Raw genomic sequence first — 57,671 nt, 5'->3', positions numbered from 1 at the left:
CGTGCAGATGGTGCTGAGCGAGGAGGGGGCGGGCCGTGCCTCCTTCCAGATCTCCAGCCGTGCCGAGGGAGACAACACCTGGCGCAAGCACGCGGCGGGGAGCCTGCACCGGGAGGAGCGCGCGGCCCTGGCGCTCTCCGCAGAGCCGCCCGAGTTGCTGCGGGAGCGCCTGGACGTGGAGATTTCCTCCGAGGCGCACTACCGGAGCAGACAGGAGCAGGGCCTCATGTACGGCCCCGCGTTCCAGGCGCTGCGGCAGCTCTGGCGGAGCGAGCGAGAGGGGTTGGGGCGTCTGGAGCTTTCCGCCGAGGTGTCTTCCGAGAGCGGAGAGTACCGGCTTCATCCCGCGCTGTTGGATGCGAGCCTTCAGGTCGCGGTGGAGCTGATCGCCCCGAAGGAAGGCAAGCCGGCAAAGGCGGAGACCTATGTGCCGGTGGGGCTCGGCCGGATACGGCTCTTCCAGCGGCCCGGGCGTGCGGCCTGGGTGTGGGTGAAGGCCAGCGGCGACGGATCCGCGAGTGAGCGGGAGCGCACCTTCGACGTCCGGCTCCTGGATGACCAGGGCCACGTGCTGATGGAGCTCGAGGAGCTGCGCCTCTACAGGCTCGAGGCGGGCGCCGCGGTGCGCAAGGAGCTTGGTGAGTGGATCTACCAGGTGGGCTGGGAGGCGCAGCCCCTGGCGGCAGAGCTGCCGTGGCCTGCGCGCTCACCGGGCAGCTGGTTGATTTTCAGCGATAGCGGTGGCGTGGGTCAGCGGCTCTCCGCGTTGCTGCGGGCGCGTGGCGAAACCTGCGTGCTCGTTTCCCCGGCGGAGAAGTACCGGTTCTCGGGTCCTGGGAGCGCGGAGGTGGATCCTCGGAACGCGGATCATCTGCGCCGGTTGTTCGGGGACGCGCTGGGCGCAGGGGCGCCTCCCTGCCGCGGGGTGGTTCACCTGTGGAGCCTCGATTGCGCTTCGAATGACGCGCTCACGCCGCCGGCGCTGGAGGCCTCGCGGCGTCTCGGTTCCACCAGCGTGCTGCACCTCGTGCAGGCGCTCTCCCGGGCTGGCTGGAGAGATCCCCCCCGGCTCTGGCTGACCACGCGCGGCGCGCGCTCCGTCGGCAAGGAGCCAGAGCGGGTCAACGTGGCACAGGCTCCGCTCTGGGGATTGGGGCAGGTGCTGGCCCTGGAGCAGCCTGAGCTGAGCTGCACCCGCGTGGATCTCGAGGGAGGCGCGGAGGCCTGCGCCGAAGCGCTGCTGAAGGAACTGTCGTCCAAGGCGTTCGAAGACCAAATCGCCTGGCGCGGTGGCAAGCGGCATGTGGCTCGGCTGTCACGGGCGGCGGATGTGCTGGCCGCCAGGGATCCGGCGGCGATCCTCCGCGCCGATGGCACCTACCTCATCACGGGTGGGCTCGGCGGCTTGGGCCTTGAGGTTGCACGCTGGCTGGTTTCGCATGGGGCGCGCCACCTGCTCCTGCTGGGGCGCCGTGCCCCCTCTGCGGAGGCCGAGCACACGCTCGCGGAGCTGCGTCAGGCGGGCGCCCAGGTGGAGCCCTTCCAGGCCGATGTCGCGAGCTCGGACGATGTGGCGCGAGCGCTGGCCCGGGTGGGCGAGTCCATGCCGCCGCTGCGCGGCGTGTTCCACGCGGCGGGTCTCCTCGAGGACGGCTTGTTGCTCAACCTCACGGAGGAGCGCTTTGCCGCAGTGATGGCGCCCAAGGTCTCGGGCACCTGGAACCTGCACACCCAGACGCGCCATCTGCCGCTGGATCTCTTCGTGCTCTTCTCCAGTGTGGCCGCCTCGTTGGGTATACCGGGCCAGGCGAACTACTCCGCGGCCAACGCGTTCATGGATGCGCTGGCCCATGCGCGCCGGGCGGAGGGCCTGCCCGCACTGAGCATCAACTGGGGTACTTGGACGAGCGTCGGCCTCGCGGCGGCGCAGGCCAATCGTGGAGAGCGCCTTGAGGCGCGCGGCCTGCGGGGCATGGCACCGGACAAGGCCCTGATGGCGCTCGGCATGCTGCTGGGACAGGGCCGGCCGCAGGTGAGCGTGATGTCGTTCGAGCCGAGGCAATGGCTGGGGTTCTATCTGGCCGCGGCACAATCGCCCTTCTTCACGCGTCTGGCTCAAGAGCAGGCAGGCAAGCCCTCCGTGGCCCCGGGCCAGAGCCGGATCCGCGAGCAGCTCGAGGCTGCCCGTGGCTCCGAGCGCCGCGCCCTGCTCGAGCAACACCTGCGCGCGCTGATTGGCGGGGTGCTGAGGATGGAGCCGGCGCGTATCGAGCCCCGCGTCCCACTGGGGAGCCTCGGTCTCGATTCGCTGATGGGCATGGAGATCCGCAACCGCCTGGAGGCGGCCTTGGGTCTGAAGCTCAGCGCGACGGTGGTTTGGACCTATCCAACCCTTGCCGCGCTCACACCGTACTTGGCAGAGAAGATGGAGCTTCCGCTCGAGGACAAGGGCAGTGAGCTTCGGATTGCCGCAGTGCCGTCGCCAGCACCGCTGAGCGTCGCGCCGGGCAGTGAAATCGACGAGATGTCAGAAGAAGAAGTCGAGCGGCTGTTCGCTCAAAAGGTGGCTCAAGGAAAATGACGAGTTTCGCCGAGAAGATCGCGCAGTATTCCCCCAAGCGGCTCGCGCTCCTTGCGATGGAGCTCAAGTCCCGGCTCGATGCGGTGGAGGGGACACGTTCGGAGCCAATAGCGATCATCGGGATGGGGTGCCGCTTCCCCGGAGGGGGGAATGATCCAGAGTCGTACTGGAACCTCCTGTGCAACGGTGTGGATGCTGTCACCGAGGTGCCTTCCTCGCGGTGGACTCGTGAGGACATGGCGCGGATGGACCCCGAGGCCCTGGAGAAGCTGGGGGCGCGGTGGGGGGCTTTCATCAACAAGGTGGACCAGTTCGACGCGGACTTCTTCGGGATTTCGCCGCACGAGGCGCACCGGATGGATCCGCAGCAGCGCATCCTGCTCGAGGTGGCATGGGAGGCGCTGGAGCGCGCTGGGCAGGACATGACGCAGCTCGCGGGCAGCCGCACGGGCGTGTTCGTGGGGCTGTACAGCGACGACTACGCGTTGCTGCAGATGGGCAATCCCTCCGCCCGGGATTCGAGCAGCGTGACAGGGGCACTCAACTGTGTGGTGCCGGGGCGCCTGTCCTACCTCCTGGACCTCCAAGGGCCCTGCCTGGCGGTGGACACCGCGTGCTCATCGTCACTGGTGGCGCTGCACCTGGCGTCCCAGAGCCTCCGGAACCAGGAGTGCTCGATGGCGCTGGCGTGCGGGGTCAACCTCATCCTCTCGCCGCTCTCGTCGAGCAGGGTGTCGCGGGCGCAGGCGCTCGCGCCGGATGGGCGTTGCAAGACCTTCGATGCGCGCGCCAATGGCTTCGTGCGTGGCGAGGGCTGCGGCGTCGTCGTGCTCAAGCGCCTGTCCGACGCGATCGCGGCGGGGGATCCCATCCTGGCGCTCGTGCGGGGCTCGGCCGTCAATCAGGACGGGAAGTCAGCGGGGCTGACCGCGCCCAACGTGCTCGCTCAGCAGGCGCTCATCCGTCAGGCGCTGCAGAGCGCGGGCCTCGAGCCTTCCGAGGTCGACTGTATCGAGGCACACGGGACCGGGACCTCGCTGGGAGACCCCATCGAGATGGAGGCGCTCCATGAGGTCTACGGCAGCGGGCGTTCCGCACAGCAAGCGCTGGTCGTGGGCGCGGCGAAGACCAACATCGGCCACCTTGAGTCCGCCGCGGGAATCGCGGGCATCATCAAGATGGTCCTTTCCATGCAGCACCAGGCCGTCCCCCCGGTCGCGCATTTCCAGCGGCTCAACCCGCGGATCGATTTTGGCGGCGAGTCCATCACCATCCCGACGGCACTCCACCCCTGGCCAGCGCGGGAGGAGCGGAAGCGCCGTGGCGCGGTCAGCTCGTTTGGGATCAGCGGGACGAACGCGCATGTGATTCTCGAGGAGCCGCCTTCGGTTCAGGCGGCGCCGGTCACCCACGCGCCGGGTGCGCACCTGCTGCCGCTGTCGGCACGCTCGCCCTCCGCGCTTCAGGAGCTGGCCCAGAAGTACGCGGAGTACCTTGTGTCGTCGCCGGAAGTGCCGCTCCGGGAGGTTTGCTACACGGCGGCGCTGCGGCGGACGCACCATGAGTACCGCCTGGCTGTCGCGGGCGAGTCCCCGGCCGCCGTTGCCGAGAAGCTCCGGGAGTTCGCCGCCGGAGGGCCCGCTCCGGCCGTGAAGGGGGCGGACGGGCAGCGCAAGGTGGTCTTCGTGTTCCCGGGTCAGGGCTCGCAGTGGCTCGGCATGGGACGGCAGCTCCTCGAGCAGGAGCCGGCCTTTCGTGAAGCCATCGAGCGCATCGATGAGGCCATGCGCCCCCACGTGACGTGGCGGCTGCTCGACGTGCTCCGGGCGCCGTCCGAGGCGTCGCGGTTCAATGAGATCGATGTCGTGCAGCCGGTCCTGTTCGCCATGGCCGTGGCGCTCTCGGCGCTCTGGCGCTTGTGGGGCATCGAGCCCGACGCGGTGGTGGGGCACAGCATGGGAGAGGTGGCTGCGGCGCACGTGGCGGGCGCGCTCAGCCTGGAGGATGCGGCGGCTGTCATCTGCCTCAGGAGCCGGCTGCTCAAGCGCATCAGCGGCCAGGGCGCGATGCTGGCGGCGGAGCTGTCCCTGGCGGAGGCGCGGAAGGCCGTCGCGGGGCGCGAGGATCGCGTCGCGATCGCGGTGAACAACAGTCCGACCTCGACGGTGCTGTCCGGAGATGCCGCGGCGCTCGAGGAGATCCGCGCCTCGCTCGAGGCTCGCAATGTGTTCTGCCGCTGGGTGAAGGTCGACGTGGCCTCGCACAGCCCACAGGTCGACCCACTGCGTGCGGACCTGCTGTCCGTGCTCTCGGCGGTGCGGCCGCGGCCTGCCTCCGTGCCCATCGTCTCGACCGTGACCGGCGCTCCCTGTGACGGTTCCGGCTACGATGCCGCGTACTGGGTTCGCAACCTGCGCGATCCGGTGCTCTTCTCCACAGCCGTGCTCGAGCTGGCCCAGGGCGGGCACACGGTGTTCATGGAGATGAGCCCGCACCCGATCCTGTTGCCCGCTGTCGAGCGGTGCGTGCAGCACGCGGGCCGCGAGGGCGTGACGATTTCCTCCATGCGGCGCGAGGAATCCGAGCGGGCAGTGATGCTGGAGTCCTTCGGCGCCCTGTACCGCGCGGCTTATCCCGTGGAATGGAAGCGGCTCTTCCCGGAGAACGGGCGAATGGTCCCGCTGCCGACGTATCCCTGGCAGCACAAGCGGTTCTGGATCGATGTGGCGGCATCGGCCGTCCTCCCTGTCGCCGAGCACGTGACGTCCCTGCGTGGCCGTCCGGTGAGCGTCGCGCACGGAGTCGAAGGTCAGATCTTCGAGATGGAGCTGGGCAGTACCTCCCTGCCATGGCTCGGCGCGCATCGGCTGGGGGGCGTCGCCGTCGTCCCGGCCTCGGCGTTGGTCGAGCTCGGGCTGAGCGCGGCGGCCGAGGCGCTGGGAACAGGGGCGCGTCAGATCTCGGACGTGGAGTTCGAGCGCGCGCTGGTGTTGACGGAGGCAGAGCGGCGCCTTGTGCAAGTGCACCTCTCTCTGGCCGCTGGTGGGCAGCACGTGTTCCACATCCACAGCCGCGCTGCGGGTGGAGTGTCGTCTGAAGCGGGATGGGTGCGGCACTGCAAGGGTCAGCTCCGGGCTGTGGGCGCGCCTTCGGGAACCCCTGAGGCTGTCGACGCGGTGCGCTCGCGTTGCACGCAGCAAGTGCTGGGGCCTGCTGTTTACGAGGAACTCGAGCGTTGCAACGTCCAGTACGAGGCTCCGCTGCGGACGCTCGGCGAGGTCTGGAGGCGGCCGGGTGAGGCGCTCGGACTCCTCGCGCTCGGACCCGAGCTGGTTCAGGAATCGGCGCGCTACCAGCTCCACCCGGCGTTCTTGGATGCGGGGCTTCAGACCCTGGCGATCGCGCTTGCTGCGGAGCAGGGGGAGGCTGCGCTGTTCATGCCTCTGAGCATCGAGTCGCTCGAGTGTGTTCAAGGCCGTGCCGGCGTCAAGTGGGCCCATGTGTCCATCGCTCCCGCGACCCGCCCGGAGGACCGGGTGGGCACGCTGGAGTTGCTGGATGGAGAGGGCCGCCGGGTGGCCGTGGCGCGCGGTGTGCGGCTGCGGCGCGTGGCGGCCGAGCGGCTCCTCGAGGTGCTGGGAGAGGCCCGTTCGCAGGATTGGTTCCATGACGTGTCGTGGGAGCCCAGGCCCGTGGGTGCGGCCCAGCCGGGGCCCGCGGACTGGCTTGTGTTTCTCGACCGGGGTGGGTGGGGGACAGCGCTGGTGGAGGAGATTGGCCGTCAGGGCCACCCGTGCGTCACCGTGATGGCGGGGGAGATCTTCCAGCGGCTGGACGCGCGGCGCTTCGCGGTGAATCCGAAGCGGCCGGAGGACATGGAGCGCCTGCTGCGCGAGCTGCCGGCGCTGCCGGCCGGGCATGAGGGCCGCGCCGTCTACCTGTGGGGCCTCGATGCGGTGCTCGACGAGCAGACGGGCACGCCAGAGTCCTCCGTGGCCGCGCTGCATTTGGTGAAGGCACTCATGGGCTCACCTGGCCGCGCGCGGCTCTGGGTGGTGACCCGGGGCGCCCAGGTGACGGGCGTGGGGGCCGAGCGGGTGTCGTTGGCCCAGGCGCCGCTGTGGGGCATGGGCCGGAGTGTGTCTCTGGAGCAGCCGGGCGTGTGGGGAGGCCTCATTGACTTGGATCCGAGCGGGGCTCCCGGGGAGACCGCTGAGGTGCTTCGCGAGATCTCCGCGTTCGGCGGGGATGGTGAAGATCAGCTCGCGCTTCGCGAGAAGCGTCCCCTGGTGCCTCGCATCACCCGCGCACGGGTGAACGCGCCTGCGGAGCCGCTGCGCTTGCGCCCGGATGCGGCCTACCTCGTGACGGGTGGGCTGGGAGGACTGGGCCTGAAGGTGGCGAAGTGGCTGGTGGAGCGGGGCGCGCGGCACCTCGTGCTGCTGGGCCGGAGTGGAGCCTCCGGCGCCGGGGATGCGGCTTCGGCGCGGCGCCGCGAGGGGATCGAGTCGCTTCGGGCACTCGGCGCGTCTGTCACCACGCTGGCCGCCGACGTGGCGGATCGCGAGAAGATGGCGGCGCTCTTGCGTGAGACAGCCGGGACGCTTCCCCCGTTGCGAGGGGTGATCCACGCCGCTGCGCTGCTGACGGAGAGCCGCTTGGAGGACCTGGACCTTGCGGCGATGACGGCGATGATGCGCCCCAAGGTGCTCGGCACCTGGGTGCTTCACGAGTTGACGCGCGAGTTCGAGCTCGACTTCTTCGTGATGTTCTCGTCGACGTCGACCCTGTGGGGTGCCTCTGGGTTGGCACACTACGCGGCGGGCAACCAGTTCCTGGAGGCACTCGCGCACCACCGCAGGGCCATGGGGCTGCCCGCGGCCACCATCCACTGGGGAACGTGGGACGAGATCGGCGGCGAGCGGGCTGACAGCGAGCGAGGCTTCGCGCGCTTCGGACTGAATCCCATGTCCTCGGAGCGGGCGCTCGATGCGATGGGCCAGGTCCTGCAGGCGGGAGTGAGCCACAAGACGGTCGCGTCCGTGAACTGGACGGTGTTGAAGCCGATCTGGGAGGCGCGGCGGAGCCGGCCCTTCCTGCGGAATGTGGGCGAGTCCTCGCCGATGCTGGGCGCGGCGTCCTCGCGGGCACGGCTGCTCACGGAGCTGAAGGCGCTTCCGCCCGCCCGCCGCTTCGACACGCTGGTGCAGCGTATCCAGAGCGAGGTGGGGCGGATTCTCGGGTTCTCCTCCACCGAGTTGCCCTCCACGGAGCGGGGGTTCTTCCAGATGGGCATGACCTCGCAAATGTCCGTGGAGTTGCGCAATACGCTGCAGCGGGGCCTTGAGAAGGAGCTGCCCGCGAGCGTCGCGTTCGATCACCCCACGGTCATCGCGTTGGCAAAGCGCTTGGCCTCAAGTGTTACCGCGGTGGAGATCCCACTGCCCACCGTGGCAGTGGCTCAAGAGCCGCGGCCACAAGCCGCGCAGGCGGATGCCGACGGTCTCGCCGAGCGCCTGTCGCAAGTGACAGAACTGTCCGACGAAGAGGTCGAGCGGTTGATTGCACAAAAGCTGAGCTGAATCGGATACGACCGCAATGAGTAAGGAATTCTACGAGAAGATCGCGAGCCTGCCTCCCAAGAGGCTCGTGCTGCTGGCCCTTGATCTGCACGCGGAGAGCGAGGCGCTCAAGCGCACGCGTTCGGAGCCCATTGCCATCGTCGGCACGTCCTGCCGCGTACCGGGCGGTGCGCGGACTCCAGAGGCGTTCTGGCGGCTGCTGTACGAGGGCGTGGACGCGATCACCGAGGTGCCGCGTGAGCGGTGGGACGCGGAGGCGCTGTACGATCCCGATCCCAACAAGAAGGGCCGCACGTACGCGCGCTGGGGAGGGTTCATCGACGGCGTGGATCACTTCGATGCCGCCTTCTTCGGTGTCTCCCCTCGGGAGGCCTCACGGATGGATCCCCAGCAGCGGCTGCTGCTCGAGGTCGCCTGGGAGGCGCTGGAGCGCGCGGGTCAGCCGCCCGATCAGCTCGCCGGGAGCCGGACGGGTGTGTTCCTCGGCATCATCGGAAGCGACTACGCGCAGCTTCAGGCGCGGCAGCTGGGAGAGGCCCCCGACATCTACCATTTGACGGGAACCTCGCTGAACGCTGCCGCCGGCCGGCTCTCCTACACGCTCGGTCTTCAGGGACCGTGCATGTCCATCGATACGGCCTGCTCCTCGTCGCTGGTGGCGCTCCATGTGGCGTGCCAGAGCCTGCGCAACCGCGAGTGTGACTTGGCGCTCTCCGCAGGCGTCAACCTCATGCTGATGCCGGACGCGACGATCGCGCTCTCCAGCAGCCGGGGGCTCTCGCCCGATGGGCGCTGCAAGACCTTTGATGCCTCCGCCAATGGCTTCGTGCGCGCCGAGGGATGTGTCGTCCTCGTGCTCAAGCGGCTCTCGGATGCGCTGGCCAGTGGCGATGAGATCCTCTCGCTCATTGCTGGCTCGGCGGTGAACCAGGACGGCGCCAGCAGCGGACTCATGGTGCCCAACGGTCCCGCGCAAGAGCGGGTCATCGAGCAGGCGCTGGCGAGCGGTGGGCTCAAGCCCTCGCAGATCTCTTTCGTCGAGGCACACGGGACGGGAACCTCGCTGGGCGATCCCATCGAGTTGCAAGCGCTGGCGCGCGTGCTGGGGGCGGGGAGGAGCGCGGAATCACCGCTCTTCGTGGGCTCGGTCAAGACGAACGTGGGGCACCTGGAGGCGACGGCCGGCCTCACGGGCGTGCTGAAGGTGGCGCTCTCGCTGCGCAATGAGGCGATTCCTCCGAACCTGCATTTCAAGCGTCTCAACCCGGACATCGTTCTCGAAGGCGCGCCCGTGGTCGTCCCGACCGAGCCGCGCCCGTGGCCGCGCGCTGAGCAGCCGCGCCTGGCGGGGGTGAGTGCGTTCGGCATCAGCGGAACCAACGCACACGTCATTCTGCAAGAGCCGCCCGTACCGGCTCCCCAGCCCGCGGTACCTCAGCGGGGCGCGGAGTTGCTCGTGCTCTCGGCGCGCAGTCCCGAAGCACTCCGGGCGATGGCCGGGAGTCATGCGCGCTGGTTCGCCGATCATCCGGACGTGGCGCTCCGCGAGGTTTGTGCCACGGCGGCCTTGTCGCGTTCCCATCACGATCACCGCCTCGCGCTTGCGGGCCTCTCGTCCGCCGAGTTCGTGGAGAAGCTGGAGGCATTTTCGCGCGGAGAGGCAGTCCCAGGGGCGGCCACCGGGCGCAGATCAGGGCAGGCCCGCCGCCGGGTGGTTTTCGTGTTCCCCGGCCAGGGCTCGCAGTGGCTGGGCATGGGCCGGAAGCTGATCGAGGAGGAGCCGTCGTTCCGCGCCGCGCTGGAGCGGTGTGACGAGGCCATTCGGGCCTGCGTGGACTTTAGCGTCCTCGGGGAGCTCGCGGCCGATGAGGGCCGTGGCCGTCTCCGCGAGATCGACGTCATCCAACCCGTGCTCTTCGCCATGGAGGTGGCGCTGGCGGAGATGTGGCGCGCGTGGGGCATCGAGCCGGACGCGGTGGTGGGGCACAGCATGGGCGAGGTGGCCGCGGCGCACGTGGCCGGCACGCTGAGCCTCGAAGACGCGGCGAGGATCATCTGCCGCCGGAGCCGGTTGCTGCGCGGCGTGAGTGGCCAGGGCTCCATGCTCCTGGTGGACCTGACGATGGAGGAGGCGAAGCAGGCCCTGCGGGGCTTCGAGGATCGCGTCTCCGTCGCGGTGAGCAACAGCGTGCGGTCCACCGTTCTCTCGGGCGCACCTGCTGCCATCGAGGAAATCTCCAACCGCCTCAAGCAGCGGGATGTCTTCTGCCGCTTCGTCAAGGTGGACGTCGCGTCGCACAGTCCACAGATGGACCCGCTGCGGGCGGAGCTGCTCGCGGCCCTTCAGGGCATCGCGCCGCGCGCGGCCCGCGTCCCCATCTGCTCGACGGTGACGGGGGCGGTGACGGATGGCGCATCGTTCGGAGTCAACTACTGGGCCGATAACCTGCGGGAGCCGGTGTTGTTCTCGAAGGCGATTGAGCGGCTCGCGGTCGAGGGGCATGACATCTTCATCGAGCTGAGCCCGCACCCCATCCTCCTGCCCGCCGTCGAGCAACACTTGCGGCACCTCGGGCGCGAGGGCACGGTGCTGCCGTCGCTCAGGCGCGATGAGGACGAACGGGGCTCGATGCTGTCCTCATGGGGGACCCTGTACGCGGTGGGTCACGAGGTGGACCTTCAGCGCCAGCACCCGGTGCGTGGACGGCGGGTGGCGCTGCCCACCTACCCATGGCAGCACGAGCGCTTCTGGGTCGAGGCGCCCACGCGCTCACGCCGTACCCGGGAAGCCGGGCATCACCCGTTGTTGGGGACCCACGTGGCGCTGGCTGGGCAGGAGGGGTCACACCTGTGGCAGACGGAACTCTTCGCGGACAGTCCAGCGTATCTGGGGGACCACGTTGTTCACGGTGAGGTCGTTCTCCCCGGTACCGCGTACCTCGAGATGGCGCTCGCGGGGGCGGCGGAGGCGTTGGGGCCTGCACGCCATGCGCTCGAGGACGTGATCTTCCAGGAGATGATGGTGCTGCCCCGCGAGGAGCCACTCCCGGTGCAGATGAGCTTCGTTCCGGACGAAAAGGGTGCGAAGCGCTTCCGGATCTTCAGCCGCCCAGCGGGAGAAGATGGAGGCTGGACGCTGCACGCCGAGGGGCGGATCCGCGAAGGCGCCAAGGCGGAAGCCTTCGCGCTTGAGGAGGCGCGGGGGCGGTGCACGGAGCACATGGACGGTGAGACGCACTATCAGCTCATGCAGGAGCGAGGCGTCGACTTCGGCCCGAGCTTCCGCTTGCTGAAGGAGATGTGGAAGGGGTCAGGAGAGGCGGTTGCCCGCCTTGAGTTGCCCTCCTCGGTCGCCTCGGAGATGGCGGCCCATCAGCTTCACCCGGCGCTGCTGGATGCCTGCTTCCAGGTCATCAATGGGGCGGGGTTGGGCGAGCGGCGGGGCGAGACGTTCGTTCCGGTGGCGGTCGAGAACCTCCGTACCCACGGGCGCCCGGGCCGTGAGCTGTGGGGACACGCCCGCGTCCGGCCCGGCACGAGCAGTGGAGCGGGCTCGGTCGAGGCGGATGTGACCTTGCTGGACGGGGAAGGCCGCGTCCTGATGGAGGCCAGGGGCCTGATGTGCCGCCGTCTGGATGCGGTGCGGCGGCGCTCTGCGGACGAGATCGACAAGTGGATGTACCTGGTCGATTGGCAGGAAGCGCCGCGTGAGGACGTTGCACCCTCCCCGGCGTCCACGCCTGGCGCGTGGCTCGTGCTCGCGGATCGCCAGGGCTTCGGTAAGAAGCTGCAGGCGGCGCTGCGCGAGCGCGGCGAGCAGTGTGTCGTGGTTTCCCAGGGCGAGGAGTCTCGCCTTGTCGAGCCCGGGCACTACGTAGTTGATCCGTCGCGGACGGAAGGGTTCGCGCGGATTCTCGAAGCCGAGTTCGGTTCCGGGCGGCCTGCATGCCGCGGCGTCGTGCACCTCTTCAGCCTGGATGCGCCTCGGCCCGAGGAGGGGCCGGAGGCATTGGCGCGGGCACGGTCGCTCGGGGCGGGGAGTGCGCTCCACCTCACGCAGGCCCTCGTGGCTTCCGGCTTCCGGGACATGCCCCGGGTGTGGCTGGTGACGGAAGGTGTCCAGGCCGTCAAACCCGCGGAGCGGGTGGCCCACGTGGAGCAGGCCCCGATCTGGGGAATCGGTCGGGTGCTCTCGCTGGAACATCCCGAGTTCCGTTGCTGCAGCGTGGACCTTGGGGCCCTCGACGAGGCTCAGGCGCGCGTGCTTGTCGATGAACTCCTCTCGTCGACCCTGGAGGAGCAGGTCGCGCTTCGGGGCGCAGCCAGGTTCGTGGCGCGGTTGTCGCGCATGGAGCGCAGCAAGGCCGCACCCGCGGAGCTTCGTGCCGATGGCACCTACCTGATTACCGGTGGTCTCGGTGGCTTGGGCCTGAAGCTCGCGGAGTGGTTGGTCGCGCGCGGCGCCCGCCACATCGCCCTGCTGGGCCGCGGAGGCGGATCGGCAGAAGCAGCGCAGGCCATTGACGCGTTGCGCGCGGCTGGCGCCGAGGTCCGGGTGTGCAAGGCCGACGTGGCGGTGCGTGCGGATCTCGAACGGGTATTCGGGGAGCTCGCGGCCGGGATGCCTCCGCTCCGGGGCGTCTTTCATGCGGCGGCGGTCCTCGATGACGGCGTGCTAGCGAACCTCACCTCCGAGCGCCTGCGCACCGTGATGGAGCCCAAGATCCATGGCGCATGGAACCTGCATGAGCTGACGGCGGCGGCGCCGCTCGACTTCTTCGTGCTCTTCGCGGCGGCGGGCTCGCTCCTGGGCTCTCCGGGACAAGGCAACTACGCGGCAGCCAACGTTTTCCTCGATGCACTGGCATCGTACCGGCGGGGCCTGGGTTTGCCCGCGTTGAGCGTCGACTGGGGTTCCTGGGCTGGGGTGGGGCTGGCAGCTGCGGCGGAGTCCCGCGGCGAACGTATCGCGCAGCGGGGCGTGGACAGCATGCAGCCGGCGCAAGCCCTCGAGGCGCTGGGCAGGGTACTGGAGAGCCCCCACGCGCGTGTGGTGGTGATGCGCTTCGAACTGCGGCAGTGGCGCGAGTTCTACCTCACGGCGGCGCAGTCGCCGTTCCTGTCCAGGCTCGCTCGCGAGCAGGCCAGTAGCGGGGGAAGCCCGGCGAATCGAGGGGCTTTCGTGGAAACACTCCGGGCGGCGGAGAGACCGAAGCGGGCGCAGTTGCTGGAGGCCCACCTGTGTGAGCAGGTCGGTCACGTGCTCCGGCTGGCCCCTTCGCGGATCGATCCCCAGCAGCCGCTGGGCAGCCTGGGATTGGACTCCCTGATGGGGCTGGAGATCCGCAACCGGCTCGAAGCCAGCCTGGGGCTGCGGCTCCCGGCGACGCTGGTGTGGCGCTACCCGACCGTGGCGGCGCTCATCGAGCACCTGGCCGAACAACTTCAACTTCCCATCACGAACAAGGCCGAGCAGCCCCTGGATGAGGCAGCAGCGCTCGAGGCCGTGATCGTCAACAACGTCAAGCAGCTCTCGGACGAAGAGGCCGAGGCGCTCCTCGCGGAGAAGCTCGCCGCGCTGGCTGATTAAGAGATCCGACATGGCAAACCGCAACGACGAGTCCAACGAGCTGTCTCCCGCCAAGCGCATGTTGGTGGCGCTAGAGAAGATGCAGACGCGGCTGAACGCCGTGGAGGGAGCTGCGAAGGAGCCCATTGCCATCGTGGGGATGGCGTGCCGCTTTCCGCAGGCGGATGACGTGGAAGCCTTCTGGCGGTTGCTCCAGGGCGGTGTCGACGCCGTGCGAGAGATCCCCCTCGATCGCTGGCCGAAGGACGAGGTCTCTGGCCTGGGGGAAGGGGCCATGCGCTGGGGCGGCTTCCTGGATGCGGTGGATTCGTTCGACCCCGGCTTTTTTGGGATCTCCCCCCGCGAGGCGGTGCGGATGGATCCCCAGCAGCGCTTGCTGCTCGAGGTGGCGTGGGAGGCGCTCGAGGACGCGGGCCTGGATGTCGACAAGCTCTCGGGCAGCCGCAGCGGCGTCTTCATCGGTGCCTGCAATGACGACTACCACTGCATGCAGGTGGAGCGTCCAGAGACGGGAGACGCGTTCAGCGCCACGGGCGTCGCCGCGAGCGTCCTCTCGGGCCGGTTGTCTTATCTTTTCAACTTGCAGGGGCCGAGCTTGGTGGTGGACACGGCCTGCTCGTCCTCGCTCGTGTCGCTTCACCTGGCCTGTCAGAGCCTGCGCAACCGCGAGTGCAACATGGCGCTCGCGGGTGGCGTGAACCTGATCCTCTCGCCGCAGTCCGTGCTGCTCGTGTCCAAGTTGCAGGCCCTCTCGCCGGATGGCCGGAGCAAAGCGTTCGATGCCTCCGCCAATGGATTCACCCGGGGAGAGGGGTGCGGAATCGTCGTCCTCAAGCGTCTCTCCGATGCGCTCGCGGACGGTGATCACATCCTGGCGACGATCCGTGGCTCGGCGATCAACCAGGACGGCAAGTCGACGGGGCTGACCACGCCCAACGTGCTCTCGCAGCAGGCCCTCATCCGTCAGGCCCTGGAGAGTTCCGGGTTGAAGGCGGAGCAGGTGAGCTATGTGGAGGCGCACGGCACCGGAACTCCGCTCGGCGATCCGATAGAAGCGGAGGCGTTGCGCGAGACCTATGGCGTCCCGCGCCCCGATGGCGGCATGTGCGGCATCGGCTCGGTGAAGACCAACGTGGGACACCTGGAGTCCGCGGCGGGCATTGCGGGCGTTATGAAGGTCGTCCTCGCGATGCGCCACCAGAGCATCCCGCCTCACCTGCACCTCAAGCAGGTCAACCCGCGCATCCAGCTCGAGGGCAGCGCGCTGACGATCCCGACGCGGCTCACGCCGTGGCAGGCGGCCGGACAGCCGCGCCGCGCGGGTGTGAGCTCGTTCGGCATCAGCGGGACCAATGCCCACGTCATCCTCGAGGAGGCACCGGCCCCTGCGGTGAAGGACGCGTTGCCCCAGCGTCCGGAACTGCTGCCCTTGTCCGCGCGCAGCCGCGAAGCCCTCCTGGCCCTCGCGGAGCGCTATGCGGAGCGTCTTGGCCGTGACGGGGGAGGGAGCCTCTCCGACCTCTGCTACACCGCCTCCGCACATCGCACGCACCACACCCACCGCCTCTCGGTGCTGGCGGACTCGCGCGAGCGCACCGCCGAGCGGCTTCGGTCGTTCGCGCGGGGAGAGTTGCCGAGTGACGCCTGGGCGGGCCGCAAGGCGTTCGGAGGGCGCCGGAAGATCGTCTTCGTCTATCCGGGCCAGGGCGCGCAACGGGCCGGGATGGGCCGGGCGTTGATGGAGAGCGAGCCGGTATTCCGTGACGCGCTCGTCAAGGTGGACAAGGCGTTGCAGCCCCACCTGGGCTGGAGCGTGCTCGACGAGATCGCGGCGGACGAGCAGCGCTCGCGCCTGACCGAGATTGACGTCAATCAGCCGGTGCTCTTCGCGGTCGAGGTGGCCCTCACGGCCCTGTGGCGTTCGTGGGGGATCGAGCCTGACGCGGTGATGGGACACAGCATGGGCGAGGTGGTCGCGGCCCATGTGGCCGGGGCGCTGAGCCTTGAGGATGCTGTCCTCATCATCTGCCACCGCAGCAAGCTCATGCGCACCCTGGGAGGCCGCGGCGCCACGATGGCCATGGTCGAACTCTCGGTGGAGGAGGCCGAGGAGGCGATCCGTCCCTGGCGCGGCAAGATCTGGCTGGGGGGGCTGAATGGTCCCCGCTCGCAGGTGCTGTCGGGGGACCCGGAGGCGGTCAAGGAAGCGGTCGAGGCGCTCGGGCAGCGGGGCGTGTTCACCCGCTGGGTGAAGATGGATGTGCCGTCGCATACCCCGCTGGTAGAGGTGATCAGCCGGGAACTGGAAGGGCGGATCGCGCGCATCACGCCCCGCGCCGCGGAAATTCCCCTCTGCTCCACCGTGACGGGAGAGTTCCTCGATGGGGCGAAGTTGGACGCCGCCCACTGGGGGAACAACCTCCGCAACCCGGTACGCTTCGCGGCGGCGGCGCAGCACCTCCTCGCGAGCGATCACGGAACCTTCATCGAGGTGAGCCCGCACCCCGTTCTGCTCCCAGCCGTCGAGCAGACGATGAGCGCGAGAAATGCGGAAGGGGTGGTGCTCGCTTCCCTGCGGCGGGGTGAGGACGAGCGGCACACCATGCTTTCCTCGCTCGGAGCCCTCTATTCCTCGGGCCACCGCGTCGCGTGGAACCGGCTGTACCCGGGCAAGGGGCAGCTCGTGCCACTGCCCACGTATCCCTGGCAGCGCGAGCGTTTCTGGATGGAGCCCGCCTCCCGTGGGGCGCGCTCGTCGCGGACTTCCTCAGGACACCCGCTCATTGGCGAGCGCATCGATCTGTCCGCGCAGGGAGAGGTCGCGCGCCTGTGGCAGGTACAATTGGGGCCGAAGCACTTCCCCCTGCTCGCGGAGCACCGCGTTCAGGGCGTTCCCGCGCTGCCCGCAGCGGCCATGGCCGACATGGCGCTGAGCGCGGCGAAACAGACGCTCGGAGAGCCGGTTTCTCTTGAGGACGTGAGCTTCAGCGCGCTTCTGTCGTTCCCCGAGGACGAGGAGCGGGTCCTCCAACTGTGGCTCTCGACGGAGCGTCCAGGAGCCAGCGCATTCCGGCTCTTCAGCGCACCGGTCATGCGCGAGGCGCCGTCCGACGAGCTGACCTGGACGCTTCATGCCGAAGGCTCCCTGCGGCAGGGTGACGCGGCGGCCGCGGAGAAGGCGGCCCCAGCCGTGCTCGAAGAGATCCGGGCGCGTTGTGGCGAGGAGGCCTCTGTTGAGGCGCATTACCAGACCCTTCGGGAGATCGGTCTGGAGTACGGCCCAAGCTTCCGCGTGGTGCAGGAGCTGTACCGGACGAAGGGAGAGGCGCTTGGCCGTGTGCAGCTCGCGGGCGAGCTGACGGCCGAGGAGGAGCGTTACAGCCTGCACCCGGCGCTGCTCGATGGTTGCTTCCAGGTTCTGGCTGCGGCGCTCGAGGGGCTCGACAGCGAGGGGGGCGTCTACGTCCCCGTGGCGCTTTCTCGGCTGCGTGTCCTGGTGCGCCCGGAAGCCGCGCTCTGGAGCCATGTCCGGATCGTCAGCGGAGCCGCCGCGGGCTCGAACACCATCGAGTGTGATGTCACGCTCCTGGATGACCAGGGCAGGGTGGTGGCGGAGGTGCGGCGGCTGGTGTGCAAGAAGATCGCCGCTGCCAGCGCACCGTCTGACGAGATCGGCCGCTGGATCTACTCCGCCCAGTGGCAGCCGCAGCAGCGTCCGGCGCGGACCGATGCCGGAAACTCGCGGAACGAGGGCCGTTGGCTGGTTTTCGCGGATGCGCGGGGCATTGGCCAGTCGCTCGCCGCGGGGCTCGCGGAGCGATCCGGGGGCTGTGTCGTGGTGGAGGCGGGAACTTCTTACGAGCGGATCGGGGCGGATCGCTATCGCCTCAATCCCGCCAAGCTCGAGGACTTCCAGGCGCTCCTGAAAGAGGCGTTCAGCGACCAGTCGCCGTGCAAGGGCATGGTGCACCTCTACGGGCTCGATGTGGCGTCCAGCGTGACGGAGCCTGAGTCCTTCGAACGTGCGTTGTCCCTGAGCAGCACCAGCGTGGTGTACCTGCTTCAGGCGTGGGCGCAGCGTGGATGGCGCGACGCGCCGCGGCTGTGGCTGGTGACGACGGGTGTCCAGGTGATCGCCCAGGGCGAGCAGCCTGGCTCTCCCGCCGCCGCGCCCCTCGTGGGCCTCGCGGCGGTCATCACGCATGAGCACCCCGAGTTGCGGTGCGCGCATGTGGATCTGAGCGCGCAGCCTTCGCCCGAGGAGATCGCCTCGCTGACCGAGGAGCTCCTGGGGGATGGGGCGGAAGATCGGATCGCGTTGCGCGGGGCGGCACGCCATGTCGCGCGGCTGGGACGGGGCATCTCCGGGCGTCAGGCACCGGAGCCCCGTGCGTTCACGGCAGATGGCACCTACCTCATCACCGGTGGCCTGGGTGGGCTCGGGCTGGAGGTGGCGAAGTGGTTCATCCAGAGGGGCGCCCGGAACCTGGCGCTCACCGGGCGTGGTGCTCCATCCGAAGAAGCCCAACGGATGTTGGGGGAACTCCGGGAGAGCGGAGCCGAGGTGCGCGTCTACCGGGCGGACGTCACGAGTGCCGCCGACGTGGCACGCTTGCTCGAGACGATCGATTCGGAGCTGCCGCCTCTGCGAGGCATCGTCCACGCGGCCGGCGTCATCGCCGATGGTGTGCTCACGCAACTGGATGAACCCCGGCTGCGCACGGTGCTGGCGCCGAAGGTCCAGGGTGCGTGGAACCTGCATGTGCAGACGCAGGGCCGCCCGCTTGAGTTCTTCGTGATGTTCTCCTCGGCGGCGTCGATGCTGGGCTCGCCGGGGCAGGGGAACTACGCGGCGGCCAACGCCTTCATGGATGTGCTCGCGCACCACCGGCGCGCGGCGGGACTCCCCGCGTTGAGCGTCAACTGGGGGCCATGGGCCGATGTGGGGCTCGCCGCAGTGGCGGCGAACCGTGGCGACCGTCTGGCCCTGCGGGGCGTGGGCAACATGCCGCCAGTGCAGGCACTCGAAGCCCTTGGCCGCCTCCTGGTGCAGGATGCCGCGCAGGTGGCCGTGGTGCCGCTCGACCTGCGGCAGTGGCGCGAGTTCTATCTGAGCGCGGCGCAGTCGCCCTTCCTCTCCGTGCTGATGCAGGAGCGGGTGAGCAACACGGCTTCGCGCAAGGGCAGTGCGCGCGAACTGCTGGCAGCGGCGGAGCCAGAGCAGCGGCTGGGGATCCTGGAGGGCTACCTGCGCGAGCAGCTCGGGCGCATCCTCCGCATGGAGCCGTCGCGCATCGAACCCGATCAGCCCTTTGGCGATCTGGGAATGGACAGCCTGACGGGCTTGGAGCTGCGCAACCGCATCGAGTCGGGTCTGAAGCTCACGCTGTCCGCGACACTCATCTACGCCTACCCCACGGTGCAGGCGCTGACGACGCACCTGTTCGGCAAGCTGGAGCCCGCGCTCGAGGCCGAGGTGCGTCCTGCGGTTCGCTCGACCAGGACAGAGTCCCGAGTCTCCGCAGGAGAGGCTTCGGCTGCCCAGGGCGTCGAGCCTCTTGCCATCGTTGGCATTGGCTGCCGCTTCCCGGGCGGCGCCAACGAGCCGGAGGCGTACTGGCGGCTGTTGAGTGACGGGGTGGATGCCGTCCGCGAGGTTCCTGCCGATCGTTGGCAGAGCAGCACGGATGCCGCGGAGCACAAGGGCACGCGCTGGGGCGGCTTCCTGGATCGCGTGGATGGCTTCGATCCGGAGTTCTTCGGGATTGCCCCTCGCGAGGCCGTGGCGATGGACCCGCAGCAACGGCTGTTGCTCGAGGTCGCTTGGGAGTCGCTTGAGAATGCGGGTCTGCCGAAGTCGCGCCTCGCGGGCACCCGGACGGGCGTCTTCGTCGGCGTGTGTGGCTATGACTACGCCATGCTGCAGGCGGAGCGTGATGTCGAGGGCGACGTCTACTCGGTCATCGGCTGCTCCAACAGTGTGATCGCCGGGCGGCTCTCGTACCTGCTGGACCTGCGTGGCCCGGCCATGACCGTAGATACGGCCTGCTCGTCCTCGCTCGTGGCGTTGCATCTGGCCAGCCAGAGCCTGCGCAACCGTGAGTGTGACGCAGCGCTCGTAGGGGGCGTCAACCTGCTCCTCTCGCAGCGGCCGGGCTCCTGGCTCTCCAAGCTCATGGCGTTGTCCCCGGACGGGCGTTGCCGGACCTTCGATTCGAGGGCCAATGGCTTCGTGCGTGGCGAGGGCTGTGGCGTCGTCGTGATCAAGCGGCTCTCCGATGCATTGGCCAATGGGGACAACGTCCTCGGGGTGATCCGCGCTTCGGCCGTGAACCAGGATGGTGGCTCCACGGGACTGACTGCACCCAACGTGCTGTCGCAGCAGGCGCTGATCCGCGAGGCCCTGGCGGCAGCCAGCCTGTCTCCCAAGGAGATCGGCTACATCGAAGCCCACGGCACCGGGACGCCGCTCGGCGATCCGATAGAGGTCGAAGCCCTGCGGGAGACCTATGGCACCCGGCGCGAGGACGGCTTCCCCTGCTTCCTCGGCTCCGCCAAGACGAACATTGGGCACCTCGAGGCCGCGGCTGGCATGGCAGGCCTCATCAAGGTCCTTCTTGCTCTGCGGCATGAGGCCATCCCGAAGCACCTGCACTTCAAGGCGCTCAATCCCCGAATCTCGATCGAGGACACGCCCTTCGTCATCCCGACGCAGCTGCAGCCGTGGCCGGTCTCTCAGCGGCGCCGTTACGCGGCCGTGAGTTCCTTCGGCATCAGCGGAACCAACGCGCATGTGATCCTCGAGGAAGCTCCCACGCCGCTCCCCGCGCCCGTGGCCGCCGAGGCTGGGGCCCAGCTCCTCGCTTTGTCCGCGAGGAGCGAGGGCGCGCTACGAGCGCTCGCGCACTCGTACCAGGAGCTCCTGGCAAAGCCGCAGAACGAGGCGCTTCGTCTCGAGGACATCGCTTACACCGCTGCGCTCCGGCGCAACCCCCACGAGCACCGTCTCGCCGTGGCCGGACGCTCCAAGCAGGAGTTGGGCGAGCAGCTCCAATCCTTCCTCGATGGCGCGACGCCGCCGTACCTCACCACGGGGCTCGCCGAGAGCCGGCGGGAGAAGGTTGTCTTCGTCTTCGGCGGTCAGGGCTCTCAGTGGCAGGGCATGGGGCGGGATCTCCTCGCCCGGAGCGAGCCCTTCGCCGCCGCGCTGCGCGAGTGCGATTCGCTGCTTGCCCAGCACACCGGCTTCTCGATCATCGAAGCGCTCGAAGTGGAAGGCCCCACGTCGCGGCTGGATGAGACGGAGGTGGCGCAGCCTGCCATCTTCGCGATCCAGGTCGCGCTCGCGGCGGCATGGCGAGCCCTCGGTGTCGTCCCGGCCGCTGTCGTGGGTCACAGCGTGGGCGAGATCGCCGCCGCGCACGTGGCTGGGGCGCTGAGTCTGCCCGAAGCGGTGCGCCTGGTGGCGCATCGGAGCCGCCTCATGCAGCGGGCCACTGGCAAGGGCCGCATGGCTGCGGTCGAGCTCTCGCCCGAGGATGCCCAGCGCGAACTCGCGCGTTACGCCGATCGGCTGTCGATCGGGGCCATCAACGACGCCCGATCCGTTGTCCTCTCTGGAGAGCCAGCGGCACTCGGAGAGGTGCTTGAGTCCCTGCGTGCGCGTGGAATCTCCACGCGTGATCTCGGCGTCAACTACGCGTTCCACAGCCAGCAGATGGCACCGCTCCAGGCCGAGCTGATCGAGGTGCTGGGCCAGCTTGAGACGCGGCCAACGTCCATCCCGATGATCTCGACGGTGAGCGGCCGGGTTATCGACGGCCAGGCGCTTGATGCGGCCTATTGGGCGAGCAACATCCGCGAGGCGGTGCGCTTCTCCGACGCCGTGGGTGCCCTGATCGATGAAGGCCACCGGCTCTTCGTGGAACTCGGACCGCAGCCTGCGCTCGGCCGGTATGTCTCCCAGGCGCTTGAGCGCCGCGAGCTGGAGGGCGCGGCGGTGCCCTCCCTGCGCAAGGGGCGGGATGGCCAGACGGTGATGCTCGGTGCGTTGGGCGGGCTCCACGTGAAGGGCTTCCCTGTGGATTGGGCCCGGCTCTTCCCCTCGGGGGGACGCCTGGTCTCGCTGCCCCTCTACCCGTGGCAGCGCTCCCGGTACTGGATTGATCTCGACGACGCCTCGACGACGGCCCGCGCTTCGACAGCCGTGGCGAGTGGCGTGACCAGCGGTGCTCCCGCTTCGAGCACGAGCCGTCCGGACGATTGGGTCTACGATATTGCGTGGCAGGCGCGTGAGCGCGGGGCGGCTTCACCGCGCGCGCAGCAGGGGACTGGGACGTGGCTGATCCTCGGCCATCGTGAAGGCACGGGCGCCGCGCTGGCGGCCCTGCTCGAGCAGCGGGGGGAGCCGTGCTGCTTGGTCGTCCCCGGTGAGGAGGCGGCGGTCCAAGGCCCCCGGGTGCGGTCGATCAATCCGCAGCGCTCCGAGCATTTCGAGCAGTTGCTCCAGGAGGTGGGGCCGATTCGTGCCGTCGTGCACCTGTGGGGAGCGGAGGCTTCGTCCGCCTCGGAGCCCACGCTCGCGGAGGTCGAGGCCGCGCAGCAACTGGGTGTCCACGCGGTGGTGCGCCTCGTGCAGGCCTTCTTGCGGAGTGGTTCCGCGAGCGGTGCCCGGCTGTGGCTGTGCACCCGTGGCAGCCAGGCGGTGGGCGGAGCCGCAACCGGCTCGCCCCTGCATGCGCCTTTGTGGGGCCTTGGGCGTGTCATGGCGCTTGAGTACCCAGATGCTTGGGGTGGGCTGCTGGATCTGGATCCGGGCGCCCCGGCGGGTGAAGTGGAGCCCCTGTGGCGGGAGCTGTCCGGCTTCGATGGAGAGGAGCAGACCGCCTTCCGCGGTGGGATCCGGTACGTGGCTCGCCTCGTCCCCGCGGCACCGAGGCCTGCGCTCGCGCCTATCGCGCTCCGTGCGGATGCGTCGTACCTCATCACGGGCGGCCTCGGTGGGTTGGGGTTGCACGTAGCGAGGTGGATGGTCTCCAAGGGGGCTCGTCACCTGGTGCTGCTGGGCCGGCGGGGATTGCCCGGCCGCGCCGAGTGGCCGGCGATTTCCCGCGAGAGCGAGGTGGGCCGGCAGATTGCCGCGATCGAAGCGTTGGAGGCCGAGGGCGCCGTTGTGCACGCCCTCAGTGCGGATGTGGGGGATCCGGCCCGTATGGCGGAGGTTCTCAAGTCGATCCAGCAGGGCCCGGCTCCGCTGAAGGGCATCATCCACGCCGCGGGGGTGTCCACGCTCGTGTCGCTCGATGCCATGGATGAGGCGGCACTCGCCTCCATTCTGCGCCCGAAGGTGACCGGTGGGTGGGTGCTACACCAGCTGACGCAGGGGCTGGACCTGGACTTCACCGTCTACTTCTCGTCGGGCTCGGCCGTGTGGGGTTCGGCCCGGATGGCGCACTACGCCGCGGGCAACCAGTTCCTCGACTCGCTCGCCCACTACCGCCGTGCGCGGGGGCTGCACGCGTTGAGCATCAACTGGGGGCCGTGGGCTGCCGAGGGGATGGTCGCCGAAGAGGGCCTGCGCTGGTTCGAGCGCATGGGACTCCGGGGCGTCACCGTGGAGGGGGGGCTTCAGGTGCTTGAAGCGCTGCTCGCCATGGATGTCACCCAGCGCAGCGTCGCCCAGATTGACTGGAGCCTCTTCAAGTCTGTCTACGAGTCGCGGACGCGCAAGCCACTGCTGGAGGCGCTCGGTCCGGCTTCGGTTCCCGCGTCGCGCCCGGTGGCGGTGGACGCTGGAAACGAGGAGTTGGCGCAGTTGCGCAACGCCTCGCCTGCGCGCCGCAAGGAGCTGGTGACATCGTGGGTCCGTGATGAAGTGGCCCGGGTGCTCGGTTTCCCGTCGAGTGCCTCGGTCAAGCTGGAGCAGGGCTTCTTCGAGACGGGCATGGACTCGATCACCGCCGTGGAGCTGCGGCGGCGGCTGGTGGCCCGGTTGGGGGTCCAGCTCGCAGCCACGGTCGCGTTTGATCGTCCCTCCGTTCTGGCTCTCGCGTCTCACATCCTGCAGGACGTGCTCCGGCTGGACGTGGAGGCGAAGGAGGATGCTGGCCGCACCGTGAGCAGCGCGACGGAGCCGATCGCGATCGTCGGCATTGGCTGCCGGGTTCCGCAGGCCTCGGGTCCTGAAGCGTTCTGGCGGCTGCTGGAGGGAGGCGTGGACGCCATCCGCGAGGTCCCTGCCTCGCGGTGGAAGGTCGACGAATACTACGACCCGCAGCCAGGCGTCCCAGGGAAGACCTATACCCGGTGGGGTGGTTTCCTGGATGGGGCCGATCAGTTCGATGCCCAGTTCTTCGGGATTGCTCCTCGGGAGGCGGCGAACATGGACCCGCAGCAGCGCCTCCTGCTGGAGGTGGCCTGGGAGTCCCTGGAGCACGCGGGGATGGCTCCGGCGCGCCTGGCCAATACCCGCACCGGCGTTTTCATCGGAATCGGCAGCAACGAGTACGCGATGCTCCACGGCGTGGGGAGTGCCTCGGCCCCGGGTGACGCCTACATCGCCACGGGCAATGACGCGAGCTTCGCTGCGGGCCGGTTGGCCTACCTGCTCCGGTTCCAGGGGCCGACGATGAGCTTGAACACCGCGTGCTCCTCGTCGCTGGTGGCCGTGCACCTGGCCTGCCAGAGCCTGCGCGCCGGTGAGAGCAACCTGGCGCTGGCCGGTGGCGTCAACATGACGCTCGCGCCACACTCGACCATCTACCTCGCGCAGCTTCGGGCCCTGTCTCAGGATGGACGATGCAAGACCTTCGATGCCTCCGCCGACGGCTACGTGCGCAGCGAGGGTTGCGGCATCGTGGTCCTCAAGCGTCTGTCCGATGCGAAGCGGGATGGAGATGACATCCTCGCCGTCATCCGCGGCTCGGCGGTCAACCATGACGGCCCGAGCAGTGCGCTGACGGTGCCCAACGGCGACGCCCAGCAGCAGGTTCTCCGCGCCGCCCTGGCCAACGCGGGTGTCGCGCCCGCGGATGTGGACTACATCGAGGCGCATGGAACGGGCACCTCCCTCGGCGATCCCATCGAGGTTCAGGCCCTGGCCAACGTGCTAGGGGAGGGCCGCACGTCCGAGCAGCGGCTGATGATCGGCTCGGTGAAGACCAGCATCGGCCACCTGGAGGCGGCGGCGGGCATCGTGGGCCTCATCAAGGTTGTCCTCTCTCACCGGAACGGAGTGGTCCCGCCGCACCTGCACCTCAAGCGCCTCAACCCGCACATCGAGCTGAATGGCTTCCCGCTGGACATCCCGGTGCAGGTCACACCCTGGCCGGAGCGTGCACGCCCGAGGATTGCCGGCATCAGCGCCTTTGGCTTGAGCGGCACCAATGCTCACGTCATCGTCGAGGAGGCGCCCTCGGCCGAGCCTCTTGAGGCACAGCCCGAGAGGGGCTTGCACGTGCTCGCGCTCTCGGCAAAGACGAAGGGTGCGCTCACGCAGCTCGCGGCGCGGGTCGGTGAGCACCTCGCTTCGTCCCCGAAGCAGACGCTCGCGGATGTCTGCCACGCGGCGAACACGCAGCGTACCTGGTTCTCGCACCGGCTCGCGCTCGTCGTGGAGTCGGCGGAGCAGGCCCGGGAGCGGCTGCTGGCGCTCGCGCGTGGGGAGGAGGTCCCCCGGTCGGCTCAAGGCCGTGCCGAGAGCGAGTCTCCCAAGGTGGTCTTCGTGTTCACGGGCCAGGGTGCACAGTACGCAGGCATGGGACGGGAGCTGTACGAGACCGAGCCCGTCTTCCGCGCGGCCCTGGATCGATGCAATGCGCTGCTCGAGGGCAAGTGGGGTGAGTCTCTTCTGTCGGTGATGCACGGAACGGGCTCGCGGATCGATGACACCGAGTACACCCAGCCAGCCCTCTTCTCGCTGGAGTACGCCCTGGCGGAACTGTGGCGCTCCTGGGGCGTCGAGCCCTGGGCAGTGCTGGGTCACAGCGTCGGCGAGTATGTGGCCGCCTGCGTGGCCGGGGTCATGGAGCTCGAGGAGGCCCTGGGGCTCATCACCGAGCGTGCGCGGCTCATGCAAGCGTTGCCGCGCAATGGCGAGATGGTGGCCGTCTCCGCGAGCGAGGCGCAGGTCGCGGAAGTGTTGGCTCCGTACGCGGATCGGGTCTCGATCGCGGCAGTCAACGGGCCTGCGGACACGGTGATCTCCGGCGAGCGTGAGGCGGTGGAGGCGATCTCCGCCTCGTTGCAGGCCAAGGGCTTCAAGGCCCGGCGGCTGACCGTGTCCCACGCGTTCCACTCACCGCTCATGGATCCCATGCTGGATGCGTTCGAGCGGGCGGCCGGGAAGATCTCCTTCCGCGCGCCTCGCATCCACCTGGCCTCCAATGTCTCGGGCAAGCTCCTTGAGGACAGCGCCGTGCTCGACGCCGCGTACTTCCGCCGCCACGTGCGTGAAGCCGTGCGCTTCCACGACGGGTTGAAGGCGCTCCGGGCGCTTGGCGGCACTGTGTTCGTGGAGATCGGTCCGCACCCGACGCTCACCGGCATGGCGCTGAAGGGGCTTGGGGACGACGCGGGCTCCTGGTTGCCCTCGCTGCGCAAGGGTCATCCCGAGCAGCCGCAGATCCTCTCCAGCCTGGGGGCGCTCTACACCCAGGGCGTGGAGGTGGACTGGGCCGCGTTGAACGGTGGGCGCCAGCGGTCGCGCGTCGCGCTTCCTGTCTATCCGTGGCAGCACCAGCGGCACTGGCTGGAGGCGCCCAAGGCGCTTCGTCCGGTCTCGCCGGTCACGAGCGCGCAGGCGCTCGTCGGGCAGCGCGTGCGCTCGCCTTTGAACAAGTCGATCGTCTTCGAGGGCCGCTACAGCGCGCAGTCGCTGCCCTTCCTGGATGAGCACCGGCTCTACGGAACGGTCGTTGTGCCTGGCTCGTGCCACATCGCGCGCATCATCGCGACCGCTGCCCAGTCTTTCGGAGCGGGGCCGTACACCATCGAAAAGTGCCTCTTCTCGCAGCCCATCGTGCTCGCGGACGACGAGGAGCAGCTCGTTCAGCTCGTCCTTGCGCCCAAGGGGCAGGGCCGGTACGACTTCGAGATCTACAGCCTCTCCGCGTCCGCCGACGAGGAGACCGAGGGGTGGCTGCTGAATGGCACGGGAACGCTGCAGGTGGGTGGAGACGGGCCCGCGCGTCCGGCCCCCATCTCGCGGCAGGAGATCGAAGCGCGGTGCACGCGCCTGATGGAGTCGGGCATCTACGAGCGGAACTGGGACATCGGGTTCAACCTCGGCCACGCGTTCCGGTGGATCGAGCGCGTCCAGAGTGGCGGCCGCGAGGCGCTCTGCCAGATGCGGTTGCCGACAGAGCGGGATGACCGGGGGCTGTACGTTCACCCAGGCCTGGTCGACTCCTTCCTCCAGGCGATGGGCACGGATCTCATCCGTGAGGACGCGCAACTGAGCACCGTCTACGTGCCGATCTCCGTGGAGCGCTTCCGCTTCTACGAGCAGCCGTCCGGTCCCGTATGGGCCTACGCTGTCCGCAGGGACGCGGAAGAGACCCTTGGAGAGGTCATCACCGGCGATGTGTACGTGGTCAACGCCGAAGGACGGGTGCTCATCGAGATCGAAGGGCTGAAGCACAAGCGCGCTCCGCGCGAGGCACTCATGGCGGTGTTGCGCCACGGCCAGCGCGATACGCTCTATGAGCTCGGCTGGAAGCGCCAGCCGCTGCCCGAGGGGGTGCCTGGGTCTGGCCGCTGGGTCGTGTTCGCGGACGAGGCGGGCACCGGGGAGGCGCTTGCGGAGCGGCTCCTGAAGAGTGGTTGCCGCCCCGTGCTGGTCCAGCCAGGTGAGGTGTTCGCCCGCCAAGACGGTGACCGCTTCACCCTCAACGCGCATCGCGCCGAGGACTATGCGCGGTTGCTCAAGGAAGCGGTGCCACCGGGCGAGCAGCTCGGGGGCGTCGTCCACCTCTGGGCGATGCGTGGGCCGAGCGGGGGTGACGTGGAGTCGCTGCGTGCGGCGCACCTGATGGGCAGCGGCAGCGCGCTGCATCTGACCCAGGCGCTGGCGGGCTCCTCCTCCTCCGCTCGCCTCTGGCTGGTGACCCGTGGCGCTCGCGCACTCCCGTCCGGTTCGGGGCCGCTCGCGTTGACTCAGGTCCCTGTCTGGGGCCTGGGGGTCGTCTTCTCACAGGAGCACCCTGAGCGGTGCGGTGCGCTGATTGACCTCGATCCCTCCTCTTCTGGAGAGGATGCGGCGGCGATCTGGCGTGAGCTGAGTGCCTCCGATAGCGAGCGGCAGGTGGTGATTCGTGAGGGCCAGCGACACGTCGCCCGGATTCGCGCGTCGCGTGATGAGCAGCGGAGTGAGGCGCAGCGGTTGCGGCCAGACGCGAGCTACCTGCTCACGGGGGGACTTGGTGGACTGGGTCTCTCGCTGGCCCGGTGGATGGTGGATCAGGGCGCGCGGAATCTCGTGCTCATCGGACGTGGCGGGGCCAAGCCAGAGGCGCAGGAAACCCTTCGCGCCCTGGAGGCTGCTGGCGCGAAGATCCTCGTCCTCCAGGCGGATGTATCGAAGCAGGGAGACGTCCGCCGTAGCCTTGAGGAGGCGGAGCGGCTGGCGCCCCTGCGCGGCGTGGTCCATGCCGCGGGTGTCCTGGACGATGGCGTCCTCCTGCAGCAGGACTGGGAGCGCTTCACCCGGGTGTTCGCACCCAAGGTGGACGGCGCATGGCACCTCCATGAGTTGACGAAGGACAAGGAGCTCGACTTCTTCGTCCTGTACTCGTCGGCGGCGACGCTGCTGGGCCCGCCGGGGCAGGGGAGCTACGCGGCGGCCAATGCCTTCCTGGACGCGCTGGCGCATCACCGGCGTTCCCTGGGGCTCCCGGCGCTGAGCATCAACTGGGGCCCCTGGGCGGAAGTGGGCATGGCCGCGCAGCATGCGTCCCGCTTCCAGACACAGGGCATCGAGGCGTTCTCTCCCGCTGAGGCGATGAAGGTATTCAGCCGGGCGCTTGGCCGGGTGCAGCCGCAGCTCACCCTCATGCAGGTTCAATGGTCGCGCTATCTTGCGCAGTACCCCAGGGGCGCGGCGCCGACCGTGCTCGCCGAGGTTTCTGGCCGGGTGGCGGCCGAGCCTGAGGTCAACGGCCTCTCGTCTTCCGAGTTCCGGCGCCGGCTTGAGTCAGCGGAGCCACGCCAGCGCCTGCTGTTGCTGATGGAGCACGTGCAGGGAGAAGCGGTGCGGGTGCTGGGCCTGGATGCGTCGGCTCCTCTGGAGCCGCGGCAGCGGTTGTTCGAGGTCGGCATGGACTCGCTGATGGCGCTCGAGCTTCGCAACCGTTTGCAGAACAGCGTGGGTGCGTCGCTGCCCTCGACACTGGTCTTTGACTATCCGACGGCCGAGGCGATCGCGAAGTACCTGCTGGGTGAAGTCCTCGGTTTGGAGAAGCAGTCGGCAGAAAACGCGCAGGGAGAGGTCCAGGACACGGCCATTCTCGAGCGCATCATGGAGCTATCGCCGGATGAGCTTGCCGCCTCCCTGGAGGCGAAGCTCTCGGCCCTGATGGAAGAAGGATCATGAGCAAGCAGGAAAAACCAGCCGAGCTCTCCGCGCTTCAGCGCGCCGCGTTGCTCGTGGAGAAGATGCAGTCACGCCTCGATGCGGTGGAGCGGGCCCGCACCGAGCCGATCGCCGTCATCGGGATGGGGTGCCGCTTTCCAGGCGGCGCCGTCGATGGGCCCTCGTACTGGAGGATCTTGCGCGACGGCGTGGATGCGCTGCGCGAGGTGCCCGAGTCCCGATGGGACGTGCCCGGCCATTTCGATTCCACCCGGGGGGTTCCCGGCAAGATGTACGGAACCCGGGGCGGCTTCCTCGATGACGTGGAGCATTTCGATGCCGAGTTCTTCGGCATCTCTCCCCGGGAGGCAGCGAGCCTGGATCCGCAGCAGCGGCTCGTCCTGGAGGTCGCATGGGAGGCGCTGGAGAACGCGGGCATGGCCCCCGATCAGCTCGTGGGCAGCAAGACGGGCGTCTTCATGGGCGTGATGTCCAGCGACTACATGGCGCGCCTGTTGAAGGAGAACGACGCGACCCGCTTCGACGGGTACATGGCGACGGGCAACGGCTACAGCTTCGTGCCAGGCCGCGTCTCGTACGTGCTCGGACTGCAGGGGCCGTGCATGCCGGTCGACACCGCATGCTCGTCATCGTTGGTCGCACTCCATCTGGCCAGCGAGAGCCTCCGGGCGGGGGAGTCCAACCTGGCGCTGGCGGGCGGGGTCAACCTGATCCTCTCGCCGGAGACGATGATCTGCTTGTGCAGCATGCAGGCGCTCGCGAGCGATGGCCGGTGCAAGACGTTCGATGCGTCCGCGGACGGGTACGTGCGAGGAGAGGGGTGCGGCGTCCTCGTGCTCAAGCGCCTCTCGGATGCGCAGCGGGATGGTGATTCCATCCTGGCGTTGATCCGCGGCTCCGCCGTCAACCATGACGGAGCCAGCGGTGGGCTGACCGTGCCCAATGGACCTTCGCAACAGGCGGTCGTTCAGCGGGCGCTCGACAACGCGCGCATTGCTCCGGCCCTTGTGGGGTATGTCGAGGCCCACGGGACCGGCACACCTCTCGGGGATCCGATTGAACTCCGGGCGCTTGGCGCCGTGCTCGGCAAGGGACGTCCGGAGGACAGGCCCTTCTTCATCGGGTCGGTGAAGACGAACATCGGACACCTGGAGCCGGCCGCGGGGATCGCCGGGGTCATCAAGACGATCGTTTCGCTTCAGCACAAGGAGATCCCCCCGCATCTGCACTTCCGCACCCCCAACCCGCATGTGGAGTGGGATCGCATTCCAGCGCGAGTCCCCGTCGAGCGTGTCCCCTGGCCAGCCCATGAGGGACGGCGCATTGCCGGCGTGAGCTCCTTCGGGCTGAGCGGAATCAACGCGCACGTGGTGTTGGAGGAGGCTCCCGCCCCCACCGGCACGGCCGCCCCGGCCGAGGACGGCAAGGCGCAACTCGTCGTCCTGTCTGCGAAGACACCGCGGGCGTTGTCTGCCCTGGCAGAGACGTGGGGCTCGTTCCTGAAGGGCGAGGAGGTGGGATCGCTCGCCGACATCAGCTACACGGCGGCCCTCTTCCGAACCCATTACGAGCACCGGCTCGCCCTCGCGGCGAAGTCCAAGCAGGAGCTCATCGAGCAGCTCAAGGCCTTCGCCGCAGGAGAGAGCCACGCAGGGCTGTCCGCAGGGCGCCGGGGCGCTGGGCAGGCACAGAAGATCGTCTTCGTCTTTCCGGGCCAGGGGTCGCAGTGGCTCGGAATGGGACGGAGGTTGTACGCGGAGGACGCGACGTTCCGGGAGGCCATCGACCGCTGCCATGAGGCGATACGGCATCACGCCGATTGGTCCTTGCGCGACCTCCTGACGCATCCCGAGCAACAGCCCCGCTGGAATGACATCGACGTCATTCAGCCAACGCTGTTTGCCTTGCAGGTGGCGCTTGCGGCGGTGTGGCGCTCGTTGGGGCTGGAGCCTCATGCCGTGGTGGGACACAGCATGGGAGAGGTCGCCGCGGCGCATGTCGCGGGGGCACTCTCGCTGGAGGACGCGGCGCGCATCATCTGCGAGCGGAGCAAGCTGCTCAAGCGCGTCAGTGGCCAGGGGGCCATGGCCGTCGTGGAGCTCTCCCGGGAGCAGGCGGAGGCCGAGATCCGGGGAGCGGAAGACCGGATTGCCATCGCCGTCAGCAACAGTCCGAAGTCGACGGTGCTCTCGGGAGACCCAGCTGCGCTGAAGGAGGTGCTGGAGCGTCTTGAGCGGCGCGAAGTGTTCTGCCGTTGGGTGAAGGTGGACGTGGCCTCGCACAGCCCGCAGATGGATCCACTGCGGCAGGAACTGCTGGAGCGGATGGCGGCCATTCGCCCGACCGGAAGCACGGTCACGCTCTATTCTACGGTGACGGGCGCTCCCATCGATGGCCGCGAGCTGGGCGCCTCGTACTGGGTGCGCAATCTGCGACAACCCGTGCTGTTCGGTGACGCGGTGCAGCGCCTCATCAAGGATGGGAACGTCCTGTTCATCGAGCTGAGCCCCCATCCGATCCTCGTGCCCTTCGTGGATGCGATGCTGCGGGAAGGGGACACGTCTGGGCGGGGGCTCGTGGTGCCGAGCTTGCTCCGGGATCAGGAAGAGTGGCCTTCCTTGCTCTCCTCCCTGGGCGCGCTGGCCACCCGCGTGGACCGCGTGGACTGGCTCCGGTTGCATCCGAACAAGCGTCGCCGGGTCGCGCTCCCCGCGTATCCGTGGCAGCGCGAGCGGCACTGGCTGGAGTTGCAGGCCACCGCTTCGCGGGGCCGGGCCTTGCGCGCGGGCGCTGGAGACCATCCGCTCCTGGGGGGCTCGTTCACGACTTCCGTGCAGAAGGAGAGCCGCTTCTGGGAGTCCGCGCTGAGCGCGCGGGAGCCTTCCTATCTGGTGGATCACCGCGTGGGTGGAGCGGTGGTGGTGCCGGGCGCGGCCTATCTGGAGATGGCGCTCTCGGCGGCGCGGGAGATGTCCGGAGAGACGGCGCACGAGCTCGTCGACACCTCCTTCAAGGAGGGGCTGCTGCTGCCCGAGGGCCAGGAGCGCGTGGTCCAGATGGCGCTGAGCGACGAGGGCGGGGGAGCCCTCTCGTTTCAGCTGTCGAGCCAGAAAGCGAGTACGGACGCGAACGCTCCGGCGGGCTGGATGGCGCACGTCGCGGGGCGGATTCGTCCCATGGAGGGAGGGCCTCCGGCGCAGGCGCCCGAGTCACTCGATGCGGTCCGGGAGCGTTGCACCGAGGTGATCGCCCAGGCGGCGCACTACGAGGAACTGGCTCGCCGTGGGGTGGCCTACGGCCCCGCGTTCCAGGGCGTGCAACAGGTGTGGCGTGGCCGTGCGGAGGCGCTCGGGCATGTGCGGTTGCCGGAGCCGCTCGTGGCGCGGGCTTCGGCATATCGAATCCACCCCGCCTTGCTCGATGCGTGCTTTCAGCTGGTGGCCGCGGCCGTTCCCCAGGAGGAGATCGCTCCTGACGCTGGTCCCGCCGTGCCCGTGGCGCTCGCCTGCCTGCGGGTTCACGAGCAGCCGGGGACTGAGGTCTTCTGCCAAGTGCGGTTGCGGACGCCGGAGGGTGCGCGGAACGGCGTATACGAGTTCGATCTCGTGTTGCGCGACGCCTCCGGACGGCTCCTGGTGGAGGCGCTCGGGTTGCGGATCCAGCAGCTGGATTCCCCAGCGGCGGAGCGTGAGGGCAAGGATCTCTTCTTCTCGCTCGAATGGCGGCATGAGCCCGCTGCTCAGCCTGTCCTGCCCGAGGGCGCCGATGCGAACGGGCGCTGGTTGCTCGTTGCCGATGGGAGCGAGCTTGCCGATGCGGTCGAGTCCCTGCTGCGGACGCGCAAAGGAGAGGTCATCCGCGTTGATCTCCCGGGGACGGGGCAGGGGCGCCGCGCCGTGGATGCGGCCTCGCCCCAGGCCTTCGACGCCGTGCTGGCGGAGGCATTCAGTGCGGGCTCGGCTCCCCGTGGGGTGATCCACCTCACGGGACAAGAGCCTCGCGAGGTGGATCCGGTCATGGGGTGCGGCGGCTTGCTGCATCTCGTTCAGGCACTCTCCCGGGCAAGCCTGGCGAGCCCGCCCAGGCTGTGGCTCGTCACGCGAGGCGTCCATCATGGCGCTGCAAGCAAGTCGGCCTCGGATGTGGTGCAGGCACCGCTGTGGGGCCTGGGCCGCACGATCGCTCAAGAGCACTCCGAGCTGAAGTGCACGCGTGTGGACGTGTCCGCCGCGATGGGCCCGGGTGACGCCGGGGCAGCGCTGGTGCGCGAACTGCTCGTGGCGGACGAGGAGGAGGAGCTCTCCCTTCGGATGGATGGCCGCCATGTCGGCCGCATCGTGCGTGGCTCTCCTGGCAGGTCTCCCAGCGAGGCCGTGGTTCCAGTGGGGGGAAGGCCCTTCCGCCTGGAGCGCGACGCGCAAGGCCGGTTGGAGTTCAGAGCGAGTACGCGGCGTCCGCCTGGGCCGGGCGAGATCGAACTTGAGGTCGAAGTGGCTGCTCTGGGAGGACCCGGCGAGGGTTCTGGACCGGAGCGCTGGGAGGGCGATGGGGGCGTTATCGGGTGCAGTGGACGGGTGGTGGCCCTTGGCGAGGGAGTGAAGGACGTCACGGTGGGCGAAGAGCGGATCGCCCTGGTGACGTCGGGCCTGGGCTCCCACGTGAGTGTTACCGCCGGGTGCACTGCCAAACGCCCGTCATCGTCGTCGCACGGAGAGTCCGCCGCACTGGCGGCGACTGTTCTGCCTGCTTGGTACGCACTGTTCCACCTGGGGCGGATGGAGAAGCGAAGCCGCGTGCTGATCCTCGGGGCTGCAAGTGGGCTCGGGCGGGCCGCGGTCAAGTTGGCCAAGAGGGTGGGGGCGGAGGTCTTCGCCGCCGCCACGACGGACGAACAGCGGGCGTCTCTGCGGGAGCTTGGAGCCGATCAGGTCGTGGATCCGAGCGATGCCTCGGCCGTCACGCGGCTTCTGGACATGACGGGGGGACGTGGGGTGGAGCTGGCGTTCGTCGCGCCGGGCACTGTCGAACTCGAGCGAAGCCTGTCCGTGCTGAGCGAGGGGGCTCGTGTCCTTGACCTGCGTGCGTCAGGCTCGGCGGCCCACACCGGTGATGCGAACGTTGCCTGGTGCGTGGTCGACGTGCAGGACTTCGCCCGCCGCAGGCCCGAGCGGTTTGCCCGCCTCTGGCAGGAAGTGAGGGAAGCATTCGAGGCGGGAGGGCTGCCGTCGGCCGCGGGGGATGCGAGCATCCTCAAATTGAACGATTCGAAGGCGCGCGTCGTGGTGCCTGCGGCGGAGGCTCGCCGCCTTCGTGCGGATGGGACCTACCTCGTTACTGGCGGGCTCGGTGGGCTCGGTCTCGCAGTGGCGAAGTGGATGGTGGATCAGGGCGCGGGGCACCTGGTGCTCGTCGGACGTGACACCACCCTGACACCGGAGCAGCAAGAGGTGGTGTCCGCGCTCGAAGCCGCAGGCGCGCGAGTGCGGGTGGCCCGGGCCGACGTGTCCGACCGGGCGCAGCTCGCCCGGGTGCTCTCGGAAATCGCGGAAGGGGGGCCTCCGCTGCGAGGCATCATCCACTCGGCGGGAGTGCTGGACGACGGTGTCCTGGTGCAGCAGACGGTAGAGCGGTTCCGGCGCGTGATGGCTCCCAAGGTTCTCGGTGGCTGGAACCTGCATGTCCTGACGCGTGAGGCGCCGCTCGACTTCTTCGTCCTGTACTCGTCGGCGGCCTCTCTGTTCGGAGCACCGGGGCAGGGCAACTACGTGGCGGCCAACGCGTTCCTCGACGCGCTCGCCCACCATCGCCGGGCGCTCGGACTGCCCGGTCTGAGCATCAACTGGGGACCCTTCTCGGAGGTCGGTCTGGCCGCGGCCCAAGCCAACCGGGGAGAGCGTCTGGCCCAGCGGGGATCGGACAGCCTGACGCCTGCGGAAGGAAACGCGATCCTGGGGCGGCTGCTCGATGGCGATGTGACCCAGATGGCGGTCATGCCGCTCGAGCTTCGCAAGTGGGTGGAGTTCTATCCCCGCGCGAAGTCGTCCCCTTGGTTGTCGGAGCTGGTTCCGGCCGGTTCGGACACGGAGTCTGGCGGAGCGGGAGACCTGGCCCTGCTCGAGACGCTGCGGACGGCGGCCCCGCAGGAGGCGCGTGCGGCCTTGGAGCAGTTTGTTCGCGAGCAGCTCGCCCGGGTCCTTCGTCTGGACTCCGCGCGCATCGATCCGGAGGCGCCGCTTCAGAGCTTTGGCCTCGACTCCCTGATGGGGCTCGAGTTGCGCAACCGGTTGGTGTCGGGGTTGGGTCTTTCGCTGCCAGCCTCGTTGATTTGGAAGCACCCGACGTTGACCGCGCTCTGCGCGCATCTCCTGGGTGAAGTCATGGATCGCACCCTGGCCGAGACGCTCGCGCGAGCGGGGGAGGGTGCTGGACCGGTGGTGGATGCGTCCGCCGCCGACGATAAAGAGGTCTTTGTCCTATGAGTGTACGTGAGTTGTTGGGGACCCTCGCCGCCAAGGGCGTCCGCCTGCGTGTCGACGGAGACAAGCTCGTGGTCGAGGCAGGCAAGGCCGTCCTGACCCCGGAGCTGCGCGCCGGGCTGTCCGCGAACAAGGCGGACATCCTGGTGTTTCTGCGGAAGCACTCCTCGCGGGAGGAGGCGGGGAGCGAGCCGACACAGCCCCTCGCGAGGCCGGAAGTCATCCCGCTGTCCAGCGGGCAGGAGCGGCTCTGGTTCCTCGACCGCCTCTCGCCGGGCACATCGCAGTACAACGTCCATCTTGGCCTCCGGGTGCGAGGTGCGCTCGATACCAAGGCCTTGCGCCGGAGCCTGGACGAGCTTGTCCGGCGGCACGAGGTGCTCCGGACGTCTTTCCCTGAGGTGGAGGGCAGTCCCCGGCAGGTCATCGCGTCTCCTGATGTTGGCGTGGATCTGACGATCGTGGAGGTGCCGGGGCTCACGGAGCCGCAGCGCGAGGAGGAGATCCAGCGGCGCTCGGACGAGCTGGCCCAGCGGCCCTTTGATCTGGCGAAGGGGCCGCTTCTCCGGGTCGCGCTCGTGGCTCTGGGAACCGATGACTTCGCCCTCTTCGTGACGAAGCATCACATCATCACGGACGGCTGGTCACTTGGCGTCTTCGTCCGGGAGCTGTCGGCGCTGTACGCGTCCTTCGTCCGGGGGCAGCCGGCGGCGTTGCCGCCCGTGTCGATGCAATTCGCCGATTCAGCCTTGCGCGAGCGGGCGTGGTTGGCGGGGGAGCCGGGAGCCCGCGAGCGAGCGTACTGGAAGGAGAAGCTCAAGGGGCTGCCTCCGCTTCAGCTCCCCGTGGACCATGCGGTCTCCACCTCCACGAGCCATCGCGGCGCCACGGTTCCCGTCTCCTTGTCGCCAGCGCTCAGCGAGGCCCTGAAGGAGCTCGCCAGCCGGGAGGGATGCAGCCTCTTCATGGTGCTCTTCGCCTCGTTCTCGGCTCTCCTGCAACGCTATTCCGGGCAGGCCGATTTCGGTGTGGGGACGGTGATCGCCAACCGCGGGAGCGTGCCCGCGGAGCTCATCGGCTTCATCGCCAATACCCTCGCGCTCCGGTGTGACTTGTCGGGCGAGCCGACCTTCACGCAGTGGCTGGGCCGTGCCCGCAAGACCGTGCTCGAAGCACTGGACTACCAGGCGCTGCCGTTCAGCGAGGTGGTGCAGGCGGTCGGCGCGTCGCGCGACGGTGGGCTCAACCCGTTGGTGCGTGCCTGCTTCACGCTGGAGAACATTCCAGCGCCGGCGCTGGATCTGCCGGGAACGAGCTGGTCCTTCCTGAATGGTGCTCCGGACGGCAGCGTGGAGGGGGTGGCCAAGTTCGAGCTCTCGCTCATTCTGGCTTCGGGCGAGAAGGGCATGGCCGGCATGTTGGAGTACTCGCGGGAGGTGTTCGACGCCTCGACGGCCGAGCGGATGGTGGGGCACTTCCAGGTGCTGCTCGAGTCCATCGTGGCGCACCCCGCCATGCCGTTGTCGAAGCTGCCGCTGTTGACGGCGGAGGAGCGCGGGAGGCTCCTCTCCGATTGGAACGGTCCAGCGCTCGGCGTCCCCGCAGTGTGCATGCACGAGCTCGTGCAGGCCCAGGTGGAGCGGACCCCCCAGGCCGTGGCCGTGGTGAGCGGGCAGCGGACCCTCACCTATGCGGAGCTCAACCGCCGGGCAAACCAGCTGGCTCACCATCTGCGGCGGCTCGGCGTACGGCCCGAGGAGCGCGTCGGCCTCTGCGTCGAGCGCACGGAAGATGTTGTCATCGGGCTGCTGGCCATCCTGAAAGCCGGGGGGGCCTATGTCCCGTTGGATCCCGCCTATCCGAAGGAGCGGCTGGCGCTGATCCTCGAGGATGCCCAGGTGCCCGTGCTGCTCACGCAGCAGCGCCTCGTCCCGGAGCTTCCCTCCACCCAGGCGCGTGTGGTGTGCCTGGATACGGACTGGCCAGCCATTGGAGCCGAGCGCGAGACGAACCCTGAGCGCACCACGGCGCCGGATGCGATCGCCTACCTCATCTACACCTCGGGCTCCACCGGCAAGCCCAAGGGGGTCATGATCGAGCACCGCAACGCCGTGGCCTTCCTGATATGGGCCATGAGCGTCTTCTCTCCCAAGGAGCTGGCGGGAACTCTGGCCTCGACGTCGATCTGTTTCGACCTCTCGGTCTTCGAGCTCTTCACCCCCCTGTGCTGTGGGGCGAAGGTGATCGTCGCGAAGAACGCGCTGGAGTTGCCAGAGCTGCCCGCGGCGCGGGAAGTGACGCTCATCAACACCGTTCCATCGGCCATGGGCGCGCTTCTGCGAGCGGGCGCTGTGCCGTCTTCGGTGGCCATCGTGAACCTGGCGGGGGAGGCGCTCGCGGGAGCGCTCGTCGATCAGATCTACCAACTCGGCCACGTGCGGGATGTGTTCAACCTCTATGGTCCGAGCGAGACCACGACCTACTCGACGTTCACCCGGGTGAGCCGTGGGCAGATGCCGACCATCGGGCGCCCTGTTGGGAATACCCAGGTGTATGTGTTGGACTCGAACAGAGAACCGATGCCCATCGGCGTGCCGGGCGAGGTCTACATCGGGGGCCTCGGGGTCGCGCGCGGGTACCTGGGCCGACCGGAACTCACGGCGGAAAGGTTCGTCCATTCTCCCTTCGGTGGAGCTCCCGAGGCCCGCCTGTACAGAACGGGAGACCTGGCGCGGTGGCTTCCGGACGGACAGCTCGAGTACCTGGGCCGGATGGATCACCAGGTGAAGCTCCGTGGCTTCCGCATCGAGCTCGGAGAGATCGGCGCGGCGCTGCTGGAGCACCCAGAGGTCCGCGACGCCGTGGTCGTGGTGCGGGAGGGACTGGGGTCGGACAAGCAGCTTGTGGCTTACGTGGTCGGGCGTGGGGAGAAGGCGCCCGACCCAGCCGAGCTGCGCGACTACTTGAAGTCCAGGCTGCCCGAGTACATGGTTCCCTTTTTGTTCGTGAGCCTCGATGCGTTGCCGCTCACGCCGAATGGAAAGGTGGATCGTGCCGCGCTCCCTGAGCCGGAGCGCATGCACGCCGGGCCGGCGAAGGAGCACGTTGCGCCGCGGACTGCTGGTGAAGAGTCCCTGGCCGCCATCTGGCGCCAGGTCTTGGGCGTGGAGCAGATCGGTGTCCACGACAACTTCTTCGAACTCGGAGGGCACTCGCTTCTGCTTTACCGGGTGCTCGTCCTCGCGCGCTCGGCGTCTGGGGCGGACATTCCGCTGCGTGCCCTGTTGCAGGCGCCGACCTTGGAGGAGATGACACGGGCCATCGAGGCCGCCAAGGTCGGCTCGCTGCCAGCCCACGATGTGACGGCGGAGATGGAAGCGGATGCCGTGCTGGATGCCGGGATTGGGCTGGGCAAGGCACTTCCGCCCGTGGCGGGGGCTTTGCGCACCGTCCTGCTGACTGGCGCCACGGGCTTCCTGGGGGCCTTCCTGCTGGAGGAGCTCTGTCGCAAGACAGATGCACGCATCTATTGCCTGGTGCGTTCCAAGACGGAGCAGGACGGGATGCTCAGGATTCGCAAGAACCTGGAGAGCTACTCGCTGTGGAACGAGGCCCTGGCGCCGCGCATCGTTCCCCTCCGTGGGGACATCGGCCAGCCCCTGTTGGGGCTTTCAGAGGCGGAGTTCCAGCGGCTCTCGGAAGAGGTGGACGCCATTTATCACAACGGCGCCCTCGTTAATTTCCTCTATCCGTACGAGTCCATGCGAGCGGCCAATGTGCTCGGCACGCGGGAGATTCTCCGGCTTGCCACGCGGACGCGCATCAAGCCGCTGCACTACGTCTCGACGGTCTCGGTGTTGCCTCTGGGACGCAAGGCTCCCATCCGGGAGGATGAGCCTCTGGAAGGGCCCACGAGCCTGGTGGGAGGCTATGCACAGAGCAAGTGGGTTGCCGAGAAACTCGTGAGGGAGGCTTCGCGGCGAGGGCTTCCGGTGACCATCCTTCGGCCGGGGCGGGTGACCGGCGACAGCCGGACCGGTGCCTGGAACACGGACGATCTGGTGTGCAGGACCCTCAAGGGATGCGTCCGGATGGGGATGGCTCCCAGCGTCGATGCCCTGCTCGACCTGACGCCCGTGGATTACGTCAGCAGCGCTATTGTGGCTCTGTCCATGCGCCCGGAGTCGATCGGACAGACCTATCACCTCGTCAACCCGCAGTTCGTGCGTGCCGATGAGATGTGGAGCCACATGCGAGCCTTTGGGTATGGGCTGCGCGTCCTCGCCTATGACGAATGGCTCGCGCAACTTGGCGCTGTGGCTTCGTCTGACAGCGAGCTGGGAGATCTGCTCATGTTCCTTCAGCAGGTTCCGCCCGAGGACCGGAGTGTTGGAGGGCCGCGGATGGTGGTCTGCGACAGTGGCCACACGCTGAAGGCCTTGGAAGGAACGGGGACGTCTTGCCCATCGGTGGACGCCGCCTTGATTTCAACTTACCTCTCTTCGCTCGTGCATCGCGGCTTCCTCAAAGCCCCCGAGACGAGGTGAATACCCTAACACGGGGGGCAGTACGCCCCCCGTGGCCCGGCAGATGGCGGTTAGGTGCCCGCAGACCTCAGCGATTGACGGGCATGTGACGACACCCCTGTAATCTCCGGTGGTGCTTCCGACGAGCGGGAGCGGTGGTCAGGAGGCTCCACATGCCACGTTGGGCAGTTTTACTACTTTTTTCGTTGCTCGCGGGGTGCCGTGCCCCATCGACGGTCATCCGCCTGGATACGGGCCAGGGGGAGCCTGTGGTCCACGTCCCGCGCGGAGACGTGGGACTCGCGGAGATGGGCGACAAGGAGTTCAAGAAGGCCGTAGCCAAGCATGTGCTCGCCGTGCCAACTCCTGAGCAGCCTCTGGTGTTCGCGCGTCAAGTGTTCGGAGTGCCGGAGCGCAGCGGCTGGTATCGCTACGAGCGCAAGAGCCGACGGCTGTTACCTCTCGACGCGGCCAGCGAGGTGAGACTGGAGGTTTCGCCAGCCGACGCGGAATTAAACCGCCTGTACGGCTTGTGGTGTGGTCGCGCCTGGGGGCCACCCCCCAAGGATTGCCTGCACCTGTTGGTGGGAAGCCCCGTGCTGGACAGCGATGGGAAGTATGCCTTGGCCATGGCTATCGCCAGGGGCGCGATGCTGGGAGAAATGAAGGAAACCTTCGGGCACATGGTGAACCCTGAGGTGGTGGCGGCCACCATCACAGGTGCGGTGACCATGTACCTCATGTTGTGGTTGCTCCCCGAACCCATCTCCAAGGGAGTGGCCGCGCTGATGACGGTGGGCCTGGTGAGCTACCTGGGATGGGACATGGTGTGGAAACTCATCGATGGGTGGCGTGTGCTGGTGGCAGAGGTGGATCGATCCACCACGTTCGAGGAGATCCGGGCTGCGGGGCTGAAGTTCTCTAAGGTGATGGGGGACAAGGGCGCCAAGGCGCTGGTGATGCTGGCGATGGTGGCGGTGGGGAACACGACTGCGGGGATGGCAGCGAAGATGCCGACGCTGCTAGGAGCCGGAAAGGCGGCGCTGGTGGCCGAGGCGCAGCTGAACATCCGCTATTCGTCCGCTGCTCTGGCTCAAGTGGAGTCGGTCTCCATCAACGCCGAGGGTGTCATCGTTGCGTTGGCTCCCAACGCAGTGGCCATGACGGCGCGGGCCACAGGCCGTGTTGATGGTGAGACCAAGGCTGACTTCGTGGCTTTCAAGTCCATGAGGGACTTCAAGAACGCGATGGGCGCTGCGGGCGAGGGCAAAAACTGGCACCACATCGTTGAGCAGACACCGGGTAACGTCGAGCGCTTTGGCCGTGAGGCTCTGCACAATACTGAAAATGTAATTGCGATCGATTCTAAAATACATGCACTGATTAGTGCATTCTACTCATCGAAGCGAGAGTTCACGGACAACATGGTTGTTCGGAAATGGCTGCGTGGGAAGAGCTACGAGGAGCAGCGGGCCTTCGGCCTGACGGTCTTGAAGCAGTTCGGAGTGATTCCATGAGGAAAAGCGCGTTGAGGGCATTGCCGATGGAGGGTCTTATTGAAAAGTATAGAGCCGCTTCAGCGGAGCACGGACGTGCTACGGATGGTGGGAATGCTAAAGCTGCCAACAGAGAGTTCGACAACCTCGTGGCGCTCCGGCAAGAATTGCGTTTTCGAGGTGAAGAGGGATGGCAGCGTCTGCGCAGCTTGCTTCGCGACCCTGAACCGGGAACCCGGTATTGGGCGGCCACTTTCCTGCTGGATTTCGTGCCACATGAAGCAGAGCCCGTGTTGGACGAGCTTGCAAGTGTTCCGAAGAGCCTTGTGGGATTCAGTGCGGAAATGGTTCTCAAGAAATGGAAGGAAGGAACCTTCAAGCCTGCGTAGGCGCCTCATGTGAAGAGATGCTGACGCGAGTATGCTCGGAAGTGGCAGGTGGATTGGGAAAATGGTGGCGCAAAACCTCTTCGAGCAGAGTTCTCATGGCCATAGAACTCAATCTATGGGCAAAGGGGCAGTGCAACGTGGACCTGGCCACGGCCAAGGTGCGGGGCACCACGCTCACAACTAGATGCAGCGGTGTAGGGCATCCCGCAGCCCGATCAGGGCTGCGTCAGAGAACCCAAGCAAAACATGCCTGTAAGGCATGAGCATCGAACTCACCAGGGACCGTTCTCACGGCCCCTGACCGGTTTTGAAGCCCCGCCGCCCCGATCCGCGAGGTGCCCGGAGGGATTGAGGGGCGGCCAGTTTCCCTCTGGAGCGGGGTGGGCGGTGAGTCCATGGAGGTCCACCCGCGTCCGTTCATCTTGGGTACAGTTTGGGTACAAACCGGCCAGCGCGATGACGGCCCTTCATCACGGAGCGAGCAAGGACTCCGGGAGACTCTGGATGGAGTTCTTGAACTGGGCATTGGGCACGCGCATCGACCAACCCGAACCATGTCCCAGAGTTGGGGGATGAACCACACACGATCAGGCCGGAGGGGTTGCTGGGATCAAGCGAGGGAGGCCAAGACCGTTTCGGAGTGCTGCGCTGAGGTCCGATTTTCCGATGCTGTCGGTCATAATGCTCAAGGAAGTTCTCAACTCCGCGTAGTACGACTTGGTCACTTCGCTCGCTCACGAGCGAGATTTCTCCCGGGGGACTGCGGAGTTCCCGAAAGATGTGATCAGGTCGTACAAAAGCGAGATGTGCGGCAAACGCTCCCATCAATCCTTTTCCATGAACGCGGCAAACTCATTTTGGCAAGACTCACAAAGGTCGTCGTCGTTGCCACCAATGATGTCGTCCCCTCCGCATCGTATACATAAATGCACGGAGTGGGGTGACCGGCAATCGGGATTGGTGCAAATCGCGATCCCATCGCCCATGACAACCACTGACTCCGAGCCGCAATCGGCACACTCCCTTGGTGGCGCAGGAGATGGGGTGTGTGGGTCCCAGAATGGTTCCTCGACCAAGGCCTCAAGTTCGGACGATGGCATCACCATGTACCGGTACGCTCGCTGCCACCACTTAAGGTCCTTGGAATCCAACCCTTTGATGCTGGCTTGGTAGCGCTTCTCGGCGGATGAGATCCGCTCAACTTCCAGAGCCTCTCGTTCTTGCTGAAGCCTTTGGGCAACTTGTCGCAGTTTCTGGATCTTGTTCCAGGCATCTTCGGGGAGGTCATCTTCAAGGTTTTCCTCAAGCTCATCGCGCATGAAGACGAAGATGAACTCTACCATCTCAGCGACAAGCTTTTCGGCCTCCTCCAACTTCAGCTCGATAGCATAGTGTTCGATCCGGTTGCGGTGTTTCTGGGCTCTGCGTAGAAGCTTCATCTGGGATTCATCTAGATTGACCTTCGCTATGGAGCGAAGCCGATCCAGGCAGGTGTCGAAGTCGACGGTGATTTTTTCTGCGTTGTCGACGTGCGTCACCTCGGCCCAGATGAGCGAAGGGTGTTCCCAGCTGAGGCGCTCTTTTAAGAGCAGCAGAGCGCCAGAGAAAACGTGAAGGACAGCGTATTTGTGTGCCAGAAGCGGTAACTTGCTGTCCGAATAAAGAAGAATGACAGCAGCCTGAACGAAGTCTATGCCGTTCTGAAGCAAGGACAAGTTGAGAGGCGGTTGTGCTGGTGGGGCGGTCTTGGGCTGAGGCATTGGAGAAGAAGATCCTGGGTGATTTTCTGGCTTGTTCTTCGGCATATGGCCGCGTCCCTTTCCTGGTTACGGACGACGGTAGCGTGAAAAATCCTCTAGGAAGCACCCTTTGCGAACTAGTACTACTCGGTCACATCGGCGCCTTCCCGAGGGAGCCCCCGTAAGGGGGCTTGCAGTGTCCAAGGGCCTCCCGAGGCAGAAAGCCGCTCGGGAGCAGGAGAAAGGGACCATGTAATATTAGAGCCCGAGTTTCTTTTCCAGATACGTTTGCAATATACCCACACCCAAGTCGACCATCTTGTCTGCTGCCTTCGAGCCCACCTGAAGAACGAACCTTAGTAACCGCTTCCCAGCTGTGAGCCGGTCAGCCTGAGGGGTAGATGCGTCAGCAAGCTCACGAACAGCCGACGTCAGTGCAGGCTTGTCTGTGCTAGCGTGTATCTCTATCAAGTCCAGCAATTTTCGGTCCATTTCATTTAAATGCACATCGCCATGGATCTCTCTGGCAACAACCGCATTCACCGCCGCAATGGCCTGCGGGCTGTAGTTAATCGTCACATTAGAACCGCCTGCGGCGTTGACCTGAAGGAGTCGCGGCTCAGAAGAAAGAGCACTGCCAACTCCTGAAATGCTTGGCACAGCCATGTCAGCCAGTCGACTCAGGTCATCCAACGTGGTGTTGATCGGAAGGACCTCACTCAATTCTGCCTCAAGGCGCTGTCGTATCGACAGCACCTTCAACTCGCGGTCATGCCTTAAATCAATCTGGAGCCTCTTGAGTTCTTTGGAGTATCGCGAAACAATTGCAACGACTTCTTGAGGATCTACCTGCTTAAGGCGCTGGAAATAAATAAAGTTGCCAACTTTATTAGCCTCATCGCGGCTCCAATACATAGTTCCAGTCGCCATGAAAATCATCCTGCCGTAGCGCCAAGCTCTTCAGTTCTCCCTTCGAGATCTCGCCCCCCGTCGGATATAGCCGTTTGTCCAGACGCGCCTTGACGCGCAGACCTTTGGTGGTTCGCGTTCTTCCAATGAGGTTGACCACGGTCTCAAAGTTGGCCAGTGGCTTGCCCCTCCAGTTCTGGGTGATGTGGCAGAAGAGCCGATGCTCAATTTTGTTCCACTTGCTCGTTCCTGGTGGAAAGTGGCACACATGGATTCGCAATCCCGTCTCGTCGGCGAACCTTTGCAGTTCGATTTTCCAAGCGCGTGACCGGTAACCGTTGCTGCCCCCTGCGTCGGCTGTAATAAGCAGTTCCCTCGCTCTGGGATAGGCTGGCCGTCCCATTGTCTTCCACCACTGGCCAATCGATGCAACGGCAAAGGCCGCTGTGTCATGGTCGCGCCCGACACTGACCCAAGCCTCGTTTCGACTCATGTCGAAGATGCCGTAGGGGATCGCCTTGCCCAGGGCTTCTTCGGGAAAGTCGTGGACATTGACCTCTTCCGGCCGACCCTTCGGCTGCCACTCCCACCCTGCATTCCTGAAGGGACCGACAAGCTCCTTCTTCTTGGTGTCCACGGAGATGACGGGTTGCTTGCGTGCCTGGAAGTCCTCCACCCTTGCAGTGATGTATTCGAATTGGCCGTTGCGCTCTGGATGATCTGCGCCCTCGAGATTCTTGCGCAACGCATGAAGGCTATACCCCAGTTCGTGCAGCTTCTTGCCGACACTCACATGGCTGACCCGATAGCCTTCGCGCCCCAACTCTGTTGCCAGAGTTCGGGTACTTTTGCAGGTCCACCGCAGGGGCGACATGGGATCGCCTCTTGTCGTCGGCGACACCAGCCGTTCAAGTGCCTTAACCCATCCCTCCTGCCTCACCACCAGCGCCTTGCGGCCACCGCCCGGCCGCCGCTGATGCTCCGTACCCGCTTCGCCTCTCTTCAGCTCCTCGCGGCCTACTCGGATCGTCTCCCGCGCCAATCCCGTCGCGCCCGCCACCACCGAGTCGCCACCGTATCCTATTGAATTCGATTCTGTTGCCGCCCACAGTCGGCGAGCCCGCTCATTCAGTACTCTTTCCAGCGCCTGATACTTCGTGCGGATGGTCGCCTCCAACTTCAGGTCTCGCTGCATGTAGAGGCCAGATTACAAATCACAGAAGTTGGCAACTTTATTTATTTCCAGCGCCTTAGCCCTTAGTAAGTTCTCAGCTTGTGTCACATCCGATGCACAGAGATCCAAGAACTCAGAAAACTCTTGGAACCGGACGTCCAAGGTGGACTTGCCTTTTACAAGCAGTTTTTGATCGTCGGGCGCAGCAAAAAACTCAAACACGGTGCCGCTTCCTGTTCGCCGCTGATCCAATCGGACTGACAGGTGATCCACGCGCGACAAATAGTCACGGAACAATTGGAGCAACCGATCAATCTCATGTGCCCAAAGACGTCCTGTTGGGATGTAAAGCCGGAAAATCAATCCGTGCTCAGCATCCTCGACGAACTTGGCCGCCATCACGGTCAGTTCTGCGTTTCGCCTATATGGCAAAACGTTGAGTCCACGGTTCGACAGTAGGGTATTCGCAGTCTTGCGAACGTCTTCCTTGGGCCGATGAAAGCTCAGCCAGAAATAAGCACTTTCGTCATCCTCAAGGAGTTCTGGCTGAAGGAGTTCTGGCTGCTTGGGTGGAGAGTCAAACAGGAGTTCCTCGTACACGAAGATGGCGTGTGGCAATCGAGCAAGGCGGTCCAGCAATCGCTCTCTTGCGGATTCATAGTCGGGATGAACCAAAAGATCGTATACTCGACCATTCAACTTGACCAAAACACAGCGAACATCGAACCTGTCAAGATATGCGACAATGGAGTCCCAGTTCTCGCTGCCGGAGTCGAGTTTCTTTATTTTGTACTGACGCCCAGCAGTCTTGAGCGCACTTACAATCCCTTCGCTTTCGACTCCGATTAGGAGGACAAGTGGCATGGACTGGTCGAGATCTTCACTCAAAGTCAATTCCTCGTGTTGTTATTGGAAAACAAGGTGCCGTGCTCTTTCTTGGCGGAGACTTCAGGTGCTGGCCAAACTCATGTTCATGTGGGATGAAGTGCCAAGTTGATGGTGCACTGAGAAAGAGCGGCACATTGGGCGACACTTATCCCTTAAGGTTTCTTTGACGCCACATTCAACCGCGCGTTCAATACGGCCACCTCTTGGTCTAGAGAATCGAGACCAAGGGCTCCTCGCATGACAGTCTTGAGGCTGGAGATCTGCAAGAGCACTTTCTCGACGTGCCCAGCGACGGAGGAGGCGAATACGTTTAGGTCGTCGCGGGCATTGGATACTGCTTCTTCAGACGCTCCCTCTTGCAGGAGCCGCATTACTTCATGCTTTCGGCTCGCGATCGTCAGCGCGAGCGTCAGGCCCATGCTACCGGCGTCTACAACCTTTTGGCACTCAGTTCGGGTAAGTGAATCAAGCCAAAGAGCCCCATCGCCTACTTGGGATCTGAAAGTGTCGAGAGCACTGAGGGGAGCAAAGTCGGCGGGCTCCTTCTGCTCGTCGTACTCGCTCAAGTTTCCTTGGAAGGGCGTGTAGTAATCCTCCAGCGCGCTCACGTCTTGGTAGAGCTTCTCATATACCGCATGCCGCTTTGCCAAGTTCTCGAATAGGAGCCGTTCTGCGCGTGCAGATTGCTCGCGACGCTTGGCAGCCCTCTCGTTGAAGTACCATGTCGCCAAGGACCCAATAATCGTACCGATCAAGGGTAAACCCAAGAGCTGTATCCACGGGATCGGAGCTTCTCCGGGCGGGACTTGCGGAGTTGCAGACGCAGGAAGAGTTACGGGGGGCAGGCGCTGTTGGCCTGTAGGTTGATCTGGAGCCGGGGTTGAGGCTGAGGGTACTGGTGCTGGAGTCGGGGCTGAAGAAGTTGGGAGCGCAGATGGATTGGGTACCGAGGGATTCGGTGCGCGCTGACTTTCGGATAAGCCAGCATCAGGCTGCAACTGCGCGAATATGAACGCCGCAAGGATGGTGGGCCGCATCCTGCCATTCTGCCACACAGTACTCTGAACGGCGCTTCGTCCGTCGCGCATGGTCGAGCGCATGGGGGACCGGGTATCCCTACGGGAACGTCACGCCGGGAAGGGTGATCATGCGGAGACCGTCCCGTTCCCACAGCTTGAGGGCGAACGTGCCTCGGGCCTCGTCCGGTGTCGCCTCCGCCTCCACGACGAGGCGCCTGATCCTGGCATTGGCAACGGGTGCCTCCTGCCATACAGGCAGCATGTTCAACGTCTCGCCCGTCTTGCCCACCAGCGATGCCCCCTGCGCCATCCAATGCTGCGCTGCTTCCGGGTAATCCAAGTCCATAAGCACGGCCACGCGGTTGGCGGAGCGGTAGCTCCAGGCGCGAAGAATCCTGATCGCGTCTCCAGGGCGCTGGCGGACCTCCTTCTCGAAGTCGAGGGGCTTGACCGAAACGCCCGACTTGCCGATCACGCGGTTCGCAAGGAGGCCAGCGAGACCGCCCGGTCCCTCATACTCGGCACGCAGACGCTCGTTCTCTTCATGGCACCGTTGGGCCTCCGCCCGGGCCTCTTTCGATTCCTGTTGATAGGACTCCACTGTGCGCTGGTTTCGCCACACCTCGACCAAGCGCTCCGCCTGAGCGGGGTGCGCGACGAGAATGAATGCCGTGCCTACCGGCGCTGCTCCGTCCAGGAACCGCACCGTCACTCGCAGGCGCTCGCCGGGCAGGACTTGATCCGAGGGCACCAGCCGGAGAGTGCTTCGCCCAATGTCCACGAGCGCGAAACGCTCGGCGCCTTCAACCAGGCTCTGATCCGGGAGGATGCTCCTCAGCATCACGGCATGCGCTCACGTGATTCTAGAAGACAGCCGAAGCCTGCGATCCCAAGGGAGAGAAGTAAAACATCCGAGGATAGTCACGACATTGGAATCGCGATCCGCAGACTCACGCTGTAGCGCCTGGAAGTGCCGAGAATGGATGGGCTAGCAGAAATCAATTCCAAGCTCTTCGGCGAGGCGGTGAAGGCGCGGTAGTCCACCGGAGTTTTGCGCAGGTGGACGTGGGAGGTCGGCGGGCGAGAGAGAGAGTGCCTCGTAGTATCGCAGAGTCTCCACTGGCCAGCCCGTCTGCTCCCAAGTTGGATCGTGGTCACGACCGTCGAAGCGGATCCATGCATGCTCGCGAGGCAGACTGGGCTTCTGAACTTTATTGCCCGATGGTTCGATCGTTGGCGGGAATGCGAAGCCCACCACCAGTAAGCATGAGCGCTCGGGAAATTTCTCTCCTGCCAGACGAACCAATTTCAAACTATTGCTGTCACACAGCCCCCCGCTTATGGCGAGGTCTGCAACTTGCATTGCTGTCCGAAGTTCGTTCGGCAGACGTTGGATTTGGACGCGTATTAGCTGCGGTATGGTGCTGAGCTTATCGGATTTTTTGTGGCTCACGATATCCTCTTGAATTAAAGTTCTTATGACGATTGTGAGTGTGTGGCGTAGATGAATGAGTCGTCTTGATCGTGGGCGGTGTCGGTGGAGTGCCCCAGATACTTCAATCATCATCAGGCTCGCCTTTTTGCTCTTCGGCGTACCAGTCAAGGTGCTGGTCGAGCCAATTTAGGGCTCCAAGCGCAACGCCTACTGCCAATGCGCGACCGACAGACCGCAAAAAGGCTATATTCTCGTCACTCAGAACATCGAATGCTCGGCTGAAGGCATCTGGTGGCATGTGGGATTCGTCGGCGTCCAAACGCTTTGAACCAATTCCGCTCAGAAAAACAGCGCCATCTTCACGCTCATGGAGCGACAGCCAGCCATAAAATCTGCCGTCGAAGATCTTGTCGTAGATGTCTAGCTCTTCCATTGCTGCCTGGGTCGTTTCGTCAAATCCAGCGCTAAATGTCAACAAGGTGTGTTCTGCGCGGGTTAATGTCACGTAGACACCTGCGTCCTCGAATTCGCTTGCGCACTCTTCGTATGCATCAGTGATGATGCGAACCACGTCGTTTATTATGTGGGGTTCATCCGCAACCCAGTCGGCTTCGGTGGCATCCTCGTGTAGTAGATCCATGTTTTGGCATAGCGTGAATAGTTTTTTTGTGACAGCTTGTCTCCTGCGCTCAATCAGTCTATGCGGGACAAGTAGCGATCCCTCGTAATTGTCTTGAATGCACTCCCGCTCAAGATCAAGATAGTGGCACATCGCTTCGAAAGCCGTCTGCCAGTCGGAGGTGTCCTGCATTCCCTTATCAATCAGAAGCGCCAGCGGTCCTGGAATCGTTGAAGGCTGGAGATAAGCGAGGCGAGGGTTGCTTATATGAATTCGTCGTCGGGTGGCGAGTTCATACATTACGAGGCATAGTGCGTAGAAGTCGTCTTGGGGGCTTGCTTTTTCGGGATCGGTTCGTTGGCGCTCGGATATGTACAGGAGCGAGCCAATTTGTGTGCCGGTGCCCGTCAAGTAGACGGTCGAGGTGGGACTCTTTGCTACTCCCAGATCAGAGAGCTTAAGGCGTTGGTCTTCCGTCAGGAGCACATTGTTGGGTTTGATGTCTCGGTGTATGTATCCGTGCTGCCGTAGATCGCGATAGCCCTTGAGAAGCTGAGTGATGAATGCGATTGCCTGTGGTTGATTGATGGGCTTGTCGCTTGCGATTAGATCTAGCAGCGTACCTCCAGGCATCCACTCCATTACTAGAAACGGAGTGCCTTCACTGGATCCGAAGTCGATGCCTGCGACGATATACGGACTCTTGACCCCCTGGCATGTTGCTTCGATTTCTTGTTCGAAACGGCGCTTCTGTGCATCCGTCAGTTCGAATCGTTTCGAGTGCAAAACCTTAACAGCGCAGTCCTGCCCTGTCTCGATGGATTGGGCCTTGAAAACCGTTCCAACGCCGCCTTCTCCAATCTGCGTCTTGATGACGTATTGGCCTCGGTGGCCCTTGAGAATTCGACCTCGCACGGTTATCTCCTGTTTGCGTTCTAAGGGATGGCTTTGACTTGTTGTTTAAGCAATCCGCCTTGTTGTTGCTTGGCGCTGCTTTATGCAAAGGGCTCGGCTGAGTTTGTATGACTTGGGGGACGCTGGGCATAGCAGGCATGCAGCATCGCAGGATCCGCTTGGTGCTCTAGTCGGATGGGTACGACGTACATCGGCGGCATCGTAGCGCTGACATAGTGGAGGGCCGTAGTCCGGGTGCTGCTATGGTTGAGCGCTTGAGCGACGGCCTCCAGCGGCAAGCCACCACCCTTCGGGTTGTAGGTGCTGCCCCGCTCTACCAGCCACGTTGCGAAGCTGTGCCGGATCGCGCCGAAGTGGACGAACTCCAAGCCCGTACGGGCGCACACTCGCTCCACGGCCTCGCGGATGGTCTGTCGATCCGGCGCTGAGCCCCGGGCCTGAAGACGCTGGGCAGCGGCGAGCCCCTGCGCATCGAGCGACACGGTGAACCGCTTTCCGGTCTTGTGCTTGAACGTGACGGTGGCGGCGATCTCGCCCTGGTCCTTCAGCACCGCGATCTTACCGTCACCGCTCGCGAGCCGGTCCACCTCGGTGCCGTGCATCCCGGTCTTGGCCTGGAGGCACAGCACATCGCGGATCGCCTGCGAGCCGAGGGCTGCGTAGAGCTTCTGGACGTGCTCGATGCTGTATCCCTTGAGTTCATGGTTCCGGCGGGCAGGGGGAACCTTCAGGAAGCGCCCCGGGTTCACCATCGGGTCCAGCTCGCCCGCGTCCTGAAGGAACGAGGTGAAGGATTTGAAGACGATGATCCTCCACTTCTTGCCGGTGTCCCACGCGGCCAGGATCTTCTTCAACGCCGGTCCGGTCACCGCGCGCAGGTCCTTGTCCGCGAGCGCCGTTGCCCACGCGGCCAGGTAGCTGCGCGTGCTCTTCAGGTACTCGTCGGACCTGCCACTGGCCTTCAGGTGCTGGAGGAACCGCCGGGCGCGATCCTCGTCCAGGAATACCGCCTGCGCGGCGTCCTCCTGGGCCTGCTGGGCCTCGTCCTGGCGCTCCTGGCTCGCGGTCCGGTACGCGGCCGGGTTGCGGCGGAAGGCCGCCAGCTCGGCCAGTGCCTCGGCCTCGCTCCGCACGTCCAGCGTGACGTTGTGCGCGACCCCGGCGACGGTCTTGCGGATGATCCAGCGCGTGCTTCCGTCGGTGGCCGTGTACGTGCGGCCCCCGATCCACTTCCCGCTCCACTTCGGCATACGCGGCCCCGTACCCCCTCATTTGGGTAGAACTTGGGTACGAGAGGTACAGGAGGGCAGGGTGTCCCGCAACCTGAGCGGGGCCGCGTCAGAAAAACCCAAGGAAAACATGGCGGTAGGGCACGGGAATCGAACTCGCCAGGGACTGCTCTCGCAGCCCCTCACCGGTTTTGAAGACCGGGCCGGCCACCAGATCCGGAGGCCCTACCATGCGCGATTAGTGCCGGGGCCTTCCCGCTGCGTCAACGCCGTCCGGCCCTCTCAGTCCAATCCGCGTTCCCACAGGTCGTCCTCATCCAGCCCCACCAGGTGGCCGACCTCGTGCATCACGGTGATGCCGATCTGCTCGATGAGCTCCTCGCGCGTCCGGGCGAAGCGCTCCAGGTTCTTCTGGTACAGCACGATGGCGGCGGGGAAGTGGTCATACGCGTTCGTCACGCTGCGCTCGCCCACCGGCGTCCCGCGGAACACCCCCAGGATGGACGGCGACAGGGGAGGGGACTGCGCCAGCAGGTCATCGTTCGACGGCAGGTCCTCCACCGAGATGGTGACGTTGTCCAGGTAGCCCTTCACGTGCTCGGGCAGGGCTTTCACCGCCGCCTCCAGCGCTTGGTCGAACTCCTCCTCCGCCAGCGCCACCGGCGGCGGGAACTCCTGCGGCAGCAGCGCCTGCGCCTTCGCGAAGCGCTTGCGCGATTCCCGCATATCCCCGCGCCGCTCCGCGATCAGCCCCAGGTAGTGGTGCGCCCAGGCCTCCTCCGGCGCGTCCTCCAGCACCTCCTCGAAGGCCATGCGCGCCTCCTCGAACTGGCACAGCTCGAACAGCGAGATGCCCCGCTCCACGTGCGCATCCACCGACCGGGGCACGTGCACGAGCGCCGCGTCCAGGCTGACGAGCGCCCGCGTGCACTCGCCGAGCTGGTTCAGCCCCATCCCCTCCAGGAGCAGGAACTCGTACACCCCCTCCACGTCGTCCCTGCGGTGCGCAAGCTTGCGCCCCCGGGCACACAGCTCCAGACCTTCCTCCACCGCCTCCCGGTCCTCGCCCATGCGGCAGATGAGGAAGTCTGCGGCGCCCAGGAGGAACTCCAGGTCCTCGGGATGGCTCTTCACGGCCTGGCGGTAGGCCCGCACGGCCTCCTCGAAGTGTCCGAGTTCCACCAGCGCTGCGGCCCGGTAGTGCAGGGCCTCGGGTAGCTTCGGCGCCGCTTCCAGCAGGGTGTTCACCTGCGCCAGCGCCCGCTCGAACTCCTCCGCCTCGAACGCCGCCTCCACCGCCTTCAACCGCTCCTTCACGCCCTCCGGCTCCGCGCGCTTCTCCGTCCGCTTCACCATATGAAATGGCACATATGGGAGGCCCCCGGTGCGTTGTCAACGCACGCAGCGATGGTTACTTTCCTGCCTCACTGCCGCACCCACCCCACACCGCCGGTCCCGTGCACATTCTCGTCATCGATGATGATTCCTCGCTGTGTACCAGCCTCTCGTACTACCTCGAGCGGCATGGCTACACCGTTCACTCCGCGTCGGACGCCCTGCAGGCGCTCGATGTCATGGAGCGGCACCCCGTGGGAATGGTCATCACCGACTACCTCATGCCCCACCTGGACGGCATCCACTTCACCGAGATCGTGAAGGCGGACCCGCGCTTCCGGTCTATTCCGGTCCTGCTCATGACCGCCGTGGTGGATGGCTCCGTCACCGACAAGAGCCTGCGCAAAGGGGTGGCGCTGACCCTCCAGAAGCCGGTGGACATGGGGCAGCTGCTGAACCTGGTGCGTTTCGCCGAGTAGCCCTGCGGCCCCCGCCGAGGCTTTCCGGAGGGCATTCGGCCGTCCGCGCGAAGACATGCATCACCTTCCGTGTTGACAACCCCGGCTGGCTCCTTATTTTGGCGCTCGTCATGGCCGAGTGCTAACGGCCAGCGAGTTCCCTTTTCCAATCATTCCAGGAGGTTGCGATGGCACCGAAGGAAATTTTCTTCCACCAGTCCGCTCGTGAGGCCATTTTGCGCGGCGTGCGGATCCTGTCCGACGCGGTGGCTGTCACGCTCGGCCCCAAGGGCCGCAACGTGGTCATCGAGAAGAGCTTTGGCTCGCCCACCATCACCAAGGACGGCGTCACCGTCGCCAAGGAGATCGATCTCGAGAACAAGTTCGAGAACATGGGCGCGCAGATGGTGAAGGAGGTGGCCTCGAAGACCTCCGACAAGGCCGGCGACGGCACCACCACCGCCACGGTGCTCGCCCGCGCCATCTACGAGGAGGGCCTCAAGCTGGTGGCCGCCGGCCACAGCCCGATGGACCTCAAGCGCGGCATCGACAAGGCCGTGGAGACCGTCGTGGCGGAGCTGAAGAAGCTCTCCAAGTCCACCACGGACAAGAAGGCCATCGCCCAGGTGGGCACCATCTCCGCCAACGGGGATGAGACCATCGGCCACATCATCGCGGACGCGATGGAGAAGGTCGGCAAGGAGGGCGTCATTACCGTCGAGGAGGCCAAGGGCCTGGAGACCACCCTCGACGTGGTGGAGGGCATGCAGTTCGACCGCGGCTACGTCTCCCCGTACTTCGTGACGAACCGCGAGCGCATGGAGACGGTCCTGGAGGACCCCTACATCCTCATCAGCGAGAAGAAGGTCTCGTCGATGCAGGACATGATTCCCCTGCTGGAGCAGGTGGCGCGCTCGGGCAAGCCGCTGCTCATCATCGCCGAGGAAATCGAGGGCGAGGCGCTGGCCACCCTGGTGGTCAACAAGATCCGCGGCGTGCTCAACGTCTGCGCGGTGAAGGCCCCGGGCTTCGGTGACCGCCGCAAGGAGCTGCTCAAGGACATCGCCACCCTCACGGGCGGCATGGTGGTCAGCGAGGAGCTGGGCCACAAGTACGAGACCCTGTCGCTGAGCGACCTGGGCCGCGCCAAGCGCATCACGGTGGACAAGGACAACACCACCGTGGTGGACGGCGCCGGCAAGAAGGGTGAGATCGAAGGCCGCATCAAGCTCATCCGCGCGCAGATCGAGACCTCCACCAGCGACTACGACCGCGAGAAGCTCCAGGAGCGGATGGCGAAGCTCGTGGGCGGCGTGGCCGTCATCAACGTGGGCGCGGCCACCGAGACCGAGATGAAGGAGAAGAAGGCCCGCGTGGAGGACGCGCTGCACGCGACCCGCGCGGCGGTGGAGGAGGGCATCGTCCCCGGCGGCGGTGTGGCCTACCTGCGCTGCCTGCCCGCCCTGGAGAAGCTGAAGCTGGGCGGCGAGCTGGACTTCGGCGTGGAGATCATCAAGAAGGCGCTGACCGAGCCCCTGCGGAAGATCTCCAGCAACGCGGGCCTCGAGGGAGCCGTGGTCATCAACAAGGTCAAGGACGGCACCGGCGCGTTCGGCTTCAACGCCCGCACCGAGGTGTACGAGGACCTGGAGAAGGCTGGCGTCATCGACCCGACCAAGGTGGAGCGCACCGCGCTGCAGAACGCGGCCTCCGTCGCCTCGCTGCTGCTGACCACCGAGGCCATGGTGGCCGAGCGCCCGAAGAAGAAGGCCAAGGGCGGCGGCGCCGGCGCCGGTGGCATGCCGGACTACGGCGGCGACGACATGGACTACTAGGCCCTCGGGCCTACGGGACGGCCGGTCACTCCGGCGGTCCCGGTCACACGCGGCCCCGGTTCACCTCGCGAGAGGGGCCGGGGCCGTGGTGTTTCAGGCGGGGCCCATCTTCAGGGCGCGCGACAGCTCGCGGCTGAGCGCGGGCGGATCGAAGAGGAGCCGGGGCAGGCACCCGACGGCGCCCGCCCGGAGTGAGTCCAGCGTCGTCTCCATGGTGAGGTGCTCGACCATCACCACGAAGGGCGCCCCCTGGGCGAGCGCCTTGCCCAGCTCCAGCGCCTTGCGGCCGCTCGCGGGGGTGAAGTCCCAGCTCACCACTACGGCGAGCGGCGCATCCAGCGCAACGATCTCGGTCGTCTGGATGACGCGCGCCTCCAGCCCCATGCGGGCCAGCGCCTCGGTGATGGTGCGCGTGGAGGTGGGGTTGTCGTCGATGACGTCCACGCGCCGGGCGCTGACGGCGCGGGGCGGCACCGGCGCCGCCGAGAGCGCGGAGCGGAGCAGGGCGCGCACCTGGCGGATGTCGTCGAAGGGCTTGAGCAGGTAGTCCATCACCCCCAGCTCCAGCGCCTCCTGCGTGGTACCCAGCGACGGGTAGCCCGTCATCAGGATGACGCGGGCGCCGGGGCACAGGGTGCGGGCCTGCTGGGCCAGGGCCAGCCCGGAGATGCCGGGCAGGTTCTTGTCGGTGACGATGAGGTCCACCGGCGTCTGCTTGAGGAGGGAGAGGCCCTCCTCGGCGGTGGAGGCCTCCAGCACCTCGCACTCCTTGCCCATCAAGTCCCGGAAGACCATGCGGATGATGGTCTCGTCGTCCACGATGAGCAGCCGCTTGCGCGTGCTGGGGGCGGTCTCGGCGGTGGCGGGGAAGGCGATCCGGAACACGGTGGCCGGTGGGGGCTGATCCGGCAGGACGTTCGGCGGGGCGATGTTGATCGTCGCGCGGTGCTCCTGGGCAATGCGCTTGCACACGGCCAGGCCCAGGCCGGTGCCGCGTTTGCTGTTGGAGACGTAGGGCTCGAAGATGCGCTCGCGCATGTCCGGGGGGATGCCGGGGCCCCAGTCCGCCACGTACAGGATGGGCGCGGGGCCCTCCTGGGTGACGAGCACCTTCACGCGCCCGCGGCCGGACATGGCGTCCCGGGCGTTGTTGAGCAGGTTGAGGGTGAGCTGCTCCAGGAGCCGGGCATTGCCCTGCACGGCGATGTTCTCCGGGGCGTCCACCTCCAGCGAGATGCGGGCCGAGTCCGGGTTGAGGGTGAAGAGCTTGGCGGCGGCCCAGATGGCGCTCGCGAGCACCATGCGCTGCTGGGGGGCGGGGCGGTCGCTCGACAGGCGCACGAAGTCAGAGATGATCTGCTCCATGCGCTCCACCTGCGCGAGCAGCAGCTTCAGCGGACCCATGGGGCCGTTCTCTTCCGCGAGCAACTGGGCGTAGGCCTTCACGCCGAGCAGCGGCTGGCGCAGCTCGTGGAACACCTCGGCGGCGAGCTGGCTCGTACCGGGATCAGAACGTTGAAGGGCCGCCGCGGCGGCCCTCGCGGCCGACAGGTCCCCGACCTCCAGGGCTTGCAGGAGGTGGACGAGCGGGGCGGGAGTCTCCATGCCCCCGGAGCATGGCGGACCCTGTGTCAGTGTGCAACGCACCGCCGAAGGATTCCGTTGCCCCCTTTGAGGAGGCCAAGGCCCACTGGGGGGCCCTTGTGGATCAGCCCCCCCGCATCCGCGAGGCTTCGGAAAAATACCGCCCTGTCACCCCAGGCGGCCTCACGAGACGGTGGGGGCCGTGGGAGGGAGGGCTCCGGGGGCCGCTAGGAGTGTGTTGAGCTAACGAGCCAGGGGCGTCGGGCGGACGGCTCGGCGCCTGGCTCCTCCACGGGGAGCGAG

General features: G+C 66.4%; 21 protein-coding genes and 1 tRNA gene (1 of these 22 running past the window's edge). 10 read left to right on the top strand and 12 right to left on the bottom strand.

Translation table 11 applies throughout. The annotated features are described in order from the left end of the window. From KY661_RS20595 to KY661_RS20560, 8 genes are all read left to right on the top strand, one after another. Window positions 1-2,581 carry the 3' portion of a type I polyketide synthase gene (locus KY661_RS20595; protein WP_317987289.1) on the top strand. The gene continues 4,466 nt to the left of window position 1, outside the view, so only the last 2,581 of its 7,047 coding nucleotides appear in the window; the start codon falls outside the window, past its left edge; its stop codon occupies window positions 2,579-2,581. Beyond that, a complete protein-coding gene (locus tag KY661_RS20590) occupies window positions 2,578-8,163 on the top strand; it encodes a type I polyketide synthase (protein WP_225411836.1) in 5,586 nt (1,861 codons plus the stop codon). The genes KY661_RS20595 and KY661_RS20590 overlap by 4 nt, the downstream gene beginning before the upstream one ends. 16 nt (window positions 8,164-8,179) lie before the next feature. Then, a complete protein-coding gene (locus tag KY661_RS20585; RefSeq protein ID WP_225411835.1) occupies window positions 8,180-13,753 on the top strand; it encodes a type I polyketide synthase in 5,574 nt (1,857 codons plus the stop codon). Window positions 13,754-13,763: 10 nt separating this feature from the next. Next, window positions 13,764-29,342, top strand: a complete 15,579-nt coding sequence (locus tag KY661_RS20580) for a type I polyketide synthase (RefSeq protein ID WP_225411834.1) — start codon at window positions 13,764-13,766, stop codon at window positions 29,340-29,342. Then, window positions 29,339-35,821 carry a type I polyketide synthase gene (locus tag KY661_RS20575; RefSeq protein ID WP_225411833.1) on the top strand — a complete coding sequence of 2,161 codons (6,483 nt, stop codon included), beginning with the start codon at window positions 29,339-29,341 and terminating at the stop codon, window positions 35,819-35,821. The genes KY661_RS20580 and KY661_RS20575 overlap by 4 nt, the downstream gene beginning before the upstream one ends. Next, entirely contained in the window at window positions 35,818-40,365 is a 4,548-nt protein-coding gene (locus KY661_RS20570) for a non-ribosomal peptide synthetase (RefSeq protein WP_225411832.1), read from the top strand. Before KY661_RS20575 ends, KY661_RS20570 begins: the two co-directional genes overlap by 4 nt. Window positions 40,366-40,517: 152 nt before the next feature. Beyond that, window positions 40,518-41,861 carry a SitA5 family polymorphic toxin gene (gene sitA5 / locus KY661_RS20565; protein WP_450097576.1) on the top strand — a complete coding sequence of 448 codons (1,344 nt, stop codon included), beginning with the start codon at window positions 40,518-40,520 and terminating at the stop codon, window positions 41,859-41,861. Beyond that, a complete protein-coding gene (locus KY661_RS20560) occupies window positions 41,858-42,229 on the top strand; it encodes a DUF2019 domain-containing protein (protein WP_225411830.1) in 372 nt (123 codons plus the stop codon). Before sitA5 ends, KY661_RS20560 begins: the two co-directional genes overlap by 4 nt. A gap of 824 nt (window positions 42,230-43,053) precedes the next feature. On the opposite strand, the gene KY661_RS20555 is transcribed toward KY661_RS20560, so the two are convergent. The 11 genes from KY661_RS20555 to KY661_RS20505 all read right to left on the bottom strand — a co-directional run bounded on the left by KY661_RS20555 (window position 43,054) and on the right by KY661_RS20505 (window position 53,512). After that, on the bottom strand, window positions 43,054-44,034 hold the full coding sequence (locus KY661_RS20555) for a hypothetical protein (protein ID WP_225411829.1): 981 nt from the start codon (window positions 44,032-44,034) through the stop codon (window positions 43,054-43,056). A gap of 192 nt (window positions 44,035-44,226) precedes the next feature. Beyond that, entirely contained in the window at window positions 44,227-44,898 is a 672-nt protein-coding gene (locus tag KY661_RS20550; protein WP_225411828.1) for a hypothetical protein, read from the bottom strand. After that, complete coding sequence (locus KY661_RS20545) at window positions 44,864-46,072, bottom strand: ISAzo13 family transposase (RefSeq protein WP_225411827.1); 1,209 nt, start codon at window positions 46,070-46,072, stop codon at window positions 44,864-44,866. The genes KY661_RS20550 and KY661_RS20545 overlap by 35 nt, the downstream gene beginning before the upstream one ends. Before the next feature lie 12 nt (window positions 46,073-46,084). Then, window positions 46,085-46,939 (bottom strand): hypothetical protein, encoded by an 855-nt coding sequence (locus KY661_RS20540; RefSeq protein ID WP_225411826.1) that lies wholly within the window; start codon window positions 46,937-46,939, stop codon window positions 46,085-46,087. Between the two features lie 152 nt (window positions 46,940-47,091). Next, window positions 47,092-47,670 carry a hypothetical protein gene (locus KY661_RS20535; RefSeq protein ID WP_225411825.1) on the bottom strand — a complete coding sequence of 193 codons (579 nt, stop codon included), beginning with the start codon at window positions 47,668-47,670 and terminating at the stop codon, window positions 47,092-47,094. A 385-nt stretch (window positions 47,671-48,055) separates the two neighbouring features. Then, window positions 48,056-48,799, bottom strand: a complete 744-nt coding sequence (locus KY661_RS20530) for a DUF2381 family protein (protein WP_225411824.1) — start codon at window positions 48,797-48,799, stop codon at window positions 48,056-48,058. A 147-nt stretch (window positions 48,800-48,946) separates the two neighbouring features. Next, complete coding sequence (locus KY661_RS20525) at window positions 48,947-49,411, bottom strand: hypothetical protein (protein ID WP_225411823.1); 465 nt, start codon at window positions 49,409-49,411, stop codon at window positions 48,947-48,949. Between the two features lie 103 nt (window positions 49,412-49,514). After that, window positions 49,515-50,927, bottom strand: a complete 1,413-nt coding sequence (locus KY661_RS20520; RefSeq protein WP_225411822.1) for a serine/threonine protein kinase — start codon at window positions 50,925-50,927, stop codon at window positions 49,515-49,517. An 80-nt stretch (window positions 50,928-51,007) separates the two neighbouring features. Beyond that, complete coding sequence (locus KY661_RS20515; RefSeq protein WP_225411821.1) at window positions 51,008-52,177, bottom strand: tyrosine-type recombinase/integrase; 1,170 nt, start codon at window positions 52,175-52,177, stop codon at window positions 51,008-51,010. Window positions 52,178-52,287: 110 nt separating this feature from the next. Then, a tRNA-Sec gene (locus KY661_RS20510) sits at window positions 52,288-52,386 on the bottom strand. A gap of 52 nt (window positions 52,387-52,438) precedes the next feature. Beyond that, the gene (locus tag KY661_RS20505; RefSeq protein ID WP_225411820.1) at window positions 52,439-53,512 is read right to left on the bottom strand and encodes a metallopeptidase family protein; all 1,074 of its coding nucleotides are present in this window, start codon (window positions 53,510-53,512) and stop codon (window positions 52,439-52,441) included. 101 nt (window positions 53,513-53,613) lie between these two features. Between KY661_RS20505 and KY661_RS20500 the strand changes: the two genes are divergently transcribed. Both KY661_RS20500 and groL read left to right on the top strand, forming a co-directional pair. Beyond that, entirely contained in the window at window positions 53,614-53,970 is a 357-nt protein-coding gene (locus KY661_RS20500; RefSeq protein ID WP_083423146.1) for a response regulator, read from the top strand. Window positions 53,971-54,137: 167 nt separating this feature from the next. Next, complete coding sequence (gene groL, locus KY661_RS20495; RefSeq protein ID WP_225411819.1) at window positions 54,138-55,784, top strand: chaperonin GroEL; 1,647 nt, start codon at window positions 54,138-54,140, stop codon at window positions 55,782-55,784. A gap of 93 nt (window positions 55,785-55,877) precedes the next feature. On the opposite strand, the gene sinK is transcribed toward groL, so the two are convergent. Next, entirely contained in the window at window positions 55,878-57,389 is a 1,512-nt protein-coding gene (gene sinK / locus KY661_RS20490; protein WP_225411818.1) for a hybrid histidine protein kinase/response regulator SinK, read from the bottom strand. Window positions 57,390-57,671 lie beyond the last annotated feature (282 nt).

The organism is Allostigmatella hybrida (assembly GCF_020103775.1).
In the GTDB taxonomy this organism is placed as follows: domain Bacteria; phylum Myxococcota; class Myxococcia; order Myxococcales; family Myxococcaceae; genus Hyalangium; species Hyalangium aurantiaca.
This window is presented reverse-complemented; position numbering and strand designations above follow the sequence as displayed.

What these genes read in the sequence shown, in the direction of transcription:
- KY661_RS20590 (WP_225411836.1), top strand. Translation starts at nt 2,578, where the DNA reads ATGACGAGTTTCGCCGAGAAGATCGCGCAGTATTCCCCCAAGCGGCTC.
- KY661_RS20585 (WP_225411835.1), top strand. Translation starts at nt 8,180, where the DNA reads ATGAGTAAGGAATTCTACGAGAAGATCGCGAGCCTGCCTCCCAAGAGG.
- KY661_RS20580 (WP_225411834.1), top strand. Translation starts at nt 13,764, where the DNA reads ATGGCAAACCGCAACGACGAGTCCAACGAGCTGTCTCCCGCCAAGCGC.
- KY661_RS20575 (WP_225411833.1), top strand. Translation starts at nt 29,339, where the DNA reads ATGAGCAAGCAGGAAAAACCAGCCGAGCTCTCCGCGCTTCAGCGCGCC.
- KY661_RS20570 (WP_225411832.1), top strand. Translation starts at nt 35,818, where the DNA reads ATGAGTGTACGTGAGTTGTTGGGGACCCTCGCCGCCAAGGGCGTCCGC.
- sitA5 (WP_450097576.1), top strand. Translation starts at nt 40,518, where the DNA reads ATGCCACGTTGGGCAGTTTTACTACTTTTTTCGTTGCTCGCGGGGTGC.
- KY661_RS20560 (WP_225411830.1), top strand. Translation starts at nt 41,858, where the DNA reads ATGAGGAAAAGCGCGTTGAGGGCATTGCCGATGGAGGGTCTTATTGAA.
- KY661_RS20555 (WP_225411829.1), bottom strand. Translation starts at nt 44,034, where the DNA reads ATGCCGAAGAACAAGCCAGAAAATCACCCAGGATCTTCTTCTCCAATG.
- KY661_RS20550 (WP_225411828.1), bottom strand. Translation starts at nt 44,898, where the DNA reads ATGGCGACTGGAACTATGTATTGGAGCCGCGATGAGGCTAATAAAGTT.
- KY661_RS20545 (WP_225411827.1), bottom strand. Translation starts at nt 46,072, where the DNA reads ATGCAGCGAGACCTGAAGTTGGAGGCGACCATCCGCACGAAGTATCAG.
- KY661_RS20530 (WP_225411824.1), bottom strand. Translation starts at nt 48,799, where the DNA reads ATGCTGAGGAGCATCCTCCCGGATCAGAGCCTGGTTGAAGGCGCCGAG.
- KY661_RS20515 (WP_225411821.1), bottom strand. Translation starts at nt 52,177, where the DNA reads ATGCCGAAGTGGAGCGGGAAGTGGATCGGGGGCCGCACGTACACGGCC.
- KY661_RS20505 (WP_225411820.1), bottom strand. Translation starts at nt 53,512, where the DNA reads ATGGTGAAGCGGACGGAGAAGCGCGCGGAGCCGGAGGGCGTGAAGGAG.
- groL (WP_225411819.1), top strand. Translation starts at nt 54,138, where the DNA reads ATGGCACCGAAGGAAATTTTCTTCCACCAGTCCGCTCGTGAGGCCATT.
- sinK (WP_225411818.1), bottom strand. Translation starts at nt 57,389, where the DNA reads ATGGAGACTCCCGCCCCGCTCGTCCACCTCCTGCAAGCCCTGGAGGTC.